The organism is Dankookia sp. P2 (genome assembly GCF_050632255.1).
In the GTDB taxonomy this organism is placed as follows: Bacteria; Pseudomonadota; Alphaproteobacteria; order Acetobacterales; family Acetobacteraceae; genus Paracraurococcus.
This window is the reverse complement of sequence record NZ_CP192581.1, coordinates 5,452,046-5,505,213: the sequence shown is the minus strand read 5'-3', so window position 1 is coordinate 5,505,213 and position 53,168 is coordinate 5,452,046. Positions and strand designations below refer to the sequence as shown.

Sequence of the window (53,168 nt, the reverse complement as noted above, 5' to 3'; positions counted from 1 at the left end):
CAGCGGAAGCGGCGGGCGGCGAGCCAGCCGCGCCCCCAGCGCCAGGCCAGCGGGGCGAAGAGCCCGAGGGTCCAGAGCGCCTGGGCGCCGCGGCCGGTGCTCAGCACCAGCAGCAGCCCGCCCCCGGCGACCGCGGCGCCGCCCCAGATGGCGCCCTTGCGGATGGTCTCGACCCGGGCCGTGGCGAAGACGCGCGCCAGCCAGAGCAGCAGCAGCAGCAGCCCGGCGCCGACCGCGAGCCAGACCATCCGCGCTCAGGCCTTCGGCGCCGGCAGCTGGCCGGCGATCCGCTGCGCCGCCCCGCCCGGCAGCCGGGTCAGCGCCGACCGCCCGCCGGCGGCGTAGACCGCGACCGCGCGCAGCAGGTCGCGCAGCGCCGCGGCGCTGGCGGTGTCGAAGGGCGCATAGGCGCCGCCCGACAGCCGGGCGATCTGCTTCAGCGCATTGGCCGCCTCCGGATGGCCGCCCTCATGGAAGGTGAAGACCGGCGTGCCGTGCAGGCCGAGCTGGCCGGCGGCGTGGCAGAGCGGGTCGACCGCCTCCTCCACCGCGTCGCCGACGAAGATCAGCGCATTCACCCGCTCCCGCTTCGTCTCGGCCAGGACGTGATCCAGCACCCGCTGGATCTGGGTCTGGCCGCCGAGGCACTGCACCCCGGCCATCCGCCGGGTCAGCTCGGGCGGATCGGTCAGGAAGGGGGTCGCGGCGAATTCCATGAAGCCGCGGTAGTAGGCGAGCTGGATGGCGAGGCCGCCCAGGTCGCGGGTCGCCTGGAACATCTCCCCCTGCAACTGGCAGGCGCGGTCCCAGGTGGGCTGGCGCGACGCCGTGGCGTCGATCGCGAAGACGAGGCGGCCGCGGCGCCCGGAGGCCGGCCGCGCCTGCGGCAGGCCCTCGACGCGCTTGAGGAAGGCCGCGACGGCGGCCGTGGCCGGCTTGTCGGGCAGGTTGCTCATGCGCTGAATGTGGGCGCGCCCCGCCGCATCCGCCAGTGTCGGCGTCGCCGCCGGCGGGCGCCGCGCGCGGTTGTCACGCCGGGGCCGGCCGCGGGCATGGCGCCCGCTCCCGCGCCGCCCCTATTGTTGCGCGACAGGCGGAGCATGCGGCATGCGGTGGGTCCTCGGCGCGGCACTGGTGATCGGCCTCGCGGCGCCCGCCGCCCGGGCGCAGCCCAAGCCGCCGCCGCTCGACCCGCCCGCCGCCGCGGCGCCGGGCGGCCGGATGGACAAGTTCGGCGAGCCGATTCCCGACACCGCGCCCCCCGCCCTCGCCGCGCCGGCCTCCCCCCTGCCCCCGGCGCGGCTCCTGGCCCTGGCCCGGCCGCGCCGCCTGCCCTGGCCGCGCCGGCGCCGCCGGTCGATGCGCTGCCCGCCGTCGCCCGCTTCCGCGCCCTGCTCGGTGCCGGGACGGGATTGTCCTACCGCGCCGCCGAGCCGATCGACCCGGCGACCGGCAGCGTCCGGCTGCTCGGCGCCACCCTGGCGCGGGAGGGTGGCAAGGCGGAGATCGAGACGCTGACGCTCGACGGCTTGGCGGAGGCGCGGATCGGCGCCGCCAGCGCGCGGGAGGTGACGCTGACCCTGGGCGACACCACCGCCCGCATCGCCCGGCTCGAGCTGCGCGGCCTGGCGGCACCCGGCGGCACGCCGGAGGCCCTGGCGCTCGACCAGCTGCGGCTGGAGATCCTGACGGTCGAGGGCGATGCCAGCTTCGCCATCGCCGAGGCGGTGCTCGAGGATTATGCCGCCGGCCGGCCGGGGCGGCTGACCCTGGCCGGGATCGACGCGCTGCTGCCGCAGGCCGGGCTGGTGGATCGGGTGCGGGTCGGCCGGGTCGCGCTGCGCGGGCTGGACCTGCCGGGCAGCCTCAGCGCCATGGGCAGCCAGACCACGCCGCCGCGCGCCAGCGCGGGCTATGCGATGGAGATCGAGTCCCTCCTCGGCAGCCTGGCCGGCCAGCCGGTCGGCGGCTTCGGCAGCCTGCGCCTCCAGGGCGACCCGCCGGCCGGCGAGATCGAGACCGGGCGGCTGGCCCTGCGCGACCTGCGGGTCGAGCCCTCCCCGCCGCTCGAGGACTGGCTGCGCCGCCTCGGCTATCCGGCGCTGCTCGCCGACCTGACCGCCGAGAGCCGCTACGACCGGGCGCGCGGGCGGCTGGAGCTCGGCTCGCTCTCGCTGGCCGGGCGGGAGATGGGGGTGCTCGGCCTGTCCCTGGCGCTGGAGGGGGTGACGCCGGAGGCGGCCGAGGCGCAGGACTGGGAGCAGCTGCGGCTGGCTGGGCTGGCGCTGCGCCTGCTCGACCAGTCGCTGCTCGGCCGCGTGGCGCGCGACGCGGCACGTCAGGGCCGGACGACCGAGGCGCAGGTGCGCGAGGGCTGGGCCCGGCAGGCCGCCGCGATGCTCGGCGCCGGGCCGCGCGGCCCGGCCCCGGGCGGCATCGGCCCCATCCTCGTGGCGCTGCAGCGTTTCCTGCGCGGTGAGGCGAAGGAGGTCGAGGTCACCGCCCGGCCGCCGCAGCCGGTCGCGCTCGGCGAGCTGCCGGCGGCGCTGATGGGCGGCGCGGCGGCGGTGCAGCGGGTGCTCGGCCTCGGCGCGGTCGCGCGCTGAGGGCGGCGGCCGCGCCACACGCATGGCGGTTGAAATTCTAGCCAGTTTTTTGTTATCAAATCTTTGCGGGCGGCCCTCCTGGCCGCACCCGCCCAAGCGGCGGCAGGGTCGGGCCAGGATCGCGCATGCCGGATGCCGGCTATATTTCGCCTGCCGAGGCGGCCCCCGCGGGCGCTGCCGCCCTGGTGGCGCCGCCGCCGGACGAGGCGCGGCCACCCAGCCCGCCGCCGGCCGAAGCCCTGCCCTCCTTCCGCAGTCCCAGCGGCAAGCGGATGCACCCGCGCGTCCAGCACGCCGGCCTGGTCGAGGTCGATGGCGCCGAATATCCGCTGCACGACTGGAGCCTGGGCGGCTGCGCCCTGGCCGAGTCCGGCCCGCGCGGCGCCGAGGGCGACCCCGTGCGGCTGCGCCTCCGGCTGGGCCAGGGCGGCGTCGGCCTGGTGGTGGAGGCGCTGGCCAAGGTGGCCCGCGCCGAGGCCGGCGAGGCGCGGGCCTTCCAGTTCGTCGAGCTGCCGCCTGAGGGTGCCCGGCTGCTGGACGAGCTGGCGGAGGCCTGGCTCAGCGGCGCCCCGCGCGGCCCGGCGGCGCTGCTGCGCGGCACCGCGGTCGTCCCCGGCCGGGGCCGGCCCTGCCCGGCTGGCTGCCGCCCCGTCTCGCCCGGTGGTTGCCCGAGCCGCGGCTGCTCAACACCGGCCTGGCGCTCGGGCTCGGCCTGGCGCTGCTGGCCGGCGGCGCCGGCTTCGTGCTGTCGCGCAGCCTGGTGGTCTATTCCGACTTCGCCGCCGTCTCCAGCGCGCTTCGGCTGGTCCGCGCGCCGCAGGGCGGCATCGTCAGCCTGCCGGAGATCGGCCTCGGCAGCGCGCTGCGCGCCGGGACGCCGCTGGCGCTGCTGGAACCCGTGGTGCCGCCGCAGGTGCTGGCCGAGGTCGAGCCGCAGGCCCAGGCCCTGGCCGCCAGGGTCGGCCAGCTGCGCGGCGAGCTGGAGCAGGCCGAGGCCGGCTTCGAGAATTTCCGCCGGCGGGCCAAGGCGGGCTTCGACGCCGCCGCGACCCACCGCCAGCTGGCCGAGCGCCAGGTGATGCTGCAGCAGCGCATCCAGGGCCGCATCGCCACCCTGGCCCGCAGCGCCGCGGCGACGCCGATGCAGGCCGACCAGCTGGAGGTCGAATTGCTCGCCCAGCGCCGCGCCCTGGCCGATGCGGTGCTGGCCGAGGTGACCGCGCGCAACCTGCTGGAGGATGCCCAGGCCGGCCGCTTCGTCAGCGACGGCCGCACCACCCAGCGCACCCCGCAGGAGATCCGGCGCGAGCTGGAGGCGGCGGAGGCAGCGCGGCGGGAGATGCTGGGCACGCTGGAACGGCTGGGCACCCGCATCACGTTGACCGCGCCCTGCGACTGCCAGGTGGCGCAGCTCGGCGCCACCGCCGGGTCCTTCGTCGCCGCCGGTGACCCGATCCTCGGCCTGGCCGAGCCGGTGATGCCGGACAGCGTCGAGGTCGATGCGCTGGTCGATGCGACGCGGCTCGGCTTCCTGCGCCAGGGCCAGGCGGTGGAGGTCTTCCTGGCCGGCGACGCGCAGGCGACGCCGGGACGGGTCACGAGCATCACCTACAACCCGGAGAACCAGGGCCGCATCGGCCTCCCGGACAACCTCCGCAGCCTGAAGAGCTACGGCGTGCTGACGGTGACGCTGGAGGGCGGCGTGCCGCAGGCGCGGCCCGGCCTGCCGGCGCTGGTCAAGGCGCCGCTCGCGCTGCGCCAGGTGTTCCGCAGCCTGCCCGGCATGGCCTGGCTGGTGACGGAACGCGCCGGGGCGCGGCCGCCGGAGGCCTGAGCATGGCCCTGCCCGCCGAGCGCCTTGGCCATGCCCTGCTGCCCGGCTTCCGGGCGCGGTCGCCGGCCGCCGCCTGGGCGCTGGCGGCGATGCTCTATCCCGCCTGCATCCTCTGGCTCGCCGGCCTGCTGCCCAGCCATCCGGAGGCCTACCACGCGCTGGTCGCGGCCGGCGGCCTCGGCCTTCTCGCCCTCTGGCGCTGGTCCTGGGGTCTGGTGCACCTGGCCCGCATGCTGGCCTATACGCGCCGCACCTATCCGCGGCTGCGCGCCGCGGCGGCACGGACCGCGCTGCCGCCCGGCCTCTGCGTCGTCGTCACCAGCTACCGGATGGACGCGGCGACCAATGCCGCGGTCTATGGGCGCCTGCTGGACGAGCTGGTGGCGCTGCGCGTCCCCGCCGCCATCGTCGCCTGCATCACCGACCCCGCCGATGCGCGGCTGCTGCGGGCGGTCTTCGACAGCCGCCCCGGGCTGGCGGAAGGCACCGTGCTGCACCTGCGGCCGCAGGCCGGCACCGGCAAGCGCGGCGCGATGGCCGAGGCGCTGGAGCTCCTCGCCGCGCTGCACCCGCCGCCGAACGCCCAGGTGGTGCTGATGGACGGCGACACGCTGCTCGGCCCCGGGGCGCTGGCCGCCTGCTGCCGCCTGCTCGCCAGCCAGCCGGACATCGGCGCCGTCACCTGCGACAACGTCCCGCTGGTGCGCGGCAGCCCCTGGCGCGCGAATGGTACCGGCTGCGGATGGCGCAGCGCCACGCGCTGATGTGCTCGATGAGCCTGTCGCGCAGGCTGCTGGTGCTGACCGGGCGCTTCTCGGTCTTCCGGGCGCAGGTCGCCTGCGCGCCGGACTTCATCCTCTCGGTCGAGCGCGACTCGATCGAGCATTGGCGGCTCGGCCGGATCGGCATGGTGACCGGCGACGACAAGAGCACCTGGTTCTGCGCGCTGCGGCAGGGCTGGGGCATGCTCTACCTGCCCGATGCGGTGGTCTACTGCGTCGAGGAACTGCCCGGCGCCGGCTTCCTCGGCAGCAGCGTCGCGCTGATGCGGCGCTGGTACGGCAACATGGCGCGCAACGCCCATCGCGCCGCGCGGCTGGGGCCGCGGCGGCTCGGGACCTTCGTCTGGCTCTGCCTGCTCGACCAGCGGATCTCGCCCTGGACGGCGCTGTCGGGGCCGCTGGTCGCGCTGCATGCGGCGGCGACGCGCGATCCCGCCTTCCTCGCGCTCTACGGGCTCTGGGTGCTCGGCACCCGCGGCGTGCTGACCCTGCTGGAATGGGCCATGACCGGCCGGGTGCACCCGCTCTTCCCGCTGCTGATCTACTACAACCAGCTGGTCGGCGCCGTGCTCAAGATCCAGGCCTGGCACTACCCGGACCGCCAGCGCTGGACCCGGCAGCAGGTCGGCGAGGCCGCGCCGCGCGACCCGGCCGGCTGGACCTCGCCCTGGTTCCTCGGGCTTGAGGCCGGAGCCTTCCTGCTGCTGCTCGCGGTGCTGCATGGCGCGCTGGAGCCGCCGCAGGCGCGCCGGCCGACCGGCATCGCGGCGCTGACGGCGCCGCGGCGGGAGGCGCCGCTGCGGGCGCCCTGCGGCACCGCGCGCGGGCGGCCCTGCGCGACGCTCAGCGCGCCGCCGCCTCCCATAGCTCGAAGCCGCTGAACTCGGCCGACTGGTCGCGGGGCGAGGCCCAGCTCGGATCGCTGCCGCCGAAGAAGCTGGCGAAGAGCAGGCCGTCCACCCGCACCGCCGCCGTCTCCCGCAGCAGCAGCCCGCCGCGGTCGAGCACCGGCCGGCCATCCAGCCAGAGCCGGATGCGGCCATCGGCGCGGCCCGGGGTGTTCAGCACCACCTCCTGCGCCAGCTCCGCCCAGGTGCCGGCGGGCAGGCGGAAGGCGCCGCGGCCTATGCTGTCGCCGCAGCGGGCGGCGCGGTCCGGGGCATAGAGGTAGAGCTCGCCCTCGCCCGCGGCGCGCCACATCAGCCGGGCGGAGAAGCCGGCGGCGAGCTCGGCCGGGGTGCAGCCGCGGGGCGCCTCGCCGCCGGCGGAGGCCGGGCAGCTTGCCGCCGCGGGCGAAGTCGAAGCCCGGCTCGAAGCGGACGCGGTAGCGCAGGCAGCGCGCCTCGGCAGCGCCGAGCGGCAACAGGAAGCCGGCGCCGCCCACCGGGGCCGCGCGGTTGCCGGGATTGATCGAGCCGGCGGGGTAGCGCAGCCGCAGCACCGGCCCGCCGGATTCGGGCGTCGCCGGCAGGAACTCCATGCTTTGACGGCCCCAGGCCTGGGTCGCCGCGGGCAGCGCCGCCTGCAGGTCGAGCGCCCTCTGCCGCGGATAGGCCGGGCCGCAGGGCTGGGCGAAGGCCGGCCCGGCGGCGAGCAGCGCCAGCAGGCCCAGCCGGCGCATGCTCAGCCGGCCTTCAGCGCATTGGCCTGGTGCACCGCGACCGCGGTCAGGTTGACGATGCCGCGCGCGGTCACGCTCGGCACCAGCACGTGCAGCGGCTTCCGCATGCCGAGCAGGATCGGCCCGACCTGCAGCCCATCGGCCGCGGCCTTCAGCAGGTTGAAGCTGATATTGGCGCTGTCGAGGTTGGGGAAGACCAGCAGGTTGGCGGTCTCCTTCAGCGCGCTGTCCGGCACGGCGCGGGCGCGGATCGCCGGCACCAGCGCGGCATCGGCGTGCATCTCGCCATCCACCTCCAGCTCCGGCGCCATGGCGCGGATCAGCTTCAGCGCCGCGCGCATGGTCCGCGCGGTCGGCGCGTTCGATCCGCCGAAGGAGGAATGCGACAGCAGCGCCACCTTCGGCGTGAGGCCGAAGGCCTCGACCTGCTCGGCCGCCAGCAGGGTCATCTCGGCGATCTGCTCGGCGGAGGGCTCGACCATCAGGTGGGTGTCGACGAAGAACAGCGTCCCCGTCGGGATGATGACGGCCGAGAGGGCATAGACGCGGGAGGTCGCCTCCGACTTGCCGATGACGTCGAAGCCATAGTGGGATTGCCGCATCCAATTGCCGCTGCCGCCGACCAGCGCGGCATCGACCAGCCCGGCCTCCAGCAGCAGCGCGGCGGCGACCGTCGCGCGCGTCGTCACGCGCCGCGCCGCGGCCTCGGGCGGCACGCCGCGGCGGCCGACGCGGAGCTGGTACATCTCGGTCAGCGGCGCGAGATGCGCCAGGTCGGCATTGGGGTCGAGGATCTCGACGGATTCGGAGAAGTCCATGCGCAGGCCCATGGCCTTGGCCCGCGCCTCGATCACCGCGCGCCGCCCCAGCAGCACCGGCTCGGCGATGCCCTCGTCCAGCACGGTCTGCACCGCGCGCAGCGTCCGCTCGTCCTCGCCTTCCGAATAGACCACGCGTCGCGGCGCCTGGCGGTCGGCCTCGAACAGCGGGCGCATCAGGTAGCCGGAGCGGAAGACGAAGCGCTCCAGCTCGCGCCGGTAGGCGGCGAAATCCTCGATCGGCCGGCGGGCGACGCCGGACTCCATCGCGGCGCGGGCGACGGCCGGCGCGATCTCGAGGATCAGCCGCGGATCGAAGGGCTTCGGGATGATGTACTCGGCGCCGAAGACCGGGGCATTGCCGCCATAGGCCGCGGCAACGACCTCGGAGGCCTCGACGCGGGCGAGCGCCGCGATCGCGTCGGCCGCGGCGACCTTCATCGCCTCATTGATCTGCGTCGCGCCGACATCGAGCGCGCCCCTGAAGATGAAGGGGAAGCAGAGCACATTGTTGACCTGGTTCGGGTAGTCCGACCGGCCGGTGGCGACGATGGCGTCCGGCCGGACGGCGCGCACCGCCTCGGGCAGGATCTCGGGCTCGGGATTGGCCAGCGCCATGATCAGCGGCTTCGGGCCGAGCCTGTTCAGCCATTCGGCCTTCAGCACCCGCGGTGCCGAGAGGCCAAGGAAGACATCGGCGCCGTCCAGCACCTCCTCGAGCGTCCGTGCATCGGTCGCCCGGGCGTATTTCGACTTGTAGGGGTCCATCCCTTCCGCGCGGCCGACATGCACCACGCCATGGATGTCGCAGACGGTGATGTTCTCCCGCCGCAGCCCCATCTCCACCAGCAGGTCGAGGCAGGCGAGCGCCGCGGCGCCGCCGCCGGTGTTCACCAGCTTCACCTCCTCGATCCGCTTGCCCTGCAGCACCAGGCCGTTGCGGACCGCGGCGGCGACGATGATGGCGGTGCCGTGCTGGTCGTCGTGGAAGACCGGGATCCGCATGCGGGCGCGGAGCTTGCGCTCCACCTCGAAGCATTCCGGGGCCTTGATGTCCTCGAGGTTGATCGCGCCGAAGGAGGGCTCGAGGGCGGCGACGACCTCGATCAGCTTGGCGGGGTCGCGCTCCTCGACCTCGATGTCGATGGAATCGATACCGGCGAATTTCTTGAAGAGGACCGCCTTGCCCTCCATCACCGGCTTCGAGGCCAGGGCGCCGATCGCGCCCAGCCCGAGCACCGCGGTGCCGTTCGAGATGACGGCGACCATGTTGCCGCGGGAGGTGTAGTCCCAGGCGGCATCCGGGTTGGCGGCGATCTCCTCGCAGGCGGCGGCGACGCCGGGGGAATAGGCCAGGCCGAGGTCGCGCTGGGTGGCCATGCGCTTGGTCGGCTCGATGCTGAGCTTCCCGGGCCGCGGCAGGCGGTGATAGTCGAGCGCTGCCTTGCGGAAATCCTCGTCCATGCTGAGCCCCTGTATCGAGGGGCGAAGATGCGGCGGGCGGCGCGGCGCCGCAACTGCTGGAACGCGGCCGGTGCGGATCGGGGGCTTGCGGAGCGCGCCGCGGGACGGCACCTGTGCCGCCGCCGGCCGGGTGGCCAGGGCTCCAGGGCAAGGGTGGGTATGGTGCGGTCGAGAAGATCTCGAACTTCCACGGGGTTTCCCCCACCAGCACCTCAAGCTGGCGCGTCTACCATTCCGCCACGACCGCAAAACCGGGCGAGGCGGGGCGTATAACCGATGAGCGGGGCGGGAGCAACGGCTGCGCAGGCGGCAAAGCCCATCGCCCGACCGGAATCCCGCGTGGCCGAGGGGCTGACCCCTACCCCGAGGCCCTCGCGGCCATGGAAGCCCGGGTCGCCGCCATCCGCGCCGGGGAGGCGGGCGAGCTGGTCTGGCTGGTCGAGCACCCGCCGACCTACACCGCCGGCACCTCGGCCGGGGCGGGCGACCTGCTGGACGCCCGCTTCCCGGTCTTCCAGGCCGGCCGCGGCGGGCAATGGACCTATCATGGGCCGGGCCAGCGCACCGCCTATGTCATGCTCGACCTCGGCGCCCGCGGCCGCGACGTCCGCCGCTACGTCCAGTCGCTCGAGGAATGGATGATCCGCGCGCTCTGGCGGTTCAACCTGCGAGGCGAGCGGCGCGAGGGCCGGGTCGGCATCTGGGTCGAGGACAAGGCGCGCGGGACCGAGGACAAGATCGGCGCGATCGGCGTGCGGGTGACCCGCTGGGTGACCTGGCACGGGATCGCCCTGAACGTCGACCCGGACCTGTCGCATTTCGGCGGCATCGTGCCCTGCGGGCTGAACCAGTTCGGGGTGACCAGCCTGCACCGGCTCGGCGTTACCGCGACGATGGAGGAGGCCGATGCGGCGTTGATGGCGGAGTGGGAGGGGGTGTTCGGCTAGGGCGAGGGTCTCCCCCCACCCAAACCCCTCCCCCGTGGGAAAGGCTTCGCGGGTTCAGCTGGAGATCGCGTCGTTCTCCGTCGCCTTCAGGCCGGGGGCGCCGCTGTCGCCAGCGACGGCGCCGGGCGGCCTGGCGGGGCCGTTCGGCGGGGCGCGGTCGCCATCCGACTCCACCCGCCACCCATCGGCTTGGAAATCCTCCAGCAGCGCCTCGTGCATGTCGGTGCCGTGCTCGGCAGCGACCATGCCGGCCTCGTCCAGCACCAGCGTGCCGGTGTCGTCGGTGCGCATCACCCGGAAGTCGCCCGCGCGTTCAAGCTTCGTTTCCCGCATGCGGCGGCAACGCGGCGGAAGCGGAAAGGTTCGCGCCGCAGCAGCAGGCCGGGCGCTGCGCCGCCCCGGCAGCGAAGACGGCGAAGAGCAGCCCGCGCAGGTCGTGGTCGCGGTCGAGCGCATCCGGACCGACCCGGCCGCTCACCGCGGCCAGCGCATAGACCAGCTGCCGCATCCGCTCGAAGCTCTCGTCCTGCACGGCAAGATCCTGCCCCTGTCCCCGCCCAGGGATAGCAGCCGGCGTGCCAGCGGCGACCTCGCAGCCTGCCTCGTAAAATGCGGGTCAGAAATCCGCCTTGATCCCCGCCCGCTTGATCAGCGCCGCCCATTTCTTCTGCTCCCGCGCCAGCAGGGCGTCGCCCTCGGCCGGGCTGTTCATGACGATGTCGAAGCCGAGATCGGCGAAGCGCGGCTGCAACTCGGGCGCCTTCGAGGCCTCGGCCAGCGCCGCGTGCAGCCGCTGCACCGGCAGGTCCGGCGTCGCCTTGGGCGCAGCCAGCATCGCCCAGGTATAGATGTCGTACTCCGCCAGCCGCGGGTCGCTTTCCGCCATGGTCGGCATGTCCGGATAGGCGGCGAGCCGCTGCTGCACGAGAGAGGCCAGCGGGCGAACCGTGCCGGCGGCGATCTGCGGCGCCGCGGCCGGCAGGTCGGCGAAGACCATCTGCACCTGCCCGGCCAGCAGGTCGGCGATCGCCGGGCCCGAGCCGCGATAGGCGACATGGGTCATCTGCGCCCCCATAAGCAGCGAATAGATCGCCCCGCCCAGGTGCAGCGGCGTGCCGTTGCCGGCCGAGCCGTAGTTGAGCTTCCCCGGATTGGCCGCGACCCATGCGTGGAACGCCGCCAGGTCCTTCGGCGGCGCGTCGGCGCGGACCAGCAGGATGTAGGGCACGCTGGCCAGCAGCGAGACCACGCGGAACCCGGCCGAGGAATCGAAGGGCGGCGGGTCCATGGTCAGCGGCGCCATCATGAAGCTGATGCTGCCCATCAGGATGGTGTGCCCATCCGGCTTCGCCTGGAGCACGCTGCGGGTGCCGATGGTGGACCCGGCCCCGGCGCGGTTCTCGACCACCACCGGCTGGCCGAGGGACTGGGTCATCTTCGGCGCCACCAGCCGGGCCGCGACATCGGGCGTGCCGCCCGGGGCGAAGGGGACGACCATGGTGACCGGGCGCTCGGGCCAGCTGCCCTGGGCCAGGGCCGGCGCGGCGAGCAGGGCGGGGGCGGCGAGAAGGTGGCGGCGGCGCAGCATCGGGTTTCCTCCGGCGGTTTGGCTGCGGAATAGCATGCGCGGCGCGCTACTCCACCCGCGCCCCGCTCGCCCGCGCCGCCGCCGCCCAGACCGGCGCATCCGCCCGCATCTGCGCGGTGAACTCCGCCGGCCCGAGCGCGGTCGGCACCAGGCCCAGCTCGCGGATCCTGGCCCGGCCCTCCGGCATCCGCAGCACCGGCAGGATCGCCGCGGCCAGGCGCTCCACCAGCGTCGGCGGCGTGCCGGCCCGCAGCACCAGCCCGTTGTAGCCAAGCACATTCCAGGCCGCCGCGATAGCCGAGCTCGACGAAGCTCGGCACCTCGGGCAGCGTGTCGATCCGCGCCGGGCCGGTGACGGCCAGCGGCAGCAGCCGGCCCTCCCGCACCTGCGGCACGGTCACCGCCTCGTCGTTGATCGACAGGAAGGCGTTGCCGGCCACCACGTCCAGCACCGCCGGGGCCGAGCCGCGATAGGGGACGTGGACCATCCGGACCTCGGCGACCGTCTCCAGCATCGCACCGTAGAGATGGCTGGCCGAGCCGATGCCGAAGCTGGCATAGCTCAGCTGCGCCGGGCGCCGCCGGGCCTCGGCCAGCAGGTCGGCGAGCGTCGCGATCCCGCGGTCGGGCCTTACCGCCAGCACCAGCGCCGCGGTGCCGAACTGCACCAGCGGCTGCATGTCGCGGAAGGTGTCATAGCCCGGATTGGCATGGATCACCGGGTTGATCAGCGTGGTGGAGGCATTGACGTAGAGCAGCGTCGTGCCGTCCGCCGGCGCGGCCAGCGCCGCCTGGGTGCCGATGATTCCCTGGGCGCCGGCGCGGTTCTCCACCAGCACCGGCTGCGGGAAGGCCGGACGCAATTGCTCCGCCAGCCAGCGGGAGACGAGGTCGGTCTGCCCGCCGGGCGGATAGGGCGCCAGGATGCGGATCGGCCGGTCGGGCCAGGCGGGCGGGGCTTGCGCCGCGGCGCCGCCGGCAGCCAGGGCCAGGCCGAGCGTGGCGCGGCGGGTCAGGTTGGTCATGGCGGTGCCTCCCGGGGCGTTGGTTGCCCGGAAGGATGCCAGAGCCGCGCCACCGCCGTCACGCGGCACGGCGCCGCGGCCCCGCGGGGCCGCGGCGGCAGGCCTCAGCGGCCGCGAGTCAGGAAGGCCGGCGCGGCATCGCGGAAGTCGCCGTTGCGGAAGGCGTCACGGTCGCGCCGCGGCGCCTCGGCGCCGGCGGCCGCCGGCGGACGCCGGCGGGTCTCGCCGCCGCCGGCCTGCGCGGGCTTCGGGGCGCCCTGCGGCCGGCCGGACTGGCCATGCCCCTGCCCCTGGCGCGGCGCGCCCTGGCCGTTGCGCGGCGCGCCCTGGCCGTTGCGGTTGCCGCCGCCCGGCTGGCCGCGGCCACCGCCGCCATGGCCACGGCCCTGGCCGCCGCCGCGCGCCGGCCGTGCCAGCAGGCCCGGCTTGGCCAGGGAGCGGGTCTTGTCGTCCCGCTGGTCCTCGGCCGGGATCACCTGCCGGATCAGCTTCTCGATGGCGAAGAGCTTGTCGAGATCCTCGTGGCAGACCAGCGCCACCGCCTCGCCCGAAGCGCCCGCCCGCGCGGTGCGGCCGATGCGGTGGACATAGGTCTCCGGCACCTCGGGCAGGTCGTACTGCACCACATGTGTGACGCCATCGACATCGATGCCGCGCGCGGCGATGTCGGTGGCGACCAGGATCGGCGCGATGCCGTCCTTGAACTCGGCCAGCGCGCGCTCGCGCTGCCCCTGGCTCTTGTTGCCGTGGATGGCGTTGGCCGCCAGCCCATCGGCCTCGAGCTGCTTCACCACCCGGTCGGCGCCATGCTTGGTGCGGCTGAAGACCAGGGCGCGGCCGACGCCGGGGCTGCGCAGCAGCGCCGCGAGCGCCGGGCGCTTCTTCGCGGTCTCGAGGTGGATGACGCGCTGCGCCACCCGCTCGGCGGTGGAGGCGACCGGCGCGACCTCGACCCGAGCCGGGTCGCGCAGCAGCTCCCCGGCCAGGCGGCCGATCTCCTGCGGCATGGTGGCGGAGAAGAACAGCGTCTGCCGCGCGGTCGGCAGCGCCTTCACCAGGCGGCGGATCGCGGGCAGGAAGCCCTTGTCCAGCATCTGGTCGGCCTCATCCAGCACCAGCACTTCCACCCGGTCGAGCCGCGCGGTGCCGGCATCCAGATGATCCTGCAGGCGGCCCGGGGTGGCGACGATGATGTCCACGCCGCCGGCCAGCGCCCGGCGCTGCGGCCCGTGCGGCACGCCGCCGAAGACGATGGCGACGGAGAGGCCGAGATGCGCGCCATAGGCCTTGAAGCTGTCGGCGATCTGCGAGGAGAGCTCGCGCGTTGGCGACAGCACCAGGGCGCGGCAGCCGCCGCGCGGCGGCCGGCCGCCCTTCTCGTTCAGCCGGTGCAGGATGGGCAGGGCGAAGGCGGCGGTCTTGCCGGTGCCGGTCTGGGCGATGCCCAGCAGGTCGCGGCCGGACAGCACGGTCGGGATGGCCTGGGCCTGGATCGGGGTGGGCGTGGTGTAGCCGGCCTCGTCGAGCGCCCGCAGGAGGGGGGCGGCGAGGCCGAGTTCGTTGAACTGAGTCACGTGTATGGGTACTTCCGGTCGCGCGGCGCCGGACGCGGCCCTGATGCAGGGACGGCGCGCCGCGGGTTTCAGGTGGAGACCCCGCGTGGCTGGGCCGGTCCGGTGGGAATCTGTCGCGTGCGCCGGCAGTTCGGCTTTCTCCGCGGGGGCTGTTCGCCGCATCCGCGGGCCGCTCACGCGGCCGGGCACCACTGGTGCGTCGAGGCGCCAGCGGTCCGTATATGCGCCTTCGCGGGTGCGAAAGCAAGGAGAAGCGTTCCTGCGCTGCCGCTACGGGCTTCTCCCCCACGGTCCGAACGACCTTCGGACGCCTTGATCTTGCTGAACTTCATCCTCGCACTGCGCCGTCGCCGCCGGCATCCCTGGCATGGAAGGCCGGGGGACAGCGTCTGCCGGCCTTCCTACCGCGGCGGCCCCGCCGCCGCGACGAAGGCGAAGTTCTCATACGCATTCTCCGCCACCCGGAACCACTGGAACTGGTCGTCCCGGAAGGCCTTGTAGCTCGTCCACATCTTGCGGAACCTTGGGTTCTGCGCCGCGGTCTCCTCGTACAGCTCGCCCGTCGCCTTCCAGGCCGCGTTCAGGATCTCCCGTGGCCAGCCGCGCAACTGGGCGCCGCTCGCCACCAGCCGGCGCAGCGCCTTCGGGTTCCCTTCGTCGTAGCGCGCCGCCATCTCCATCGTCGCCTCGCCGCAGGCGACCTCGAGCACATGGCGGTAGCTGTCGGGCAGGCTGTCCCAGGCGCGCTGGTTCACCATGAACACGCCGCGCGAGGAGCCCTCCCAGAAGCCCGGCGCGTAGTAGTACCTGGCGATCCGGGCGAAGCCGAGCTTCTCGTCGTCATAGGGCCCGATCCACTCCGCCGCGTCGATCGTCCCGCGCTCGAGGCTCGGGTAGATGTCGGGCCCGGCGATCTGCGTCGGCGCCGCGCCCAGCTTGGCGAAGAGATGCCCGGCGAAGCCGGAGATGCGGAATTTCAGTCCGTTCAGGTCCTCGAGGCTGCGGATCTCCTTGCGGAACCAGCCGCCCATCTGCGTCCCCGTGTCGCCGAAGGGGATGCCGACGACGTTGTAGTCGCGGTAGAGCTCGGTTGCGATCTCGTTGCCGCCGCCATGCCGCAGCCAGGCGCTCATCTGCCGCATGTTCATCCCGAAGGGGATGGCGGTGAAGGCGGCGAAGGTCGGGTCCTTCCCCACGTAGTACAGGCTGGCGGTCTGGCCGCATTCGACGGTGCCGGACTGCAGCCCGTCCAGCACCTGCAGCGCGGGCAGGATCTCGCCGGCGGCGAAGCAGCGGATCTGGAAGCGGTTGTCGGTCATCTGCGCGACGCGCTTCGCCAGGTATTCCGACCCGCCATAGAGGATGTCGAGATTCTTCGGGAAGCTGCTGGCAAGGCGCCAGCGGATCTCCGGGGCCTGGGTCTGCGCCAGCGCGGGCGCGGCGAGGGCCACCGGCGCAGCAAGGGCTGCGCCCAGCATGCCACGACGTTCCATGACGTTTGCTCCCTGTCCTTGGCCGCCGGCTTGCGCCTGCGGCAGCGGGAGCCTGCGCGGCGCCGCTCCGGCCGCGCAAGGAATTTCCGCGCGGTGCGGCTCAGGCCGCCAGCACGCCCATCCGCTTGGCGACATGCGTCGAGATCGCATCCATCAGCGGTGGCGACAGGCAGTCATAGGTCTCGAGCCCGAGCGACTTCAGCCGCGCCCGCACCGCCTCCATCCGCTCCGGCCTCACCCCGCTCTCGATGACCGAGGAGACGAAGGCGGCGAAGGTCGGCGCTGCGGCGCCGTGCTCGGCGAAAAGCTCGGGGTGGATGAAGTCGAAGCCGTAGAAGGGATGGTCCTTGTTCTCGATGCGGCCGAACAGGTGCACGCCGCAGGCCTTGCAGGCGTGGCGCTGGATGGTCGCGGCCGGGTCCACCACCTGCAGCTTCTCGGCATGCGCGGTGACGCGCAGCTTGTCGCGCGGTACCACGGCGACGACGGAGAACATCGACCCCGCCGGCTTCCAGCACTTGGTGCAGCCGCAGGCATGGTTGAAAGCGACGTCGCCCTCGATGCGGAGCTCGACCTTGTCCTGCGCGCAGCGGCAGGTCAGCGTCCCGCCGGCGAAGCTGCCGGTGCCGGCCCTGATGCCCTGGTCCAGCAGCGGGTGCAGATGGAGATCGCCGTTCTCGGCCATGGCTGTGTCCTCCCCGCGGCGGCGCGGATGCCGCCGCGGCGCGAAGGTTGCCATGGTGGCCGCGATCCGGCGCATCTCTCCGGGGGAGTTGATGAAGCGGCAGCGGCCTGGACCGGCGCCGGCCTCACGGCATCAGGCCAGCTCCGGTCCGGCTTGGCATGAGCCGGTGATTAGCCTCCTGCGCGCTTCCGCGCGGGACGCTCACCGGCTAGCGCCGGACGAAGCCGGGCGCGACCTCCTCCTCGAAGAAACGCTCCTCGACGGAATCGACCCGCGCCAGCACCGGGCCGCGCCGCACCAGCGTCAGCAGCGCCTCGACCGCCGGCTCCGGCCCGGCGATCACCGCCTCGACCTTGCCGTCGGCCCGGTTGCGCACCCAGCCCGAGAGGCCGAGCCGCCCGGCCTCCCGCGCCATCCAGTCGCGGTAGCCCACGCCCTGCACCCGGCCCGCGATGAGCAGGTGCCGGGCCTTCATGCGGCGGCGCCGCGCGCCAGGGCCAGCAGCCGCTCGGCCTGCGCCACCTCGGCGGCGATGCGCCTGCGGCGGGCCTCGGCCTCGGCGTCGAGGCCCCAGAACTCCTCCTGGTAGGTCTCGTCGAGGATGGACAGCCGGTGCGCCTCCGCCGCCTCCAGCCGGCCCTGCACCACCGCCAGCGCCAGCACCAGGCTGCCGAAGCCGGGGACCAGGACGCCGAGCGCGGTCAGCTCGATCGGGTCGCAGGCGGCGACCACGCGGCGCAGCGCCTCGACCGAGGCGGGGTCCTGCGCCACCGGCATCAGCCCTGTGGTGACCCGGAGCGGCGCGTCGTGCTGCAGCGCCGCCCAGTCGAGCAGCGGCTGCCATTCGGCCGCCTGGATCGCCGCCAGCCGGTGGTCGTCGGCGCGGTAGCAGAGCAGGTCGCTCTCGGCGTATCGCGCCAGTCCCTCGACCATCCCGGCCGGGTCGGGCGCGATGCGCTCCTGCGCGGTGCCGGCCAGGCGGGTCAGCGGGATGTCGGCCGGCGTCATCTCGCCGCCCTTGGCGCCGCCGGCGGCGGACCATTCGGCGGCGATGGCCTCGGCCAGGCGCGGGGCCTCGACCAACAGCGGGCTGCCGCCCGGCAGGCGCACCGGCCTGCCGTCCAGCAGGACGCGGAAGCCGCCGGGCCCGGGGTCGGGCACCACGGCGGCATTGTCCCAGAAGCGCTTCATGGGTCCTTCCTTAGAGCAGATCGCGGCAGGGCGTGAACGCCCTGCGGTGTGAATCTGCTCCGCCAGCAACACGCCAGGGCGATGCCGCGTTCGCCCCTGGACGCAGGCCGCCGTGGCATCCCGAGGACCCCGCCTCAGCGCCCGCGCAACAGGCCGCGCAGCAGGTCCTGCGCCGGGCCGGGCAGGTTGCGGAGCGGCGCCGGCGCCCGTTCGGCCGGGGCGGCGGCCGCGGGCGGGCCGGCGGCGGGGGCCGGCACCGGCCCGGCCCGCCCGCCCCGCGCCACGGCGAGCGCCTGGCCGCAATCCGGCAGCCCGCCCGATGGCGCGCCGCCATTGCCGCCCAGCGCGCCGAGGATCTCCCCGGCGAGCCCACCGGGGATCTGCGCCAGCCCCTCCACCGTGCCGAGCGCGCCGCGCGTCACCGCCGGCCCGTAATCCGGCCGCGGATTGGCGAAGGTGCCGCCGACCGGCAGCGGCGCCCGGATGCGCAGCTGGTCCACCCCGGGATCGGCAGCCGCAGGTCGAGCTGCAGCCGGAGCGCCAGCGTCTCGTCCCGCAGGTTGGCCTGGCCGCCGCCGCCGACCTTGCCGAGCGAGCCGTCGAGCAGCAGCGCCTCGGCCCGGGCGATGCCCGCCTCGGCCCGCCAGCGCGTCGCGGCGCAAGCGACGGTGACGCGCCCTTCCGCGAGCGCGCCGAGCTGCGGCACGGCCTGCCGCAGGTCGCCCAGCGCCCGGCCGAGGAGGGAGCCGGAGCCGCTCTCGACCTGGCCATTGGTCAGCGCCAGGCCGAGATGCCCGGTCGCGGTGGCGGCGACGGCGCGCAGGTCGCGGCCCTGGCCCCGCAGGTCGAGGTCGAGCTCGACCCGGCCTGCGGTGCCGCCCGGCGCGTGCAGCGCCGCCAGCAGGGTCGGCAACTCGATCCCGTCCGATTGCGCCGCGACCTGGATGCTCGGCGGGGTGGTGGTGACGTCGGCCGCGGCGCGCACCGAAAGCCGCCCGCCCGGCAGGCTGGTGGCGAAGGGGTCGAGCCGGCCGCGGCCGTCGCGGATCTCGGCATGCGCGGTGGTGTCGCGCAGGGTGACGCCGCCCGAATGCAGCTCGGCGACCGTCCAGCGCAGCTCGCTGTCGGTGATCCGCAGCAGCTCGAGCGGCAGCGGAAGGTCGGGGATGACGCGGCCGTCATGGGGCGCCGCCGGGGCCGCGGCCGGCGCCGCGGCCGGCGCCGCGGCCGGCGGCCGCAGCGCGTCGAGGTCGATGCGGCGGGAGGCCAGCGTGCCGTGCAGCCCCTGCCGCATGCCGACCACATAGGTCAGGTCGCCCGCCGCATCGGCCGCCGAGGAGGCCAGGCGCAGGCCGGTCAGCACCGCCCCGCCGGAGAAGCCGAAGCCCCGCTCGGCCAGCCCGAAGCCCAGCGTCAGGTCCTTGACCGGCGGCAGCGGCGTGCCGGCGAGCGGCGCGAGCGCGGCGAGGTCTGGCACCGCCAGCGCCACCTGCAGCGCCACGTCGCCGATCCGGCGCGGGTCGCCGACCGTGCCCTTCACCGTCGCCGTGGCGCCGGCGGCGGTGGCGACCAGGTCGACCGGCAGCGGTCCCTCGGTCCCCGGCCGCAGCAGCATGGGCGAGCCGGTGGTGCCGCGCAGCGTCACCGGCACGCCGTTCAGCTGGCCGCTGCCGTCCAGCACCAGCGGCGCCTCCGGCCCCGCCTGCTTCGCGGTGAACGCGGCCAGCGCCAGGCCGGGCAGCAGCGGGTCGAGCGGCGACGCGCCGACCGAGACATCGAGGCCGGTCAGCGCCTGCCGCCCCGGCCCGGCATCCGCCAGGCCGATCCGGGCCCGGAGGTCGCGCAAGGGCAGCAGCGGCAGGTCCGGCAGCAGCGGCACCAGCGCCTGGGCATCCGGCACGGCGGCGGTCACGGTGGCCTTCCAGCCGCGGCGTTCCCGCGGCCGGTCGATGCTGCCCTCCAGCGTCGCGGTCGCGCCGCCGGCGGCGAGGGCGAGGCGGACCGGCCAAGGCGTGCCGGGGGCCGGGTCGGTCAGGCCGAGCAGCGGGCCGGACTCGCCCTCGACCGCGATCGGCGCGCCGTCGAGGGTCAGGCTGCCGCGCCCGCGCACCGGGCCGCGCGCGCCATCGGCGACGACCTCGAGATCGGGAATGCCGAGCGTCCGGCTGGCGCCGGTCCGGCCGTCCCGCCAGGTGACCCGGCCCGCCTCGACCGCCACCCGGCCAACCGAGAGCTGCAGCCGCCGGCTGCCCCCGGCGCCCTCGGCCGGCGGCGGCCCGCCCGGCTGGGGCGCGGGCGCCGCGGGTCCGGCCGCGGCGGCTCGGCCGAATTCCCAGTTGGGCCGGCCCTCGGCATCCGTCTCCAACACGATGTCGGGCGCCACCAGCCGCAGCCGACGGATCTCGACCTCGCGCGACAGCAGCGGCAGCAGGGCGAGCTCCAGCTCCACCCGCCGCACCGTCGCCATCTGCGGCCGGCTGCCGCCGGGGATGTTGGCCAGTGCGGCGCCCTCCACCGTCAGGGTCGGGACGAGGGAGAATTTCACCCCGATCGGCCCCTCCAGCACCAGGTCGCGCCCCGTCGCCTGCTTCACCGCGGCCAGGATACGCGCCTTCTGGCCGTTCAGGTCGAAGCCGGCGAGGAAGACGCCGCCCGCCACCACCGGCAGGGCGATCGCCGCCGCCAGCACAAGGGGCCAGCGGCGCCGGCGGCGCGCGGGCGGCTCGGGCATCGGCTCGGGGAAGGCGGTCTCGCGCGGCATGCGGCCCTAACGCCTCGAGACGGGGGCGAGGTGGCGGGGCTTCGGCGTCTTCGGCGCTTCGAAGCCGAAGAAGCCGAAGGTCTCCTTCATGTGCGGCGGCAGGGGTGCTGCGGCTTCCAGGAACCCGCCCTCGGGGTGCGGCAGGCGCAGCGCCCTGGCATGCAGGTGCAGCTGGTTGGGCAGGCCGTCCATATGCGCGGCGATGCCGCCATACTTGCCGTCGCCGAGGATCGGCGTCCCCAGTCCCTCGGCGCAATGCACGCGCAGCTGGTGGGTGCGGCCGGTATAGGGCTTCAGCTCGAGCCAGGCTGCCCGGCGCTTGGCGCCGTCGAGCGTGCGGGATTCGGTGATGGCGCGCTGCCCCTCCTCGGGGTTGTCGACCGCGACCATCCGCTCGCCGCGCGGCCCGCCGAGCTTGGCCAGCGCCAGCTCGATCCGCCCCTCGGCCATCTCCGGCTGCGGCACCACGACGGCCCAGTAGGTCTTCTCGACCTCCCGCCCGCGGAAGGCCTTGGCCAGCCAGGCGGTGGATTGCGCGGTGCGGCCGAGGATCAGCACGCCCGAGGTGTCGCGGTCGAGCCGGTGCACCAGGCGGGGGCGCTCATCGGCCTCGAACTGCAGCGCGTCCAGCATGGCGTCGAGGTTGCGCAGGATCCCCGGGCCGCCCTGCACCGCCAGCCCATGCGGCTTGTCGAGCACCAGGACGCTGGCATCGCGGTGGATGACCATGCGCTCCAGTTCCGCGGCATCCTCCGGGGAGACCGGAAAGCGGCCTGGCACCGGCTTCGGCCCCTCCGGCAGGGGCGGGATGCGGACCTCCTGGCCCGCCTGCAGCCGCGCATTGGCCTCGGCCCGCCTGCCATCCACGCGGATCTGGCCGGTGCGCAGCATCTTCTGCAGCGCGCCCTGGGTGAGCTGGGGGAAGTGGCGGCGGAACCAGCGGTCAAGCCGGGTATCCGCCTCGCCTTCCGCCACGGTGAGATGGGTGATCGACATGGCGGAGCTATAGCACGGCGCCCGCCGTGCGCATGGCGTCAACGGCGCCTTCCAGAAGCGGCAAGCTGCGGCGCTCGCGCCGTGTTTCAGCAGCTGTCCAGGCTGTTACCACACTGGTGCAGGCCGCGCCGCGGCAGGACGAGGCTGCGGCTGGTCTGTCCACGAACAACAGTATAGCCGCTTTCTTTACTTCGGGTGAATACTTTAAGGACTGGGATACTTGGGCTGGAATGTGGCAGGCGGAAGCCTGACTTGACAGCCACAGGAATGTGGGGTCTTTGCTGCGGCATGGCACGCATCCCCCTCGCCGTTGCCGCAATGCTTGCGGCTTTCGGCCTCGGCGCAGCCGACCGGACCTTCCTGCCCGTGGCAGCGGCGGCCGACCTCCAGGCGGGGCATGAGCTCGACGGGCACGCCTCCTACTACGCCCCGCATTTCGCCGGCCGGCCGATGGCGAACGGCCAGCGCTTCGACCCCGGCGCCAATACCGCCGCCCACCGCACCCTGCCCTTCGGCACCCGGGTCCGGCTGACCAACACGGCGAATGGCCGCACCGCGGAGGTCGTCATCGCCGATCGCGGTCCCTTCTCGCACCGGCGGATCTTCGACCTCAGCCCGCGCACGGCGGAGGAGCTCGGCATGCGCCGGGCGGGCGTGGCCAGGGTGGTCGCCCAACCGCTCGGCCCGCCCTATGAGGAAGTCGCCGAGGCCCGTTGAGCCGCCGCCGGGCGGAACCCCGGGCGCCGCCGCGCGTGAATTGCAGGCATGACCCGCATGATGATCACGGCCGCGAGCGCGGCGATCCTTCTCGCCCTTTCCGGCCCGGCCGCCCCCGCCGGCGCCGCCGATGGCGCACGGAAGGCCAAGGCACAGCCGCAGCGCGGCACGGCGAGCTACTACGCGCCGAAGTTCAACGGACGCCGCATGGCCAATGGCAAGCGGTTCAACCCGAATGCCAGCAACGCCGCGCACAAGACATTGCCGCTCGGCACCACGGCCAAGGTGACCAACCTCGAGAACGGGAAATCGGCCGAGGTCACGGTCGAGGACCGCGGCCCCTATGCCCGCGGCCGCATCATGGATGTCAGCCCGAGGACCGCCGCGCAGCTCGACATGAAGAAGGACGGCACGGCGCCGGTGGTGGTCGAGCCGACCCGCGTGCCGGACCGGGACGAGCGCGTGGCGGGACGCTGAAGCGCCTCCCCTCGCGATGGCCCATGGCGACCGCCCCGGCCTGTCGATGCCGCGGGCATCCTCACCCGATCAGGTGATTCCACCTGATCGGGATCTGCTCTAGGCGCCGCGCCCTACGCCACCTTCTCCCAGGCCAGCTCCAGGTGGTTCATCACCCCCTTCACCATCCGGGGCGGTGGCTGCAGCACCACGCGCGTGCCCTCGAACCGTACCTGCCGCACCTGGTCGGTGCCGATCCGGTTGGCCGGATGCGCCGCATCCACCCTGGTGGACAGCACCGTGCCGTCGAAATCCCATACCCCGGTATAGGCCACCCAGAAGCGCGTCTCGCCCGCCGCCGGCGGCCGGCTGTCGCCGAGCGCGGCCATCATCCGCTGCGCGTCGAATTGCACGGCGCCGATCGGCGCCGGGCCGAATTCGGAGGGGATGACGCGCCCGTCCGGATCCCGCGCCGTCACCTCCACCAGGCGCCAGATGCCGATCATCTTCTCCTTCATCCTTCCCCCCTCATCCTAGGCTGCGGCGCCCGAGCCAGAAGCACAGCGCGAAGGCGGCGAGGCCGAGGAACAGGCTCGCCGTCACATAGACCACCGAGAGCCACCAGGCCCGCTGCCAGAGCAGGCCGGTCTCGAGGCTGAAGGCGCTGAAGGTGGTAAAGCCGCCGAGCAGGCCGGTGACCAGCAGCAGCCGCCACTCGCCCGAGACGCCAAGCCCGCCCAGCGCGCCGATCGCGGCGCTTCCCAGCACGTTGACCGCCAGCGTGCCCCAGGGGAAGCCAGTGCCGAGGGCCTCGATCGCCAGGACCGAGACGCAGTAGCGCAGCACCGAGCCCAGCGCGCCGCCTCCGGCGACCAGCAGCAGGGATGGCCAGCCGAGCGCGCTCACCGCTTCGCCCTGCGGGCGCGGATCGCCGCCCAGCGCTGCATGCGCTCCCCGATCGCGGCTTCCGCGCCGCGGTCGGTCGGGCGGTAGTAGCTGGCGCGCGGCATGCCGTCGGGGAAGTAGTTGGCGCCGCTGAAGGCCTCCTCCTCGTCATGGTCGTAGGCATAGCCGGCGCCGTAGCCGAGCTGCTTCATCAGCTTCGTGGGCGCGTTCAGGATATGGGCGGGGGGCATCAGGCTGCCGGTCTCCTTCGCCGCGCGCTGGGCGGCGCCCCAGGCGGCATAGACCGCGTTCGACTTGGGCGCGGTGCCGAGATGGACGACGAGCTGGGCAAGCGCCAGCTCGCCCTCCGGGCTGCCGAGCCGTTCGTAGGTCTCCCACGCCGCGATCGCCAGCGGCAGCGCGCGCGGGTCGGCCATGCCGACATCCTCGGCGGCGAAGCGGGTCAGCCGGCGGGCGATGTAGCGCGGGTCCTCCCCGCCCTGCAGCATGCGGGCGAACCAGTAGAGCGCGGCGTCAGGGTCGAGCCGCGCAGCGATTTGTGCAGCGCGGAGATCAGGTTGTAGTGCTCCTCCCGGTCCTTATCGTAGAGCGCGGCGCGGCGGGCCAGCAGCTCGGCAAGGCCGGCCGGCGTCAGCGGGGCCGCATCCGCCGGCAGGGCGAGCAGCTGTTCCGCCAGGTTCAGCAGGTATCGCCCGTCGCCATCCGCCATGGCGCGCAGCGTGCCGCGCGCCGCCTCGTCCAGCGGCAGGGGGCGGCCGGCCTCCGCCTCGGCCCGGGTCAGCAGCAGTTCCAGCGCCGGGTCGTCGATGCGCCGCAGCACCAGAACCTGGCAGCGCGACAGCAGGGCGCCATTCAGCGCGAAGGACGGGTTCTCGGTGGTGGCGCCGACCAGCGTCACGGTCCCGTCCTCCACCACCGGCAGGAAGCCGTCCTGCTGCGCCCGGTTGAAGCGGTGGATCTCGTCGACAAAGAGCAGCGTGGACTGCCCGGCCCGTCTCCGCGCCCGCGCCTCGTCGAAGGCGCGCTTCAGGTCGGCGACGCCGGAGAAGACCGCCGAGAGCGAGACGAAGACCAGCCCGGCCCGCTGTGCCAGCAGCCGGGCGATGGTGGTCTTCCCCACCCCCGGCGGCCCCCAGAGGATGAGCGAGGCAAGGCTGCCGCGCGCCAGCATGCCCGACAGCGCGCCCGCGGGGCCGAGCAGGTGGTCCTGCCCCACCACCTCCTCCAGCGCCTTCGGCCGCAGCCGGTCGGCGAGCGGGCGCGAGCCGGCGGCCGCCGCTTCGGGTGGCGTTTCGGCCGATGGGTCGGGGGGCCCGCCGAAGAGGTCCTCGGCAGGCGGCGGGCGGCGGGGGGCCATGCGGCGGAGTATAGGGCCGCCGTCACGCGGCGGCGATCCGGGGCAACCCGGGGGCGGCCTGGCGTTGCCTTGGGGATGCATACCCTCACTGTCCTGGCGCCGCACTGCGCCTTCCTCATCCTGTCCCTGCTGGCCGGGCTGGTCGCCGCCCTCAGCGCGGCCGGCCGCGGCGTCCTGGCGATCACGCCGCTGAACCTCGGCGCCCTGGTCTTCCTCGGGCAGTTCAGCAGCTTCGTCGCGCTGGCCGGCCTCGGCCTGCCCGCCACCATCGCCCAGGGCGCGGCGCTGACGCTCGGCGCGGCGGCGGCCTGGACGGAGGCCGCCTAGAGCGCTTCCGGTGCGCCAAGCCGCACGGCAGCCGCTCAAGCCCGTCGATGGTACGGGCATCCTCACCCGATCAGGTGCTGCCACCTGATCGGGATTTGCGCCAGCACCTGGGCCCGGGGTCAGGCGAAGAGGAAGTCGGCCGCGTCGATCTTCCCGGCGGCCCCGAGCAGCGTCAGCATATTGCCGGCATAGCTGAGCACCGCATTGCCACCGCTCGCGATCAGGCCGAAGCCGCCGAATGCATGCAGGCCGGATGCCGCCAGCGCGCGGACATCGATCAGGTCGCTGCCGTCCTGCCAGTCGAAGATCGTGTCGTTGCCCCAGCCGGTCCCCAGCACGAAGACATCGGCGCCATCGCCGCCGAACAGCCCGTCATCCCCGGCGCCGCCGGCCAGCGTGTCGGCGCCGGCCCCGCCCACCAGGGTGTCGCTGCCGGCATTGCCGGCGATGCTGTCGTCGCCGTCGCCGCCCCAGAGCGTATCGTTGCCGCCACCGCCCGACAGCGTGTCGTTGCCGCCATTGGCATAGACCTGGATCGGCGTCGCGGTGGAGGAGGTGACGCTGTCATTGCCCGCACCGGCGAAGAGCCATTCCACATGGATGGCGCCGAGGTCGACGGTGAAGGCCGCGTCGGTCACCATGTACATGATGTCGTAGCCGTCGCCGCCATCCACCGTATCGGTGGTGTCGGCATAGATGCGGTCGTTGCCGGCGCCGCCCGAGATGCTGTCGGCGCCGCCCTCGCCGATCAGCCCGTCGTCGCCGTCGCCGCCGATCAGCGTGTCCGCGCCCTCCCCGGCGAAGATCAGGTCGGCGCCGCTGCCGCCCGTGAGCAGGTCGTTGCCGCCGCCGGCATAAAGCTCGACGCCGGTGGTGGTGCCGGAGGCATCCAGCGTGTCGTTGCCGGCGACGAAATCGGTCACCCACTCCATGTGGGTGGTGGCAAGGTTGATGGCCATCCCGGTGCCGCCGATGATGTAGGCGGCGTCGAAGCCGTCGCCGCCATCGATGGTGTCCTGGGCGTCGACATACATCCGGTCGTTGCCGGCGCCGCCCGAGAGGCTGTCGGCGCCGAGGTCGCCGACAATGACGTCGTCGCCGGCATTGCCGATCAGGGTATCGTTGCCGACGCTGCCCCAGAGCCAGTCATTGCCGCTGCCGCCGACGACGCTGTCGTCGCCGCCGCTGGCATAGACCTCGATCGCCCGGGTCTGCCCGGCGCCGTTGATCGTGTCGTTGCCGAAGCCGGCGGCGACGAACTCGATCTGGGCGGCGTCGATCGCCAGCGAGGTCGGCGTGTCGTCGACCATGTAGAGCACGTCGCGCCCGGCGCCGCCGTCGATCCGGTCGCCAGCATGGGCGTAGATCACGTCGTCGCCGCTGCCGCCGAGCAGCGTGTCGTGGCCGCCAAGCCCGACCAGCGTGTCGTTGGAGTCGCCGCCGGTCAGCGCGTTGTTCAGCAGGTTGCCGAAGACCAGATGCGCCGCGCCATTCGCCGCAACGGCATGTTCGACATTGGCCGGCAGCGTGTAGCTCGCCACTGCGGTGCCCAGCAGGACGGTATCGGTGCCGGCACTGGCAGCCTCGACCACCACGTCGCCGGCGCTGTCGAGCAGGTAGGTGTCGTTGCCCAGGTCGCCCGCCAGGGTGTCGTTGCCACCGCTGCCGTCCAGCGTGTCGTTGCCGCTGCCGCCGCCGAGATGATCGCCATGGGCGGAGCCGGTCAGCATGACCGCGGCCGGGCTGTCGGCATTGCTGACCCACCAGCCCTGCGGCCCGGAGGCGGCGGCGAGGTTCACGCCGAAGCCTGCCGCCACCAGGCTGGCCGTCCCAGCATTCGCGCTCTCGGCGGTGGCGGTCCAGGCTGCTGCCAGCGTGGCGGTGGCAGTGGCCCCGCCCGCGACCACGAGTGTGCGGCGCCACCGGCGCCGAGGTCAGTAATGGCGGCGGTGCCGGCCATGACCTCGAACCGGTCGGCGCCGGCGCCTCCGGTCAGCGTGTCCTGGCCGCCAGGGCCACCGTTCAGGGTATCGACGCCGTTGGTGCCGACCAGCGCATCGTTGCCGGCCGTGCCGGTCAGCAGGGGCAGCGAGACGTCGTCGTTCAGGATGGTCGCGGCGGCCGTGGCGCTGCCGAGCATCAGGCCGACGGACGGGCTTCCGAGGACCAGCGAAAAGCCTTCATCAGGCTCGACCAGCGCATCGGCGGCGACGTTGACCGTGACCACCTTGCTCGCTTCGCCGGCGGTGAAGGTCAGGGTCCCGGAGGGCAGGACGCCGCCGGCGAAGTCCGCGGCATCGGCGGGATGCGCGCCGCTGCCGACGACTGACCAGCCGACCGACTGAGCCGAGGTGACCGGCTGGGCCAGGCTGACGGTGAAGGTGAAGCCGGTGCTGCCACTACTGCCCTCGGCCCGGCTGCCCGGAGTTGCGGCGACCAAGGCCGCGACGATTTCGCCGGCGACGAAGCTGTAGTTGCCGATCTGGTGGAAGGAGTTGGAGGACAGGTGCAGCGAGTAGGCCCCGGTTGCCCCGGCGGTGAAGTAGTAGGCACCGCTGCCGGTCGCCACGAGGTTGTCCACCCGCAGGTCCATATACTCCACATCGAGGTAGAGGTCCTGCACCTGGGTCGTCAGCTTTACGAAATAGACATGACCGGCCTGCGCATAGAAGTCGTAGATATCGACGTCGCTCGAGTAATCGATCCTGGCTGAGTAGACATGACCGGGGATGATTGTCTCACCGAGACCGTTTTGCTCGGTGATGGTGTTATTGGCAAGCCGTATGGAATAGTATCCAAGTGAGTCTGAGTATTCCGCGACATAGTAACGCGTATCAGTGGCGGTGAAACTTAGTCCGGAGTAGCTGCCGTAATCGGTCGAGAAGGCCAGGATCGTGCCGTAGCGGTTGAGCAGGGCGAAGTTGCTGTTGTAGGGACCCGGGGAATAGAGCGGGGCGGCGCTGCCGGTCACCAGCGAGTAGGAACTGCCGTAATCCAACTCCATCAGGTAGACATCGACGTCTCCGATATAGCTGAGATATGCGGAGCTGGCCGCGTAGGTGTAGCCATAGGCATTGTCTCCAACCAGGAGATAGTTGCTCGTGCCGGTATTCGGCAGGGCATCGACTTGGAAGCCCGACCGCGCCTCGTCCAAACTCACAGGGTAATCCTCCGACCGGTACCGCCCTGCTGGCGAAGACGGCGAATTTTTCGCCTGGCAATAGAATATTAACGAATCCGCATCTATTCGGCTATTCGCTTATTCCGTAACTAATCCGGTTTTTTGTCCGCCCAGCTGCTGCCAGCGTGATCGCCGCGGCTCGGTCGACGCCTTGCACCTGACCAGCGCGGGGATCCACATTCGCTCCGGCAGCAGGCGACAGGTCTTGCGAAAACGCACTCTCCCCCGGCTCGGCAATGGCGGCGCCGCAGGCGCCCGGTCGGCATGCGGCGAGCGCCGGCCATGAGCTGTGCCAAAGCCCTCGACCGCTTCCTCGCCGCGCAGGCCCCGGTCATCGACCAGGTCCGCGCCGAGCTCACGGCCGGGCGCAAGCGCAGCCACTGGATGTGGTTCGTCTTCCCGCAGCTGCGCGGCCTCGGGCACAGCGCCATGGCGCAGCAATACGGCCTCGCCTCGCTGGAGGAGGCGCGCGCCTACCTGGCGCATCCGGTGCTGGGCAAGCGGCTCCGGGATTGCACGGCGCTGGTCAATGCGGTGCAGGGCCGCAGCGCGGAGGAGATCCTGGGCGAGGTGGATGCGCTGAAGTTCCGCTCCTGCCTGACGCTCTTCGCCGCGGCCGAGCCGGGCGAGGGCGTCTTCCGCACCGCGCTCGACCGCTACTATGCCGGGGCGGAAGACCCGCGCACGCTGGCGCTGCTGCAGGGCTGAACCGCACATCGCCGCGAGCCGTGCCTTGCGTCCCCGAACCGACCGGCGCCGCTGGCGTCATCCCATCCGGGACCGCACCGGATCGGAGAGAACGCCCATGCACCGCCTCGCGGCCCCTGCCCTCCTGCTGCTCGGCCTCGCCGCCTGTTCCACCCCGCCGGCCGAGCCGCCGCGGCCGGAAGCCGCCGCCCCGCCGGCGCAGCGCGGCGAGGCGTCCTTCTATGGGCCGGGCTTCGAGGGGAAGCGCACTGCCAGCGGTGAACGCTTCGACCCTGACGCCAATACCGCGGCCTCGAAGACCCTGCCGCTCGGCTCGGTGGCGGAGGTGACGAATCTCGAGACCGGGCAGTCGCAGCGGGTGCGGATCACCGATCGCGGCCCCTATGTGAAGGGCCGCGTGGTCGACGTGACGCCGAAGGTAGCCGAGAAGATCGGCCTGAAGCACAAGGGCACAGCCCCGGTCGAGGTCAAGCCGGTCGCCGCCCCGACCGAGACCGCGGCGCGCTGAGGCCTCAGGCCTCCTGCTTCTCGCGGTAGGTGCTGGGCACCATGGTCTTCACCTGCCGTGCCCGCTTCTCCAGCCAATAGGCGCTGGCGGGCGGGACCAGGGCGAAACGTGGATCGACGCCTAGCTTCTGCGCCGCGTCCATCGGCCAGTTCGGGTTGTAGAGCAGCTCCCGGGCGAGGGCGATCAGGTCGGCCTCACCCTTCTGCAGGATGCCCTCGGCATGGTCGGCATGGACGATCAGCCCGACCGCCATGGAGAGGATCCCGGCCTCACGCCGCAGCCGCTCGGCATAGGGCACCTGGTAGCCATAGCCGATCGGTCCGGCGCTGGTGACCGGCGCGCCGGACATCCCGCCCGAGGAGCAGTCGATGACATCGACGCCCTTGGGCTTGACCAGCTTCGCCAGCTCGACGCTCTCGGCCGGGCCCCAGCCCACGTCGTCCTCGACCGACAGCCGCAGGAAGAGCGGCTTGTCCTCGGGCCAGTGGCGGCGGACCTCCTCCACCACCTCGATGCAGAAGCGCATGCGGCCCATGCCGTCGCCGCCATATTCGTCGTTGCGGCGGTTGGAGAAGGGGCTGAGGAACTGGTGGATCAGGTAGCCATGCGCGCCGTGGATCTCCAGCACATCGAAGCCGGCTTCGTTGGCGCGGCGGGCGGCCTGGCCCCAGCGGGCGACGGTGTCCTTGATCTCGTCGCGCGAGAGGGCGCGCGGCACCGGGTCGCTGTCCGGCGAGTTGGTGGCGGAGGGGGCGACCAGCTCCCAGGCGTCCCACTCGGCGGGATCGAGCGCCTCGACGACGGCGTCGCGGGTCAGCGGCGCGCCGCCTTCCCAGGGCCGGAAGCGTCGTGCCTTGCGGCCGGAATGACCGATCTGGATGCCGGCGACGCAATCCTGCGCTCGGATGAACTCGACGATGCGCGCCAGACCGGGGACGAAGGCGTCGTCCCACAGGCCGAGATCACCCATGGTGCCGCAGCCGCGCCGCTCGACCTTGGTGCTCTCCACCATCATCAGCCCGGCGCCGCCGGCGGCGTAGCGCCCGGCGTTCATCAGGTGCCAGTCGGTGGCGAAGCCGCGCAGCGCGGCATACTGGTGCATGGGTGCGACGACGACGCGGTTCTTCAGCGTCACGCCACGGATCTGCATGGGCGTGAACAGCAGCGGTCCGGCCATTCCTGCGTTTCCTCTCGGCATTTGCGGGCCATGCTACAGGGCCGGGCGCAACTGGGAAGGAGGGCGGGCGGATGGCGGACAAGGTGGCGCTGGTCACGGGCGGCGCGCGCGGGATCGGCGCGGCGGTGGCGGCTCGCTTCGCCGCCGATGGCTGGCGCGTGGTGATCGCCGACCGCGACCTGGCGCGGCCGCCCCATGCGGCGCGCTGCGTCGCCGCCGACGTGTCCGACGAAGCCGCGGTGGCCGCGCTGGTCGCCGGCATCGCGGCGCATGAGGGGCGGCTCGACGCGCTGGTCTGCAATGCTGGCTTCATGATCCGCAAGCCGCTGCGCGACCTGGCGCTGGCGGAGTGGAACGCGGTGCTCGGCATCAACCTCACCAGCAGCTTCCTTCTGGTGCGCGCGGCGGAGGGAATGCTGCGCGCGGCCGGCGGCGCGGTGGTGACCATCGCCTCCACCCGGGCCCACCAGTCGGAGCCCGACACCGAAAGCTACAGCGCCTCCAAGGGGGCTTGGTCGCGCTGACCCACGCGCTCGCCGTCAGCCTCGGCCCGCATGTCCGGGTGAACTGCGTCAGCCCCGGCTGGATCGAGACCAGGGGCGCCACGCTCTCGGCCGAGGATCATGCGCAGCATCCGGCCGGGCGCGTCGGCCGGCCGCAGGACGTGGCGGCGCTGGTCGCCTGGCTCTGCGGGCCGGAGAGCGGCTTCGTCACCGGCGCGGAATTCGTCACCGATGGCGGGATGACCCGGAAGATGATCTACGCGGAATAGGCGCGGCTAGATCGGCCTGCCCTCGCTCCTCGCCCAGTCCGCCATCAGCGTGTTGCTGGGCAAGCCGTTGTCCACCACCTTCCGCGCCGTCTCGCCGCCCGCCACCGGCAGGCCCTTGGGGTCCAACAGGCCGATCTGCACGAGGACCGAGGCCTGGTCCCAGTAGATGTGCTCGTGCACCAGCCGGTCGCCCTCGAAGCGGACGATGGCGACCAGCGGCACCTCCACCCTGCGGCCGGTCGGCGGGATGCCCGGCAGCATCCAGTCGATCTCCGAGGTATGGGTGAAGGAGAAGATCATCTCATCGACCAGCTGGTTCTCCCCCACGGTCCGGCTGACCGGCACCAGCGCCGTGTCCGGCGGGTTCGCACCGACGAAGTGGTATTTGTAGAAACGCTTGAGTTGGTCGTGCCCGACCCCGCCGGTCATGGTCGGGATGTGGTTGACATAGGGCTGCGGCACCATCGTCGCCATGGTGGCGTCGACGTCGCGAAGTCTCGAATCTCGTGCCGGCAATGCGCCTCCCAGAGCGCGGCGAGGTCGTGGGGCATGGCGTCCTCCTTCGGCGGGCCGGCGCGGATTGCGCCGTGGCGGCGGGCGGGCGAGCATCCTTCCATCCAAGGGAAGCCCGCCGCCATGCTCGACAACCCGCCCCTGCTGAAAATTCATCGCGGCCATGCCCGCCCCGACCCGGCGCTGCTGGAGCGCTTCCGCGGCGCGCAGACCTCGCACCTAGTGGACGCCATGGATGGCCGCGGCGCGATGGACTGGCAGATCAAGCCGATGGACCCGGCGACCGCCACCTTCGTCGGCCCGGCGCTGACCGCCTTCGCCTATCCGGCCGATGTCGTCGGCGTCTTCGGCGCGCTGGGCGAGGCGCAGGCGGGCGACGTGGTCGTCGTCGCCAATGACGGCTACCGGGCCACCGCCGTGGTCGGCGACATCGTCATCGGGCTGATGCGCAACAAGGGCGTCGCCGCCTTCGTGACCGATGGCCTGGCGCGCGACCGCGCCGGCATCGTCGCCACCGGCCTGCCCTGCTTCGCCGCCGGCATCGTGCCGACCTCCCCGCCGCCAACGGCCCGGGCGAGGTCGGCGCGCCGCTGGTCTGCGGCGGCGTCCATGTCCGCAGCGGCGACATCGTGGTGGGCGACGCCGATGGCGTGGTGGTGGTGCCGCAGGAGCGAGCCGAGGCGGTGCTCGCCGCGCTCGACCGGGTGCGGGAGGCGGAGGTGAAGGCGGTGGCGGCGGTCGATGCCGGCGCGACCGAGACCGCCAAGCTGCGGGCGATCATGGCGGGCGCCACGGTCATCGGCGGCTAACGCCGCGCCCGCAGGACGAAGAGCGCGCCCACCACCGGCGCGCCCTTCTCCATCCGCAGCACAGCCTCCTCCCGCGCCAGCAGCACGAGCCCCGCCGCCGCGGCCAGCGCCGCCACATGGTCGGGGTCGTGGCGGTAGCGCATGGCCTCGCCCAACGCGAAGGGGGCGCCCGCCCCGGCCTCCACCGAGAAGGCCGCGACCCCGCCCGGGGCCAGGGCGCCGGCGATCGCCGTCAGGGCCGGGGCCAGGTCGCCGAGATAATTCAGCACATCCGCCGCGGCGATCAGCTCGAAGCCGCCCGGCCGCCCCGGCAGCCAGTCCAGCAGGTCGGCCTCGTGCAGCGCGTCGTAGAGGCCGCGCTTCCGTGCCTCCGCGAGCATGCGGGGCGAGAGGTCCAGCCCTTCCAGCCGCCGCGCGAAGCCGGCCAGCGCCGCGCCCGAAAGCCCGGTGCCGCAGCCGAGGTCGAGCACCCGCAGCGCCCGTCGCGGGGCGAGGCCGGCCCGGGCCAGCAGCGCGGCCAGCAGCGCCGGGGTGCGGTAGTCGAGCCGCCCGGTCAAGCTCGGCCTCGAAGCGCGGGGCGAACTGATCGAAGAGGTCGCGCACATAGGCGGCCGGGGCGCGGTCCGGCGCCGGCGCGGCGCCCAGCGCCGCCAGCAGGAAGCGCGCCTGAGCGGCCAGGTCGGGTGACGCGCTGGCGCGGTCCAGCGCAGCCCCCGCCGCCGCGGCCGCGCCGGCGGCATCGCCGGCCTCGCGCCGCGCATGGGCCAGCGCCAGCAGCGGCTCCGGCGCCTCGGGCAGCAGGGCAGCGGCCCGCGCCAGGGGCGCCAGTGCCGCCGCCGTGTCGCCCAGCGCGCACAGCGCCTGGCCGAGGTTGCGCAGCGCCACCGGATCTTCCGGCCGCCGCGCCAGCGCCGCCCGCAGCGCCGCCACCGCCTCGGCCAGCCGGCCGGCCTCGGCCAGAGCGGCGCCGCGATTGGCCAGGAAGACCGGCTCCTCGGGCGCCACGGCCAGCGCGCGGTCGGTATGCCGCAGCGCGCCGGCCGCATCGCCGCGCTGGCGCGCCAGCACGCCCAGCAGGTTGTGCGCGTTGGGCTCGTCCGGCCGGCGCTTCAGCACCTGGCGGTACAGCCGCTCGGCCGCGGCGAGGTCGCCGGCGGCATGGCGCGCGGCACCAGCCTGCAGAAGGGATTGGGGGTCGTCTGGCGGCATCCGCCGGTCATCGCAGCGGGACGGCGCGGGCGCAATCCGGGTACCTGACCCAGGCGCGCATCACAAACGCGTGCTTGCTTATGGACGAGGCTTTATCTACTTTCACGCGCATCAGAGCCTGCCCTGCCTGCCGCCTCGGTCAGCCGTTGCGGAACGAGTCCGGAGCTCCCGCCCCGCATGCCCGATGCCAAGCCGAACGTCCTGCCCGCCGGCGTGGAACCCGCTTCCGATGCAGGCATTGGGGTTGCCATGCAGGATTTCGCCATCCCCATCCGGGACAAGTCGACCGTGCCGCAGGCGGAGGCCCCGAGATTCGACACCTGGCTGCGCCGTCACCTGGGCCAGTTGCACGCCGAGGTGCTGACCGAGCCGGTGCCGGAGCGCTTCCTCCGCCTCATGGACCGCCTCGGCGACTGAGCCGCCGCGCTCAGCCCAGATCCGGATCCTCGCCCGAGCGCGGCTCCAGCCCGACGCCGCGGCGCAGCGCCTCCCGCGCCCGCGACAAGCGCGACCGCAGGGTCCCCGCGGGGACGCCGAGCACCTTGGCCGCCTCGCTGTAGTCGAGCCCCTCGACCACCACGACCCAGAGCGCCTCCCGGTGGATGGGCGGCAGGCGGCGGAAGGCGATGATGACATCGCGCATCTCCTGCCGTTCCTCCTGCCCGCCGGAGATCGCCGCCTCCGGCATCGTCTCGGGCGACAGGAAGGGGCTGCGCGCGGCCCGCCGCACTGCCGCGGCGCGCGCATGGCGCAGGATGGTGAAAAGCCAGGCGCGGAGATCTCGTCCCTTCCTGGAACTGGTCGCGCGCCCCGATCGCGCGGACGAGCGTCTCCTGCACAAGGTCGTCGGCGGCGTCGCCGTGCTTCACCAGCACGCGCGCGAAGCGTCGCAACCGTGGGATTTCCGCGGCAACGGCGTTCGCGAAGGCGTCCGCCCAGGGCGCCCTGTCCTCTTGCATTCGAAACCGGTGGCCCCCTCATCGCGCTGCAATCTCGTCGGAGCCGACACTATCCGATGGCTGCGAAAGGGTGCGACGCGGGCGGCACACCCTTGCGTGTGACCCCCGGTGCTGCGCTGCACGCTTGCGTGCGGGGTTCATGGATTGGCAATACGTGCACCGGCACCGTGCACCAATGACACAGCCCGGCGCGGCAGCGTGGCGCGATACGGCCGCGCATCGTTTGCCGGATGGGCGATCGGTGTGCTGCCGCACACGTTTCCCGTGCGGCGCCTGCCCCGAACTTGCCTGCCGGCTGAAGCGGCCGCTCAGAACAGCCCGTCTATCCGCCCGTCGGAGTCGAGCCCGATTCCCTCCGCCGCCGGATGCCGCGGCAGGCCCGGCATGGTCATGATGTCGCCGCAGACCGCGACGACGAAGCCGGCCCCGGCCGAGAGCCGCACCTCGCGCACCGGCAGCACGTGGCCCTCCGGCGCGCCCATCTTGGTCGCGTCGGCGCTGAAGCTGTACTGGGTCTTCGCCACGCAGACCGGGACATGGCCGAAGCCCATCTCCTCGAAGCGCTTCAGCCGCGCGGCGGCCGCGGGCGGGATCTGCACCTCGGCGGCGTGGTAGATCTCCCGCGCGATGGTGCGCAGCTTTTCCGCCAGCGGCAGGGCGGGCTCATAGAGCGGGCGGTACTTCGCATGGCCCTCGGCCAGCAGCGCCTGCACCGCGCGGCCGAGCTCCGCCGCCCCCGCGGCGCCGTCGCCCCAATGGGTGCAGAGGAAGGCCTCGGCGCCGATCCGCGCCATGGCGTGCCGCACCGCGGCGATCTCGGCCTCGGTGTCGGTGGTGAACTTGTTCAGTGCGACGACGACGGGCAGGCCGAACTTGCGCATGTTCTCGACATGCCGGACCAGGTTGACCACGCCGCGCTCGACCGCGGCCACGTCCTCCGGCCCCAGCGCCGACTTCGCCACGCCGCCATGCATCTTCAGCGCCCGCACGGTCGCCACCACCACGGCGAGGTCGGGCGAGAGCCCGGCGCTCGGGCACTTGATGTCGAGGAATTTCTCGGCGCCGAGGTCGGCGCCGAAGCCGGCCTCCGTCACCACCACATCGGCCAGTGAGAGGCCGAGCGTGGTCGCCATGACGCTGTTGCAGCCATGCGCGATATTGGCGAAGGGCCCGCCATGCACCAGTGCGGGGGAGCCTTCCAGCGTCTGCACCAGGTTGGGCTGCAGCGCGTCGCGCAGCAGCGCCGCCATCGCGCCGTCGGCCTTGATGTCGCGCGCGGTGATGCTGGTGCCGTCGCGGGTCTGGCCGATGATGATGCGGCCGAGCCGCGCCTGGAGGTCGGCGAGGTCGCGGGCGAGGCAGAAGATCGCCATGACCTCGGAGGCCACCGTGATGTCGAAGCCGTCCTCCCGCGGCACGCCCCGCGCGGCGCCGCCGAGGCCGAGCACCATGTTCCGCAGGTTGCGGTCGTTCATGTCCATCGCCCGGCGCCAGGTGACGCGGCGCGGATCGATGCCCAGTGCATTGCCCCAGTAGAGGTGGTTGTCGATCATCGCGCTCAGCAGGTTGTTGGCGCTGGTGATCGCGTGGAAGTCGCCGGTGAAGTGGAGATTGATGTCCTCCATCGGCGCCACCTGGGCGCGCCGCCGCCGCCGGTGGCGCCGCCCTTCACCCCGAAGCAGGGACCGAGCGAGGGCTCCCGCAGGCAGATCATGGTCTTCGTCCCGAGCGCGTTCAGCGCGTCGCCGAGGCCGATGGTGGTGGTGGTCTTGCCTTCGCCGGCCGCGGTCGGGCTGATGCCGGTGACCAGCACCAGCTTGCCGCGCGGCTTGCCGGCCTCGGTCCGCAGCAGGCCGAAGTCGAGCTTCGCCTTGTGGCGGCCGAAGGGGATCAGCGCCGCCTCCGGGATGCCGGCCCGCTCGGCGATCGTGCCGATCGGCAGCAGGGTCGCGGCGCGTGCGATCTCGAGGTCGGTGGCCATGGCTATCCTCCCGGCAGGCCCCTCGCGCTTAATGGCCCGGGCGGCCAGGGCAAGCGCCGGCGGCAACCATCCCGGCCGCGGCGGCTTTGGGCCGGCATGGCAAGCCCCTGCATCGATGTCTGCCGCTACGACGAGGCCACCGGCTGGTGCCTCGGCTGCGGCATGACCCGGAAGGACAAGAAGCACTGGAAGAAGGCGAAGGAGCAGCGGCCGGAGATCCGCGCGGTGCTGCCCGGGCGCCTCGACGCCCTGGCGGCGTCGGGGCAGCCGACCGGGAAGGCGGCGGCGAAGAAGGCGAAGCGGAAGGACTGACCGGCGCTTCGTGGCTTTCGCGCCACAGCGTGGTGTCAGCCCATATTGGTTTCAAACGCAACTTGATCCGCATCAAGGCCGCGGGGGACCGCGCGCCTAATCCCTTGCGCAGCGGCAACGCCGCCGCGAACGGATCGAGAGACATGCGCAAGACCTTTGGCAGGCTGGCCGGTGCCGTCGCCCTGGCCGCCATCGCTGTCACCGGCGCCGCCGCGCAGGACGCGCCGCGCGGCAAGAAGGCGGGCGACTTCGTCGTCGGCCTCGGCGGCATCGCCGTCCTGCCCAGCAATGGCGGCAGCACCAGCATCGGCGGCAAGCCGGAAGCGAGCAACAGCGGCACCGCCCAGCTCGACTTCACCTACTTCATGCTGCCGCAGGTGGCGCTGAACCTGATCGCCGCCACCTCGCAACACGATGTCAGCGCCAAGGGCACGGCGCTCGGCGACGTGAAGCTGGGCAGCGTCTGGGTGCTGCCGCCGACCCTGACCCTGCAGATCCACCCGCTGCCGGACTCGCGGATCAGCCCCTATGCCGGCATCGGCCTGAACTACACCTTCTTCTACGGCTATGGCGGCAACAAGACCCCGCCGGTCAGCCGCGTGCGGATCGACAGCACCCCGGCCTTCGCCGCGGTGGTCGGCGTGGACTACGAGCTGGCGCCGAACTGGCTGCTCAACGTCGACGCCAAGAAGATCCTGCTGCGCTCGGATGTCAGCGTGAACTCGGGGACCGTCACCGCCCGCGCCAACCTCGACCCCTGGGTCGTCGGCGCGAGCGTCCGCTACCGCTTCTGACGCGATGCGGCGCGGCCCGCCCGGCGGGCCGCGCCGGCACCTCAGTCGTCGTCGCGCGGGGAGGCCTTGGGCTGCGGCGCCTCGTTGCCGGAGGCCTCCGCGCCGGGTGACGCCGAGCTCCCGCAGCGCCCCGTCGATCGCCGCCACGGCGCCGCGGATATCCTCCGGCGTCACCGCGCCGATGCAGCCCACGCGGAAGGTCGGGACCTTGGTGTTCCAGAAATTGCTGATCAGCACGCCCCGGCGCTTCAGCGCATCGACGAAGGGCTGCAGCTTGAAGGCCGGGTCGGCCGGCTGGTGCACGGTGACGATCACCGGGCCCTGGTCGGCCCAGTCCAGGTAGGGCGTCAGGCCGAGCGCCCGGACGCCGTCATACATCGCCCGCACGTTCTCCCGGTAGCGTGCCAGCCGGGCGGGCTGGCCGCCCTCCTGCGCGTGCAGGTCGAGCGCCACGCCGAAGGCCGCCAGCGCCTGCACCGGCGGGGTGAAGCGGAAGCTGCCCCAGCCGGCCCGCAGCGCATGCTGGTAGACATCCGCCAGGTCGAAGGACCAGGACCCGGCATTGCCGGCCGCGGCGGTCACGCTGTCGATCCGCGCCACCGCGAAGCCGATCCCCGGCAGGCCTTCCAGGCACTTGCCGCTGGTGAAGACCAGAACGTCGATCTCCGGATGCGCGGCCAGGTCGATCGGCACCGCGCCGAAGGCCGAGACGGAGTCGAGGATCAGCCGCCGCCCCGCCGCCCGCACCGCTGAGCCCACCGCCTCGGCGTCGTTGACGATGCCGCTGCCCGTCTCGTTGTGGATCATCGCGACATGCGAGATCGCCGGGTCGGCCGCGAGCGCGGCGGCGATCTCGGCCGCCGTCACCGACCGCGTGTCCGGCCCGGGCAGCGCCACCACCACCCGGCCGGCCTCGGTCGCCAGCCGCACCGCGCGGTCGGCATAGGCGCCGTTCTGCGGGATCAGCACCTTCGCCCCGGCCGGGACGAAGGTGCGGATCGCCGCTTCCATGATGAAGTGGCCGCAGCCCTGCAGCGGCAGGGTGGCGTGCACGCCCTCGACACCGCCGGCCAGCGCCCGCACGCGCTCCCGGATCGAGGCATAGGTGGGGCGGAAGTCGTTGTCCCAGGGGGCGATGTCCTGCGCCATGGCGGCACGGGTCTCGGGCCTGGTCTGCACCGGGCCCGGAATCAGCAGCAGCATGAATCTGCACCTGTCAGTAAGCCTCGGGAGATAACCGATCCGCCCGGGACAGGAGAAGCCCGCCGATCTCCCGCGCCAGCTTTTCCCGGATGGCTTGCGCGAAGGCGGCGTAGTCGGGGCAGTCCATGGCAAAGCAGCCGGGACCGCCGATCACCTCGGCGCGGTAGTGGTCGAGCAGGTCGGGCTCCTCGTTCAGCACCGCCAGCCCGTTCAGCGTGACCCCGGCGGCGACGCCGATATCCCGCACCGGGCCCGGCAGCCGCCCCTGGTTGTGCTTGCCGTCGCCCGAAACGTCCAGCACCAGCCGGCTGGCCGGCGCCGGGCAGCGCGCCAGCTGGCCGAGGCCGGCCGCCATCCCTTCCCCCAGGCGCGGTCGCGCCCGGCAGCGGCAGCCGGGGGCATTGTCGATCGCCTCGGCCAGCGCCGCGGCGGCCGCCGCCCCGTCGATCCGCATCCAGGGCACCGCGACCTCCGGCCCGCCCGAGGGCGGCCGCATCGAGGGCCAGGCGCCGGACCAGAACAGCACCGCCACGGCGACCGCCCCGCGCGGCCCGCCGGCGCAGGCCGCGGCGATGCCGGGGTCGCGGAAGGCGGCCGCGGTGCCGCCGATCATCAGGCCGAATTCGTCGTAGTCGACGCTGGCCGAGACATCGATGGCGAGGCAGAGGGCGAGGTCGACGGGATCCATCGCCCACGTCCTAGCTTGGCCCGAACTCCGGAGTCGCGGCCGCCGTTGAGGCTGCCATGCCGCTCTCCCGCCTGGCGCCCGCCCCGGATGCCGCGAAACGCGACCTTGCGCTCGAGGCGCACCGCCGGCTCTGCGCCGAGTACGGCTGCCCGATCGGCTATTTCCATGCGCTGGCGCCGCTCGACGAGCTGGTCGCCTCGCTGCTCTCGCACCGGACCAGGAATGCCGACAGCGCCCGGGCCTTCAAGGCGCTGCGCGAGCGCTTCCCCGACTGGGCCGCGGTGCGCGACGCACCGGTCGCCGAGGTCGAGCGGGCGATCGAGGGCGTGACCTGGCCGGAGGCCAAGGCTCCCGCCCTGCAAAGGACCCTGCGCGCGCTGACGGAACGCCAGGGGCTGCTCGACCTCTCGCACCTGGCGGGGATGCCGGAGGCAGAGGCGCAGGCCTGGCTCGCCACGCTGCCCGGGGTCGGGCCGAAGACCGCCGCCGCGGTGCTCTCCTTCAGCACGCTGCGCGGCCGGGCCCTGCCGGTGGACAGCCACCACCACCGCGTCGCGGCGCGGCTCGGGCTGATCCCGAAGGGCTTTGCGGTCGGGCCTTCCCATACCGTGCTGGCGGCGCTGCTGCCGGAGGACTGGGACGCCCAGGCCTTCTACGACCACCACCAGGTGCTGATGCGGCATGGCCAACGCTGCTGCTTCTTCCGCGGCCCGGCCTGCGGCCGCTGCGTGCTGCGCGACCTCTGCCCGGAGGGTCAGGCGCGGCTCGGCACCGCGCCGGGCTGAGGCGCACGGCAACGCGACCGGGGGGCTTGCGGCGGATCAAGGCCCGGGCCGCAACCGCGGCGCCAGGCTGGCCGCGGCCGCCGCAGGACGGCCGGGCGAGGGAGCGCAGGATGACCAACCGCCACATGCACGAGATCATCACCCGCCGGCACCCCATCACCCTGCCGCCCGAGGCGACCGTGCAGCATGCCTGCCAGGAGATGCGCAACCACCGCATCGGCGCGATCCTGGTGACCGACCCGCATGGCCGGCTGCTCGGCATCTTCACCGGGCGCGACGCCATCAGCCGGCTGGCGGCGGAAGGCCGCGACCCGCGGGCGACGCGGCTGCGCGAGGTGATGACGCCGAACCCCGAATGCTGCGCGCCGCATATCCAGGCGATCGAGGCGCTGCGGCTCATGCGCGACGGCGGCTTCCGCCATGTCCCCGTGGTGGATGGGCACCGGCTGGTCGGGGTCGTCTCGCGCGGCGATTTCCTGAGCGACGAGCGGGGGCGGCTGGAGGCGGAGAGCCACCTGTGGGAGCGGATGTGAGGCGCCGTCAGAAGCCGTAGCGCAGGGTCAGCGCCACCTGGCGATGGGTGATGGCGGGGTTGGCTTCCTGCGTCAGCACGCTCAGGCCGGCCGCCAGCCGGTCGGTCACCCGGTATTCCAGGCCGGCCGAAAGGTAGAGCGCGTCGCGCGGATATTTGGTGTAGTACAGCCCGGCTTCCGTGGCCGGGTTGCTGTATTCCCACTGGATCCGGGCGAAGGGGCATGAAGCGGCCATGCTGCCAGAAGGCCTGGGCGCCGAGATAGGCGGTCTGCACCGCCGCCCCGGTGCCGATGAAGGGCGCCGACCAGGTCGACGCATAGCGGTAGCCGAGCCGGCCCGCGAGGGTGATGCCGGTCTCCCGGACCGCGGCGACCAGATTGGCCGCGACATCGCCGAAGACGGTGCCGTCGGTGTCGCCCGTACCGTATCCCGCGAAACGGTAGCTGGCGCTCCGCCGGGCCGGGAACCCGAAGGCCTGCCAGCCCGGGCCGAGATCCTGGGTGAGGGTAAGGGTACTGCCCCCGGAGCGCAGCCGGTAATCGCGCCGCGTATAGCCGACGGCCCCGGTCAGGATGACATGCCTGGTGGCGGCGAAGGCCGCATAGGACGCGATGGAATAGGCCTCGGTCTCGATCCGCAGCGGGTCGGAGTCGAAGCGGAAGGTGTCGACGACGGAATACGGCCCGCCCAGGAAGGTGTAGCTGTCCTCCTGGCCAGAGGCCCCCTGGCGCCCGCGCGACACCGCGACGGATCCGGCCAGCCCGGCCAGCCACTGGTCGCCCCGCCACTCCCCGCCGAAGAGCGTCTGCGACAGGTTGGTGTGCACCCTCGGCTCCCGGACGCTGGCGGCATCGGCAGTGGAGGGCCGCACCGCGAGGTCGTCATAGGTCGTGCTGAACCAGAGGCTCGGCCCTGCGGCGGCGGGGCTGGCCAGGGCCAGGCCGTGTTGCCCGGCCAGGTCGGTGGCCTGCCGCGTCACCTGCTGCCCGACCTGGTCGACGGACAGGTAGCCGGCATATTGCGCTCGCGCCGGCAGGCTGGTGGCGAGCGCGGCAAGCGCCGGCAGGCCGATGATGTGGAGTCGCATGCGGATCCTATCGGACCTTTTCGGTTTCGATCCTACGCCACAAAACGTTCCCGTCCAGAATCAAGTTGCGCGCGCGGCAGGGCCGCATAAGGCCGAGCGGCGTCCCGCCGACGGCCCACCTTCCCCGGTGCGCCGCCCCGGCCGCGGCCGGCGCCACCGCCTGGCACCGAAGGCGGCCGACCGCGCCATCTGGCCACTCCGCGCGACGCGCCCTAGTCTCCGGCAACCGCGGGGAGGAGTTCCGATGCCCGAAAGCCCGATCGACCCGGAATTGATGCAGGAGACCCGCCTTCCGCTGGCCGGCCTTCGCGTCCTCGACCTCACCCTGGCCCGTGCCGGCCCGACCTGCGTCCGGCACCTGGCCGACTGGGGCGCCGACATCATCCGGGTGGAGCCGCCCGGCCAGGGCGACGGGCTCGGCGGCGCGCGCGACGGCTTCGACCAGGTCAACCTGCACCGCAACAAGCGCGGCCTGTCGATCGACCTGAAGAACCCGGCCGGGCTGGAAGCCTTCCGCAAGGTCGCGGCGACGGCCGACATCCTGGTCGAGAACATGCGGATGCAGGTCAAGCACCGCCTGAAGATCGCCTATGACGACCTGAAGGAGCTCAACCCGCGGCTGATCTACGCCTCGATCTCCGGCTTCGGGCAGACCGGCCCCTATTCCAAGCGCGGCGGCGTGGACCAGATCGCGCAGGGCATGGGTGGCCTCATGACCATCACCGGCGAGCCGGGCCGCGGCCCGATGCGGGTCGGCATCCCGATCAACGACCTCACGGCCGGCAACCTGCTGGCCATGGGCATCATGATGAAGCTCTACGACCGGGAGCGCACGGGCAAGGGCGGCTACGTCCATACCTCCCTGCTGGAGGCGCAGGTCTTCATGCTGGACTTCCAGGCCAGCCGCTTCCTAATGGATGGCGAAGTCGCCGGCCAGGCCGGCAACGACCACCCCGTGAACATCCCGATGGGCGTCTTCCCGACCCAGGACAAGCCGATCAACATCGCCGCATCCTCGCCCAAGCTCTGGACCAACTTCTGCAAGGCAGCCGGCCATGAGGAATGGCTCGAGGTCGAGGAATGGAAGACCAATAGCGGCCGCAGCAAGGATCGCAAGCGGATCAACGAGGTGATCGCCGCGGTCACCAGCCAGCATTCCTCCGACTACTGGATCGAGAAGCTCGAGGAAGCCGGGATCCCCTGCGGCCCGGTGAACAACATCAAGGAGGTGTTCGAGGACCCGCAGGTCCAGCACCTCGAGATGGCGATGCCGATGCGCCATCGCACCCGCGGCGACATCAAGGTCGTGGCGCAGCCGGTGAACCTCGAAGGCGTCGAGACCGGCTTCTACCGGGACATGCCGAATCTCGGCGAGCACAACGACGAAATCCTCGCGGAAGCCGGCCTCACCGCCGCCGAGATCGCCGACCTGAAAGCCAAGGGAGCCCTGGGGGGCGCATGAGCAACTTCGACTCGCCGACGGCAAGATCCTTGCCAGCATCGAGGACGGCGTCGGCCGGGTGGTGTTCAACCAGCCCGAGAAGCGCAACGCCATGTCGGTCAACATGTGGGAGGGGATGGGCGCCGCGCTCGACCTCTTCGCCGAGGACCCGGCGGTGCGCTGCGTCGTCCTCCAGGGCGCGGGCGACAAGGCCTTCGTCTCGGGCGCCGATATCAGCCAGTTCGAGAAGGTCCGCAGCAACGCCGACGCGCAGCAGGAATACGACCGCGTCACCAGCGCCGGCCGCCTGAAGCTGTCGCACTACCGCAAGCCGGTGATCGCGCAAATCCGCGGCTTCTGCATGGGCGGGGGCTTGGGCATCGCCATGTCGACCGACATCCGCATCGCCTCGGATGACAGCCAGTTCGGCATTCCGGCGGCGAAGCTCTCGATCGCCTATGGCTTCGACATGGTCCGCGCCCTGGTCGACCTGGTCGGCCCGGCGCACGCCCATATGATCCTGATGACCGGCGAGCGCTTCGACGCCCGCGAGGCGGAGCGGATCGGGCTGGTCAACAAGGTCGTCCCGGTGGCCGAGCTGGACGCGACGGTGGCGAAGCTCACCGCGACGCTCGCCGGCAACGCCCCGCTCTCGCTGACCACCAACAAGCAGACGGTGAAGGCGGTGCTGCAGGACGCCGCGGATCGCGACATGCCGGCCATCCGTGCCGCCATGGCCGCCTGCTTCGACAGCGCCGACTACAAGGAAGGCCGCCGGGCCTTCATGGAGAAGCGCAAGCCGGCCTTCACCGGCCGCTGATACCCTCCGCTCCGGCCCGCCCTACCCGGGGTTTCACCGAGATTCCCGGTGCATGGCGGGCCGGTTGCGCTTAGGATAGGTCAACCGTGACGGGCCCGCAAAGAAGGGCCGCGCGAGGAGGCTTTGGAACGCCGGCCGCGCCGCGGCCGGACATCGACTGGGACGAAGGGTCTGAGACCGGGAATGGATGGGAATATCGAGGCGCCGATCGTCGCGGCAGCCCCCGTGCATGGGCATGGCATGGAAGCCGCGGGCGCGCCGATCTCGCGCATCGTCGCCGAAGTGGCGGCCCGCTTCCCGGGCGACCGCATCTCCCTCGGCGACATGGCCCTGGCCTTCGGCGACCGCGCCTTCGGCCTGCTGATCCTGCTGCTGCTGCTGCCCTCCCTGCTGCCCGGCATGGCCTCGGTCTTCGGCACGCCGGTGCTGATCCTCGGCGTGCAGATGGGCCTTGGCCGGAGGGTACCGAAGCTGCCCGGCTTCATCGCCCGGCAAAGCATCAAGCGGGAAGACCTGCTGCGCCTGGCAGGCTCCTCCTCCAAATGGCTTAACAAGGTCGAACGCTTCGTGCGGCCGCGGCCGGGCTTCTTTACCTCCCCCATAGGCGACCGGATCTTCGGCTGGCTCACCGCCTATGTGGCCCTGATGCTGATCCTGCCCGGGCCCGGCACCAACGGCCCGCCGGCCTTCGGCGCCATCGTCATGGCGCTCGGCCTGGTCGAGCACGACAACCGGGTCACCGCCTGGGGCGTCGGCCTGACCATCGCCGGCTGCGCCTTCGCCACCTTCGTGCTCGGCGTGGTCTGCTGGCTCGGGGTCAAGGCGCTGGGCTGGGTGTTCTAGCCGCCCCCGGCCGGCCATCCCCCTGCCCCCGGCCCGGCACGCCTGCTATAGGGCCGGCATGCGCCGGTGGCCCGCAAGGGCTGAAACGGGAACGCGCGAGGCCGGGGCGATCCCGGCCAGGCCGCGGCTGCCCTCGCAACTGTAGGCGGTGAGGCCCTGCCGAATGCCATTGCGCCGCAGGGCGCGAGAAGGCGGCAGGGCCAAGGAGCTCTCGGAGTTCCCCACCGCGAGCCAGGAGACCGGCCGGCGCAGAGTTGTCTCGCGCGTGCCGGGCGAGGTGCACCGGCGCACCGGATCACAGGTCCCCCGCCCCGGCGGGGTGCCTCCGTCTGCGGGAACGACGCCCGTCGTCCCGGCCCGTTCGGGCCGGGGCTCGTTCGTCAACGCCGCAGGGGGACCCCATCATGCGACGCGTCACACTGGCCCTGGCAGGCGGCCTCGCCGCGCTGTCCGGACTTGCCCAGGCCCAGGCCCCGCTTCCCGACACCATCGTCACCGCCACCCGCGTGCCCACACCGCAGGAACGCGTGCCCGCCGCCGCCACCGTCATCACCCGCCAGGATATCGAGGAGCGCGGCTACCAGACCCTGGCCGAGGCGCTGACCGCGGTCCCCGGCCTGCGCATCGCGCCGCAGGGCGGCCCGGGCCAGCTCACCTCCGCCTTCCTGCGCGGCACCGGCAGCGCCAATGTCCTGGTGCTGATCGACGGCGTCCCTGCCAACGATGTCGGCGCCCCGGCCGGCGGCTTCGACTTCGGCCAGGACCTGCTGTTCGACGTGGAGCGGATCGAGGTGGTGCGCGGGCCGCTCTCCTCGCTCTATGGGTCCTCGGCGATCGGCGGCGTGGTCAACCTGGTCACCCGCCGCGCCGCGCCGGACAAGGCCTTCGCGCCCTATGGCGAACTGGCCGGCGGCACGCAGAACACGCTGCGCGGCGGGCTCGGCGCCACCGGCACGGTCGGCGCCTTCGACTACCTGATGTCCGGCTTCTCCCAGTCCACGCGCGGCTTCAACGCCATGGCCCCGCGCTTCGAGACCAACATCCCCGAGCGCGACGGCTTCCGCGGCGCCAACGGCACCGCGCGGCTGGGCTGGTCGCCGCTCGAGGGCACCCGCATCGAAGGGTTGCTGCGCTGGCGGGAGAACCGCTTCGGCCTCGACAACGTGCCGCAGGACGACCCCAACTATAGCGGCCGCGACCGCCGCTGGGCCGGTCAGCTGCGCGGCGAGACCAGGCTGCTGGACGGCGGCTGGACCACCGGCCTGCGGGTCTTCCAGGCCGAGCAGAGCCGCCGCTACACCAACCTGCCCGACCAGTTCGACAGCTTCACGCGGGAGGATTCCCGCTTCCGCGGCACCCGCACCGGCGTCGACTGGGGCAACACCGTCCGGCTGCCCTCGGCCGGGCCCTTCACCGATGGCGCGCTCGGCTTCGGCGTGACCCATACGCTGGAGGAGGCGCGGACGACGCAGGCCTTCCCTCCGATTTCGGCGACTTCACCAGCAACCTGCGGGCGCAGCAGCACACCACCTCCGGCTGGGCGTCCCTCCAGTACCGGCTGCTGGAACGGCTCGACCTCTCGGGCGGGCTGCGGCAGGACAACGTCACCGGGGTGCAGGGCGCGACCACCTGGAAGCTCGGCGCGTCGCTCGCCCTGCCCGAGGTGAATCCCCGCCTGCGGCTCACGGCCGGCACCGCCTTCCGTGCGCCCTCGCTGTTCGAGCGCTACGGCATCGGCAGCTTCGACGGCTTCCAGGTCTCGACCGGCAATCCCGACCTGAAGCCGGAACGCAGCTTCGGCTGGGAAGTCGGCAGCGACACCGACCTGCCCGCCTTCGGCAACCGGCGCTTCGCCACCGCGAGCTGGACCTTCTTCCAGAGCCATGTGCGCGACCAGATCATCAACGTCTTCGGCCCGACCGGCAGCACCTATGCCAACATCAACCGCGCCAATATCCACGGCGCGGAGCTCGGCATGACGCTGCGCCCGGCGAGCTGGTTCGAGACGACGGCGGCCTGGACCATCACCGAGGCCTTCGACGCCGAAACCGACCGCCGCCTGCCGCGACGGCCGGAGACGGTGGTCAGCCTGACCGCGCGGGTCGTGCCGATGCCGAAGGTGGTGCTGGCGCCGACGGTGCTGTTCACGGGCCGCAGCCCGGAAGCCGCCTTCGCCAGCTACGCCAATGACGGCACCGCCTATCCCTATGCCCGCAGCAATCCGGCGGGCACGGTGGTGAACCTGACGGCAAGCTGGCAGGCCTTCGACCAGGCGGCGCTCTTCCTCGAGGCGCGCAACCTCGGCAACAGCCGGTGGGAGCCGGTGAACGGCTTCGTCACGCCGGGGCGGAGCGTGCTGGTCGGGACGCGCTTCGCGCTGTAGCCGCGCGCACCGCCTGCGGCCGCGGCCTGAGGAAGAACCGCGTCACTGCCGGATGCGCCGCCTCGACGCGGCGCGTCGAGCGCGGCGGCGGCCTGCTCCACGGCGCCGCCGGGCAGGTCGTCGCGGAAGTCGATCGTCACCGCGACCAGCACCTCGGCCGGGCCGAGATGCATGCTGAGCAGCTCCTCCACCGCGGCGACGCGGGCATCGGCCAGCAGCATCTCGCGGATCGACTCGACCAGCCGCGGCGAGGCCGCCTCCCCGGTCAGCAGGCTGCGCGTCTCGTTCGCCAGGAAGGCCGCGGTCGCCACCAGCAGCAGGCCGATGCCGATCGAGGCGACGCCGTCCAGCACCGGCAGGTCGAGCCACTCCGCCAGGCCGAGCCCGACCAGCGCGACCAGCAGCCCGGCCAGCGCCGCCGAATCCTCGAGCAGCACGGCGAAGACGCCGGGATCCTTGCTGCGGCGGATGGCGGCCCAGAAGGGCTCACCGAGATGGGTGCGGCGGAACTCGCGATAGGCGACGCGGAACGAGAGGCCTTCGAAGACCACTGCGGCGCCGAGCACGGCGAAGTTGATCCAGGCCCCTTCCACCGGATGCGGATCGGCGATCTTCCGCCAGCCCTCATAGACCGAGAAGGCGCCGCCCAGCGCGAAGATCAGCAGCGCGACGACGAAGGCCCAGAAATACAGTTCCATCCCATGGCCGAAGGGATGCCGGGCGGTGGGCGGCCGGGCCGCGCGGCGCAGGCCGAGCAGCAGCAGCCCCTGGTTGCCGGTATCGACCGCCGAATGGATCGCCTCCGACAGCATGGCCGAGGAGCCGGTCCAGAACGCCGCGGCGAATCGGTGGCGGCGATGGCGCAATTGCCTGCCAGCGCGGCCAGGATGACTCCGCGCGATCCGCCATGCGCCATGCCCGCTGCCTCCGCTGCCGCCGGGCAGAACGGCGGCGGGGCGGGATGGCTGCATGACGCGATTCGGCGCGGTAGCATCGGGAATGCTCAGCGCCCTCGCCTATGCCATTGCCGCGCTCGCCGAGATCGCCGGCTGCTTCGCCGCCTGGACGGTGCTGCGGCAGGGCGCGAGCGGCTGGTGGCTGCTGCCCGGGGCGGCCTCGCTCGGGCTCTTCGCCTGGGCGCTCACCTGGGTGGAGGCGGATGCGGCGGGCCGCGCCTTCGCCGCCTATGGGGGCGTCTATATCGCCGCCTCGCTCGGCTGGCTCTGGATGGTGGAGGGCCAGGCGCCGACCGGCTGGGACGCCGCCGGAGCCGCGCTGTGCCTGGCCGGGGCCGGCGTCATCCTGGCCGGGGCCGCGCGCGGCTAGGTCCGCCGCGAGCGGGCCAGGATATCCGCCGCCGCCATGGGCCGGGCCGCCACCTCGGCGGCATCGGCGACGCAGAAGCCCGCGCAGCAGCGTCCGGGCGACATCCGCGCCGTGGTCCGGCCCGGCCTCCCCCGCAGGACCGAGCGCATCCCCATGATCCCGGCGCCGAGCACCAGGTCGTGGGCGACCTGTGGTGAGGCCACGTCGAACCGCCCGGCGGCGATGCCGTCGGCGATGTCAGCGGCGAGGTCGGCGCGCATCGTCTCCCCAATGGCGCCGCGAAGAATGCGACGCGGACGATGATCCAGCCCCAGGTCGGGTTGCCCTCCGCCAGGCGGATGAACAGCCGGACCGTGCACCCGACCCGGTCGGCCGGATCGGCCAGGCCGCGCAGGATGCGGGTCTCAGCTCTGGATCCGGTCGGCGATGACCGAGGCCACCTCGACCAGCAATTCCTCCCGAGTCCTGAACATAATGTAGAAGGTCCCACGCGCCACGCCGGCTTCGGCTATGAAGTCCTTGATCACCGGCGTATCGGGGCCGAGCCGGGCGAAGACCCGCATCGCCGCCTCGATCAGCGTCGCACGGGTCCGCATGCGCTTGTGCTGACCAATCTCCGGCCGGGTTGCTTTCACGCTGCTGGACCGCCGCTGGTGGCTAGGGGAACCAAGTACATAGGACAATTCCGCTCCCGACGCGAATTTAGCTTGACGGCTTCGTCATTTTGACGAATGTGTCATTTCAGGACGCAGCCATGCGCCACAGCTTGGAACGCCGGTGCCGGGGTCACGACCTACCCGGCCGGGAAGCGCCGCCCGTCCCGCGGGCGCGATGCCCAAGCGGCAGGCCAGGCGGCGGCATCGGGGATTGGAGCAGCAGCGGCATGGCCGGAATTCGCTTGGGAATACTGCGGCGAGGCCTCGCGGCCTGGGCGCTCGGCCCGGCCCTGGCCGCCGCTTCCCTCGGCCAGGCGGCGGCGCAGGACGCCGCCCTGCCGCAGCTTCGACTCGACCTCACGCCCTATCTCTGGGTCGCCGGCGTCAGCGGCTCGCTGCACACGCCGCTGCCCGGGGCCCCGGGGCAGGACGTCTCCGCCCGCTTTGGCGACGTGCTGACCAACCTGAACGCCATCCCGCTGATGGGCGCGGCGGAATTGCGCTACGGCCGGCTCGGCCTGACCACCGACCTGGTCGCCATCTCGGTCAGGGCGGGGCTCAAGCCAATCAACGGTCCGCTCTTCTCCGGCGGCGACGTGCAGCTCACCCAGGTGATCGGCGCGGCCATGGTGACCGCGCGGGTGCTGGAGACTGGTGGCCACAGTCTCGACCTCGGCATCGGCCTGCGCGCCTTCGGCCTGTCCACCGAACTCTCGCTCGATGCCGGCCTGCTGCCCGGCACCTCGAGGAGCCCCGGTGCCAGCTGGGCGGACCCGCTCATCGGCCTGCGCTACCATCTCGACATCACGCCGCGCTGGGGCGCGACGCTCGCCGGCGATTTCGGCGCCACCTCCTCGACCCAGCAGACCTGGCAGGTCCTTGCCACGGCCGACTACCAGGCCGGCGAGCGGACCGTGCTGCGGGCCGGCTACCGGCACCTCGCCTTCTCCTACGGCTCCGTGCCGGTGCACCAGGACATGCATCTCAGCGGGCCGATCCTCGGCGCCACCTTCCGCTTCTGACCGCAGCATTCCAGGAGAGACATGCCATGGACGCGAACCGCGACGCCGGCGTCCCGACGACCGCCGCCAGGACCCGGCGCGACCTCCTGCTCGGCGGCGCCGCCTTCGCCGCCGCCGGCCTCGCCGCCGGCCCGGCCGCGGCACAGCCGGCCAGGCCGGCGCGCCCGCCGAACATCGTCTACATCATCTCGGACGACCAGGGCTGGAAGGATGTCGGCTACCAGGGCTCCGACATCCGCACCCCGAACATCGACCGACTGGCCGAGGGCGGCGCCCGGCTCGGGCAGTACTATGTCGAGCCGATGTGCACGCCGTCGCGCGCCGCCTTCCTGACCGGCCGCTACCCGATGCGCTACGGGCTGCAGACCGGCGTCATCCCCTCCGGCGGGCTCTATGGACTGGCGCAGGACGAGTACCTGCTGCCGCAGGCGCTGAAGGCGGCGGGCTACCGCACCGCCATGGTCGGCAAGTGGCATCTCGGCCATGCGAAGACCGAGATGTGGCCGCTCCAGCGCGGCTTCGAGTCCTTCTACGGCACCCTGGTCGGCGAGATCGACCACTTCAAGCACCAGGCGCACGGCGTCACCGACTGGTACCGCGACAACAAGCTGGTGGACGAGGAAGGCTACGACACCACGCTGTTCGGCGCCGAGGCGGTTAGGATCATCACCGGCCACGACAAGAACCGGCCGCTGTTCCTCTATCTCTCCTTCACCGCGCCGCACACGCCCTACCAGGCGCCGCAGGCCTATCTCGACCGCTACGCCCATATCGCCGATCCGCAGCGCCGCGCCTATGCGGCGCAGATCACCGCGATGGACGAGGAGATCGGCAAGGTCGTCGCCGCGCTCGAGCAACGCGGGATGCGGGAGGAGACGCTGGTCGTCTTCCACAGCGACAATGGCGGCACGCGCTCGGCCATCTTCGCCGGCGAGTCCGCGGTGAAGGGCGAGCTGCCGCCGGACAACACCGCCGCTGAAGAGCGGCAAGGGCACGCTGTACGAAGGCGGCACGCGGGCGGCGGCGGTGATGAACTGGCCCGGCCGGATCCCCGCCGGCAAGGTGGACGGGCTGGCGCATGTCGTCGACATGCTGCCGACCCTGGCGAAGCTGGCGGGCGCCCCGCTGGACAAGGCGAAGCCGCTCGACGGGCTCGACATCTGGCCGCATGTCACCGGCCAGGCGCCCTCCCCGCGGACCGAGATCGTCTACAATGTCGAGCCCTTCCGTGCCGCGGTCCGCCAGGGCGACTGGAAGCTGCTGATCGCGGCCCTGCTGCCGGCGCGGGTCGAGCTCTATGACCTGGCGAAGGACATCGGCGAGACGACGAACCTCGCCGCCGCCAAGCCCGATGTCGTCGCCAGGCTGCAGGCGCGGATCGACGCGCTGGCGCAGGAAGCGGTACAGCCCCTGCTGCTCACCGAGATGCTGCGGGCGACCTTCGGCGCGCCGCCCTCGACGCCTGAATTCACCTTCGTCAACGACGACTGAGCCGGCCATGCGATGGTGTCACGGCAGACAGAGAGAGAGGCTCCGATGAGGGCGAATCCCGATCTGGACATTGGCCGCGGCCCTCCTCCCGCTGGCGGCGGCGGCGGCGGTGGCGCAGCAGCCGATCTTCTATCCGTCGAAGGGACAGTCGGCGGAGAAGCAGGCGCAAGACGAGGCCGCCTGCCGGAGCTGGGCGACGCAGCAGACTGGCATCAATCCGAATGCGCCGGCCGCACCGGCGCCAGCCAAGGCTGGCGGGCGGGTCCGGGGTGCCGCGGTCGGCGCGACCGCCGCGGCCATCACCGGCAACGAAGCTGGGAAGGGCGCGGCCGTCGGCGCAGTCGCGGGCGGCGCAGCGCAGCGCGGCGCCCGGCGGCAGGATGCCCGGCAGGCCGCGGCGCAGCAGCAGCAGGCAGGCGCGACCCATGCGCGGGCGGTGGGCGCCTGCATGGAAGGCCGCGGCTACGCGGTCCGTTAGGCGGCAATGCGGGAAAGGGCCAGGGAGGACAGGTCCTCGCCGGCTGATCCCCGATACCTCCGCAGCGGCACGTGCCGCGCCACGGGCGCCGGCTCGCAAGAACGAAAGGGCGCGGCCCGGGCTCATTGGCCCCGTCTTCCTGTCCTCGCCCTAACGCAGCGCCTCGCTGCGCGTGGCATGCACGTCCAGCCAGCCATGCGCCAGCTGCCCGTCCCGGCGCGCCAGGGCGACGAAGTCGAGCCAGCGCCCGGTGGTCTCGGCGAAATCCGTCCAGCGGCCCGGGTCCAGCTCCAGCCCGAACAGGCCGCTGTGGTGGCCGGTGAACTGCACCGCGGCATGG

General features: G+C 72.9%; 52 protein-coding genes, 1 tRNA gene, 12 pseudogenes and 1 riboswitch (2 of these 66 running past the window's edge). Of the genes and pseudogenes, 28 read left to right on the top strand and 37 right to left on the bottom strand.

Annotated elements, in window-relative coordinates; genetic code table 11:
• Together ACQ86J_RS32755 and ACQ86J_RS32750 are read right to left on the bottom strand one after the other, a co-directional pair.
• A protein-coding gene (locus ACQ86J_RS32755; protein ID WP_431268787.1) for a hypothetical protein crosses the window boundary here: on the bottom strand, positions 1-248 show its beginning. Its footprint begins 469 nt before the window's first position; the window shows 248 of its 717 coding nt (coding positions 1-248); the start codon lies at positions 246-248; its stop codon lies beyond the left edge, outside the window.
• A gap of 6 nt (positions 249-254) precedes the next feature.
• The gene (locus tag ACQ86J_RS32750; protein WP_431268786.1) at positions 255-956 is read right to left on the bottom strand and encodes a VWA domain-containing protein; all 702 of its coding nucleotides are present in this window, start codon (positions 954-956) and stop codon (positions 255-257) included.
• Positions 957-1,100: 144 nt separating this feature from the next.
• Here ACQ86J_RS32750 and ACQ86J_RS32745 point away from each other — a divergent pair, with 144 nt between their 5' ends.
• From ACQ86J_RS32745 to ACQ86J_RS32725, 5 genes and pseudogenes are all read left to right on the top strand, one after another.
• Entirely contained in the window at positions 1,101-2,606 is a 1,506-nt protein-coding gene (locus tag ACQ86J_RS32745) for a hypothetical protein (RefSeq protein WP_431268785.1), read from the top strand.
• A gap of 125 nt (positions 2,607-2,731) precedes the next feature.
• A pseudogene (locus ACQ86J_RS32740) lies at positions 2,732-3,091 on the top strand (PilZ domain-containing protein); the annotation flags it as partial.
• 179 nt (positions 3,092-3,270) lie between these two features.
• Positions 3,271-4,440 carry an HlyD family secretion protein gene (locus ACQ86J_RS32735; protein ID WP_431268784.1) on the top strand — a complete coding sequence of 390 codons (1,170 nt, stop codon included), beginning with the start codon at positions 3,271-3,273 and terminating at the stop codon, positions 4,438-4,440.
• A gap of 2 nt (positions 4,441-4,442) precedes the next feature.
• Positions 4,443-5,204 carry a glycosyltransferase gene (locus tag ACQ86J_RS32730; RefSeq protein WP_431268783.1) on the top strand — a complete coding sequence of 254 codons (762 nt, stop codon included), beginning with the start codon at positions 4,443-4,445 and terminating at the stop codon, positions 5,202-5,204.
• Entirely contained in the window at positions 5,183-6,103 is a 921-nt protein-coding gene (locus ACQ86J_RS32725) for a glycosyltransferase (protein ID WP_431268782.1), read from the top strand. The genes ACQ86J_RS32730 and ACQ86J_RS32725 overlap by 22 nt, the downstream gene beginning before the upstream one ends.
• Here the strand turns inward: ACQ86J_RS32725 and ACQ86J_RS32720 are convergent.
• From ACQ86J_RS32720 to ACQ86J_RS32705, 4 genes and pseudogenes are all read right to left on the bottom strand, one after another.
• The gene (locus ACQ86J_RS32720; RefSeq protein ID WP_431272618.1) at positions 6,066-6,572 is read right to left on the bottom strand and encodes a polysaccharide lyase; all 507 of its coding nucleotides are present in this window, start codon (positions 6,570-6,572) and stop codon (positions 6,066-6,068) included. The genes ACQ86J_RS32725 and ACQ86J_RS32720 overlap by 38 nt on opposite strands.
• Positions 6,559-6,702 (bottom strand): annotated as a pseudogene (locus ACQ86J_RS32715) (hypothetical protein); the annotation flags it as partial. The pseudogene ACQ86J_RS32715 and the gene ACQ86J_RS32720, both read right to left, overlap by 14 nt.
• Before the next feature lie 143 nt (positions 6,703-6,845).
• Entirely contained in the window at positions 6,846-9,125 is a 2,280-nt protein-coding gene (locus ACQ86J_RS32710; protein WP_431268781.1) for an NADP-dependent malic enzyme, read from the bottom strand.
• A 160-nt stretch (positions 9,126-9,285) separates the two neighbouring features.
• Positions 9,286-9,372 (bottom strand) — tRNA-Leu (locus ACQ86J_RS32705).
• A gap of 133 nt (positions 9,373-9,505) precedes the next feature.
• Between ACQ86J_RS32705 and lipB the strand changes: the two genes are divergently transcribed.
• The gene (gene lipB, locus ACQ86J_RS32700) at positions 9,506-10,072 is read left to right on the top strand and encodes a lipoyl(octanoyl) transferase LipB (protein ID WP_431268780.1); all 567 of its coding nucleotides are present in this window, start codon (positions 9,506-9,508) and stop codon (positions 10,070-10,072) included.
• A 54-nt stretch (positions 10,073-10,126) separates the two neighbouring features.
• Here lipB and ACQ86J_RS32695 read toward each other — a convergent pair whose 3' ends face one another.
• The 12 genes from ACQ86J_RS32695 to ACQ86J_RS32640 form a co-directional block, all read right to left on the bottom strand.
• Positions 10,127-10,405 carry a hypothetical protein gene (locus tag ACQ86J_RS32695; protein WP_431268779.1) on the bottom strand — a complete coding sequence of 93 codons (279 nt, stop codon included), beginning with the start codon at positions 10,403-10,405 and terminating at the stop codon, positions 10,127-10,129.
• Positions 10,386-10,604 (bottom strand): hypothetical protein, encoded by a 219-nt coding sequence (locus ACQ86J_RS32690; RefSeq protein WP_431268778.1) that lies wholly within the window; start codon positions 10,602-10,604, stop codon positions 10,386-10,388. The genes ACQ86J_RS32695 and ACQ86J_RS32690 overlap by 20 nt, the downstream gene beginning before the upstream one ends.
• A gap of 84 nt (positions 10,605-10,688) precedes the next feature.
• Positions 10,689-11,570 carry a Bug family tripartite tricarboxylate transporter substrate binding protein gene (locus ACQ86J_RS32685; RefSeq protein WP_431268777.1) on the bottom strand — a complete coding sequence of 294 codons (882 nt, stop codon included), beginning with the start codon at positions 11,568-11,570 and terminating at the stop codon, positions 10,689-10,691.
• Complete coding sequence (locus ACQ86J_RS32680) at positions 11,504-12,685, bottom strand: Bug family tripartite tricarboxylate transporter substrate binding protein (RefSeq protein ID WP_431268776.1); 1,182 nt, start codon at positions 12,683-12,685, stop codon at positions 11,504-11,506. Before ACQ86J_RS32680 ends, ACQ86J_RS32685 begins: the two co-directional genes overlap by 67 nt.
• A gap of 104 nt (positions 12,686-12,789) precedes the next feature.
• Positions 12,790-14,259 carry a DEAD/DEAH box helicase gene (locus ACQ86J_RS32675; protein ID WP_431268775.1) on the bottom strand — a complete coding sequence of 490 codons (1,470 nt, stop codon included), beginning with the start codon at positions 14,257-14,259 and terminating at the stop codon, positions 12,790-12,792.
• A gap of 401 nt (positions 14,260-14,660) precedes the next feature.
• Complete coding sequence (locus tag ACQ86J_RS32670) at positions 14,661-15,752, bottom strand: TRAP transporter substrate-binding protein (RefSeq protein ID WP_431268774.1); 1,092 nt, start codon at positions 15,750-15,752, stop codon at positions 14,661-14,663.
• Positions 15,753-15,852: 100 nt separating this feature from the next.
• Entirely contained in the window at positions 15,853-16,437 is a 585-nt protein-coding gene (gene gfa / locus ACQ86J_RS32665) for an S-(hydroxymethyl)glutathione synthase (protein ID WP_431268773.1), read from the bottom strand.
• 208 nt (positions 16,438-16,645) lie between these two features.
• Entirely contained in the window at positions 16,646-16,912 is a 267-nt protein-coding gene (locus ACQ86J_RS32660) for an acylphosphatase (protein WP_431268772.1), read from the bottom strand.
• On the bottom strand, positions 16,909-17,628 hold the full coding sequence (locus ACQ86J_RS32655; protein WP_431268771.1) for an ATP12 family chaperone protein: 720 nt from the start codon (positions 17,626-17,628) through the stop codon (positions 16,909-16,911). Before ACQ86J_RS32655 ends, ACQ86J_RS32660 begins: the two co-directional genes overlap by 4 nt.
• A 134-nt stretch (positions 17,629-17,762) precedes the next feature.
• Complete coding sequence (locus tag ACQ86J_RS32650) at positions 17,763-18,128, bottom strand: hypothetical protein (protein ID WP_431268770.1); 366 nt, start codon at positions 18,126-18,128, stop codon at positions 17,763-17,765.
• Positions 18,047-20,389 (bottom strand): AsmA family protein, encoded by a 2,343-nt coding sequence (locus tag ACQ86J_RS32645; RefSeq protein ID WP_431268769.1) that lies wholly within the window; start codon positions 20,387-20,389, stop codon positions 18,047-18,049. Before ACQ86J_RS32645 ends, ACQ86J_RS32650 begins: the two co-directional genes overlap by 82 nt.
• A 6-nt stretch (positions 20,390-20,395) precedes the next feature.
• Positions 20,396-21,385: an RluA family pseudouridine synthase gene (locus tag ACQ86J_RS32640; RefSeq protein ID WP_431268768.1), complete on the bottom strand. Its 990-nt coding sequence runs from the start codon at positions 21,383-21,385 to the stop codon at positions 20,396-20,398.
• Positions 21,386-21,673: 288 nt separating this feature from the next.
• Here ACQ86J_RS32640 and ACQ86J_RS32635 point away from each other — a divergent pair, with 288 nt between their 5' ends.
• Positions 21,674-22,102 (top strand): septal ring lytic transglycosylase RlpA family protein, encoded by a 429-nt coding sequence (locus ACQ86J_RS32635; protein ID WP_431268767.1) that lies wholly within the window; start codon positions 21,674-21,676, stop codon positions 22,100-22,102.
• 57 nt (positions 22,103-22,159) lie between these two features.
• The gene (locus tag ACQ86J_RS32630; RefSeq protein WP_431268766.1) at positions 22,160-22,579 is read left to right on the top strand and encodes a septal ring lytic transglycosylase RlpA family protein; all 420 of its coding nucleotides are present in this window, start codon (positions 22,160-22,162) and stop codon (positions 22,577-22,579) included.
• 113 nt (positions 22,580-22,692) lie between these two features.
• On the opposite strand, the gene ACQ86J_RS32625 is transcribed toward ACQ86J_RS32630, so the two are convergent.
• The 3 genes and pseudogenes from ACQ86J_RS32625 to ACQ86J_RS32615 all read right to left on the bottom strand — a co-directional run bounded on the left by ACQ86J_RS32625 (position 22,693) and on the right by ACQ86J_RS32615 (position 24,821).
• Positions 22,693-23,076, bottom strand: a complete 384-nt coding sequence (locus tag ACQ86J_RS32625) for a lipocalin-like domain-containing protein (protein ID WP_431268765.1) — start codon at positions 23,074-23,076, stop codon at positions 22,693-22,695.
• A 10-nt stretch (positions 23,077-23,086) separates the two neighbouring features.
• Positions 23,087-23,464: a fluoride efflux transporter FluC gene (locus ACQ86J_RS32620; RefSeq protein WP_431268764.1), complete on the bottom strand. Its 378-nt coding sequence runs from the start codon at positions 23,462-23,464 to the stop codon at positions 23,087-23,089.
• Positions 23,461-24,821: pseudogene (locus ACQ86J_RS32615) on the bottom strand (replication-associated recombination protein A). Before ACQ86J_RS32615 ends, ACQ86J_RS32620 begins: the two are co-directional and overlap by 4 nt.
• 75 nt (positions 24,822-24,896) lie before the next feature.
• Between ACQ86J_RS32615 and ACQ86J_RS32610 the strand changes: the two are divergent.
• On the top strand, positions 24,897-25,148 hold the full coding sequence (locus ACQ86J_RS32610) for a hypothetical protein (RefSeq protein ID WP_431268763.1): 252 nt from the start codon (positions 24,897-24,899) through the stop codon (positions 25,146-25,148).
• 119 nt (positions 25,149-25,267) lie between these two features.
• Here the strand turns inward: ACQ86J_RS32610 and ACQ86J_RS32605 are convergent, their stop codons facing one another.
• Entirely contained in the window at positions 25,268-26,965 is a 1,698-nt protein-coding gene (locus ACQ86J_RS32605) for a calcium-binding protein (RefSeq protein ID WP_431268762.1), read from the bottom strand.
• Positions 26,944-28,302 (bottom strand): Calx-beta domain-containing protein, encoded by a 1,359-nt coding sequence (locus ACQ86J_RS32600; RefSeq protein ID WP_431268761.1) that lies wholly within the window; start codon positions 28,300-28,302, stop codon positions 26,944-26,946. The genes ACQ86J_RS32605 and ACQ86J_RS32600 overlap by 22 nt, the downstream gene beginning before the upstream one ends.
• Before the next feature lie 309 nt (positions 28,303-28,611).
• On the opposite strand from ACQ86J_RS32600, the gene ACQ86J_RS32595 reads away from it, so the two are divergent.
• Entirely contained in the window at positions 28,612-29,037 is a 426-nt protein-coding gene (locus ACQ86J_RS32595) for a DUF1810 domain-containing protein (RefSeq protein ID WP_431268760.1), read from the top strand.
• Positions 29,038-29,134: 97 nt separating this feature from the next.
• Positions 29,135-29,545: a septal ring lytic transglycosylase RlpA family protein gene (locus tag ACQ86J_RS32590; RefSeq protein WP_431268759.1), complete on the top strand. Its 411-nt coding sequence runs from the start codon at positions 29,135-29,137 to the stop codon at positions 29,543-29,545.
• Positions 29,546-29,549: 4 nt separating this feature from the next.
• Here the strand turns inward: ACQ86J_RS32590 and ACQ86J_RS32585 are convergent, their stop codons facing one another.
• Positions 29,550-30,722, bottom strand: a complete 1,173-nt coding sequence (locus tag ACQ86J_RS32585) for an NADH:flavin oxidoreductase/NADH oxidase (protein ID WP_431268758.1) — start codon at positions 30,720-30,722, stop codon at positions 29,550-29,552.
• 71 nt (positions 30,723-30,793) lie between these two features.
• On the opposite strand from ACQ86J_RS32585, the pseudogene ACQ86J_RS32580 reads away from it, so the two are divergent.
• Positions 30,794-31,494: pseudogene (locus tag ACQ86J_RS32580) on the top strand (SDR family oxidoreductase).
• A gap of 6 nt (positions 31,495-31,500) precedes the next feature.
• On the opposite strand, the gene ACQ86J_RS32575 reads toward ACQ86J_RS32580, so the two are convergent.
• Positions 31,501-31,968, bottom strand: coding sequence for an ester cyclase (locus ACQ86J_RS32575; RefSeq protein WP_431268757.1), 468 nt, complete (start codon positions 31,966-31,968; stop codon positions 31,501-31,503).
• Between the two features lie 75 nt (positions 31,969-32,043).
• Between ACQ86J_RS32575 and ACQ86J_RS32570 the strand changes: the two are divergent.
• Positions 32,044-32,606, top strand: a pseudogene (locus ACQ86J_RS32570) (RraA family protein); the annotation flags it as partial.
• Positions 32,607-32,690: 84 nt separating this feature from the next.
• Positions 32,691-32,816 carry a hypothetical protein gene (locus ACQ86J_RS32565; RefSeq protein ID WP_431272767.1) on the top strand — a complete coding sequence of 42 codons (126 nt, stop codon included), beginning with the start codon at positions 32,691-32,693 and terminating at the stop codon, positions 32,814-32,816.
• Here ACQ86J_RS32565 and ACQ86J_RS32560 read toward each other — a convergent pair.
• Both ACQ86J_RS32560 and ACQ86J_RS32555 read right to left on the bottom strand, forming a co-directional pair.
• The gene (locus ACQ86J_RS32560) at positions 32,813-33,373 is read right to left on the bottom strand and encodes a class I SAM-dependent DNA methyltransferase (protein ID WP_431268756.1); all 561 of its coding nucleotides are present in this window, start codon (positions 33,371-33,373) and stop codon (positions 32,813-32,815) included. The two genes, ACQ86J_RS32565 and ACQ86J_RS32560, sit on opposite strands and share 4 nt — an antisense overlap.
• A gap of 286 nt (positions 33,374-33,659) precedes the next feature.
• Positions 33,660-34,025, bottom strand: a pseudogene (locus tag ACQ86J_RS32555) (tetratricopeptide repeat protein); the annotation flags it as partial.
• Positions 34,026-34,202: 177 nt separating this feature from the next.
• Here ACQ86J_RS32555 and ACQ86J_RS32550 point away from each other — a divergent pair.
• A complete protein-coding gene (locus ACQ86J_RS32550; protein WP_431268755.1) occupies positions 34,203-34,442 on the top strand; it encodes a NepR family anti-sigma factor in 240 nt (79 codons plus the stop codon).
• 10 nt (positions 34,443-34,452) lie between these two features.
• On the opposite strand, the gene ACQ86J_RS32545 is transcribed toward ACQ86J_RS32550, so the two are convergent.
• From ACQ86J_RS32545 to ACQ86J_RS32535, 3 genes and pseudogenes are all read right to left on the bottom strand, one after another.
• Positions 34,453-34,755: an RNA polymerase sigma factor gene (locus tag ACQ86J_RS32545; protein ID WP_431268754.1), complete on the bottom strand. Its 303-nt coding sequence runs from the start codon at positions 34,753-34,755 to the stop codon at positions 34,453-34,455.
• Between the two features lie 97 nt (positions 34,756-34,852).
• Positions 34,853-34,984, bottom strand: a pseudogene (locus tag ACQ86J_RS32540) (hypothetical protein); the annotation flags it as partial.
• A 308-nt stretch (positions 34,985-35,292) separates the two neighbouring features.
• A pseudogene (locus tag ACQ86J_RS32535) lies at positions 35,293-36,965 on the bottom strand (formate--tetrahydrofolate ligase).
• Between the two features lie 96 nt (positions 36,966-37,061).
• On the opposite strand from ACQ86J_RS32535, the gene ACQ86J_RS32530 reads away from it, so the two are divergent.
• Together ACQ86J_RS32530 and ACQ86J_RS32525 are read left to right on the top strand one after the other, a co-directional pair.
• On the top strand, positions 37,062-37,277 hold the full coding sequence (locus ACQ86J_RS32530) for a DUF1289 domain-containing protein (protein ID WP_431268753.1): 216 nt from the start codon (positions 37,062-37,064) through the stop codon (positions 37,275-37,277).
• Positions 37,278-37,420: 143 nt separating this feature from the next.
• Entirely contained in the window at positions 37,421-38,071 is a 651-nt protein-coding gene (locus ACQ86J_RS32525; RefSeq protein WP_431272617.1) for an OmpW/AlkL family protein, read from the top strand.
• Between the two features lie 165 nt (positions 38,072-38,236).
• Here ACQ86J_RS32525 and ACQ86J_RS32520 read toward each other — a convergent pair.
• A pseudogene (locus ACQ86J_RS32520) lies at positions 38,237-39,220 on the bottom strand (2-aminoethylphosphonate--pyruvate transaminase); the annotation flags it as partial.
• Positions 39,221-39,287: 67 nt separating this feature from the next.
• The gene (locus ACQ86J_RS32515; protein WP_431268752.1) at positions 39,288-39,962 is read right to left on the bottom strand and encodes a DUF1194 domain-containing protein; all 675 of its coding nucleotides are present in this window, start codon (positions 39,960-39,962) and stop codon (positions 39,288-39,290) included.
• A gap of 56 nt (positions 39,963-40,018) precedes the next feature.
• Here ACQ86J_RS32515 and ACQ86J_RS32510 point away from each other — a divergent pair, with 56 nt between their 5' ends.
• The gene (locus ACQ86J_RS32510; protein ID WP_431268751.1) at positions 40,019-40,747 is read left to right on the top strand and encodes an endonuclease III domain-containing protein; all 729 of its coding nucleotides are present in this window, start codon (positions 40,019-40,021) and stop codon (positions 40,745-40,747) included.
• A gap of 110 nt (positions 40,748-40,857) precedes the next feature.
• Positions 40,858-41,280: a CBS domain-containing protein gene (locus tag ACQ86J_RS32505; protein ID WP_431268750.1), complete on the top strand. Its 423-nt coding sequence runs from the start codon at positions 40,858-40,860 to the stop codon at positions 41,278-41,280.
• 7 nt (positions 41,281-41,287) lie between these two features.
• On the opposite strand, the gene ACQ86J_RS32500 is transcribed toward ACQ86J_RS32505, so the two are convergent.
• On the bottom strand, positions 41,288-41,515 hold the full coding sequence (locus ACQ86J_RS32500) for a hypothetical protein (protein ID WP_431268749.1): 228 nt from the start codon (positions 41,513-41,515) through the stop codon (positions 41,288-41,290).
• A 1,097-nt stretch (positions 41,516-42,612) separates the two neighbouring features.
• Between ACQ86J_RS32500 and ACQ86J_RS32495 the strand changes: the two genes are divergently transcribed.
• The 5 genes and pseudogenes from ACQ86J_RS32495 to ACQ86J_RS32475 form a co-directional block, all read left to right on the top strand.
• Entirely contained in the window at positions 42,613-43,830 is a 1,218-nt protein-coding gene (locus tag ACQ86J_RS32495; RefSeq protein ID WP_431268748.1) for a CaiB/BaiF CoA transferase family protein, read from the top strand.
• 61 nt (positions 43,831-43,891) lie between these two features.
• A complete protein-coding gene (locus ACQ86J_RS32490) occupies positions 43,892-44,629 on the top strand; it encodes an enoyl-CoA hydratase (protein ID WP_431268747.1) in 738 nt (245 codons plus the stop codon).
• Between the two features lie 183 nt (positions 44,630-44,812).
• Positions 44,813-45,472 (top strand): exopolysaccharide biosynthesis protein, encoded by a 660-nt coding sequence (locus ACQ86J_RS32485; RefSeq protein WP_431268746.1) that lies wholly within the window; start codon positions 44,813-44,815, stop codon positions 45,470-45,472.
• 47 nt (positions 45,473-45,519) lie between these two features.
• Positions 45,520-45,734: riboswitch (cobalamin riboswitch) on the top strand.
• Positions 45,735-45,876: 142 nt separating this feature from the next.
• A pseudogene (locus ACQ86J_RS32480) lies at positions 45,877-46,257 on the top strand (TonB-dependent receptor); the annotation flags it as partial.
• A 419-nt stretch (positions 46,258-46,676) separates the two neighbouring features.
• Positions 46,677-47,714: pseudogene (locus ACQ86J_RS32475) on the top strand (TonB-dependent receptor plug domain-containing protein); the annotation flags it as partial.
• On the opposite strand, the gene ACQ86J_RS32470 reads toward ACQ86J_RS32475, so the two are convergent.
• Positions 47,678-48,667: a cation diffusion facilitator family transporter gene (locus ACQ86J_RS32470; RefSeq protein ID WP_431268745.1), complete on the bottom strand. Its 990-nt coding sequence runs from the start codon at positions 48,665-48,667 to the stop codon at positions 47,678-47,680. The pseudogene ACQ86J_RS32475 and the gene ACQ86J_RS32470 sit on opposite strands and share 37 nt — an antisense overlap.
• A 187-nt stretch (positions 48,668-48,854) precedes the next feature.
• Between ACQ86J_RS32470 and ACQ86J_RS32465 the strand changes: the two genes are divergently transcribed.
• On the top strand, positions 48,855-49,181 hold the full coding sequence (locus ACQ86J_RS32465; protein WP_431268744.1) for a YnfA family protein: 327 nt from the start codon (positions 48,855-48,857) through the stop codon (positions 49,179-49,181).
• Here the strand turns inward: ACQ86J_RS32465 and ACQ86J_RS32460 are convergent.
• Both ACQ86J_RS32460 and ACQ86J_RS32455 read right to left on the bottom strand, forming a co-directional pair.
• Entirely contained in the window at positions 49,178-49,441 is a 264-nt protein-coding gene (locus tag ACQ86J_RS32460; protein ID WP_431268743.1) for a hypothetical protein, read from the bottom strand. The two genes, ACQ86J_RS32465 and ACQ86J_RS32460, sit on opposite strands and share 4 nt — an antisense overlap.
• Positions 49,442-49,585: 144 nt before the next feature.
• On the bottom strand, positions 49,586-49,777 hold the full coding sequence (locus ACQ86J_RS32455) for a TetR family transcriptional regulator (protein ID WP_431268742.1): 192 nt from the start codon (positions 49,775-49,777) through the stop codon (positions 49,586-49,588).
• A gap of 287 nt (positions 49,778-50,064) precedes the next feature.
• Between ACQ86J_RS32455 and ACQ86J_RS32450 the strand changes: the two genes are divergently transcribed.
• The 3 genes and pseudogenes from ACQ86J_RS32450 (at position 50,065) to ACQ86J_RS32440 (ending at position 52,350) form a co-directional block, all read left to right on the top strand.
• Positions 50,065-50,859 carry a hypothetical protein gene (locus ACQ86J_RS32450; protein WP_431268741.1) on the top strand — a complete coding sequence of 265 codons (795 nt, stop codon included), beginning with the start codon at positions 50,065-50,067 and terminating at the stop codon, positions 50,857-50,859.
• A gap of 26 nt (positions 50,860-50,885) precedes the next feature.
• A pseudogene (locus ACQ86J_RS32445) lies at positions 50,886-51,713 on the top strand (sulfatase-like hydrolase/transferase); the annotation flags it as partial.
• 175 nt (positions 51,714-51,888) lie between these two features.
• Entirely contained in the window at positions 51,889-52,350 is a 462-nt protein-coding gene (locus ACQ86J_RS32440; protein WP_431268740.1) for a sulfatase family protein, read from the top strand.
• A gap of 299 nt (positions 52,351-52,649) precedes the next feature.
• Here the strand turns inward: ACQ86J_RS32440 and ACQ86J_RS32435 are convergent, their stop codons facing one another.
• Positions 52,650-53,168, bottom strand: partial view of an FkbM family methyltransferase gene (locus ACQ86J_RS32435; RefSeq protein WP_431268739.1) — the 3' portion only. Its footprint extends 561 nt past the window's final position; 519 of the gene's 1,080 nt are visible here — the last part of the coding sequence; the start codon falls outside the window, past its right edge; it ends in the stop codon at positions 52,650-52,652.

Coding starts and splice junctions, on each gene's coding strand:
- ACQ86J_RS32750 (WP_431268786.1), bottom strand. CDS start 956: ATGAGCAACCTGCCCGACAAGCCGGCCACGGCCGCCGTCGCGGCCTTC.
- ACQ86J_RS32745 (WP_431268785.1), top strand. CDS start 1,101: ATGCGGCATGCGGTGGGTCCTCGGCGCGGCACTGGTGATCGGCCTCGC.
- ACQ86J_RS32730 (WP_431268783.1), top strand. CDS start 4,443: ATGGCCCTGCCCGCCGAGCGCCTTGGCCATGCCCTGCTGCCCGGCTTC.
- ACQ86J_RS32725 (WP_431268782.1), top strand. CDS start 5,183: ATGGCGCAGCGCCACGCGCTGATGTGCTCGATGAGCCTGTCGCGCAGG.
- ACQ86J_RS32710 (WP_431268781.1), bottom strand. CDS start 9,125: ATGGACGAGGATTTCCGCAAGGCAGCGCTCGACTATCACCGCCTGCCG.
- lipB (WP_431268780.1), top strand. CDS start 9,506: ATGGAAGCCCGGGTCGCCGCCATCCGCGCCGGGGAGGCGGGCGAGCTG.
- ACQ86J_RS32695 (WP_431268779.1), bottom strand. CDS start 10,405: ATGCGGGAAACGAAGCTTGAACGCGCGGGCGACTTCCGGGTGATGCGC.
- ACQ86J_RS32685 (WP_431268777.1), bottom strand. CDS start 11,570: ATGGTCGTCCCCTTCGCCCCGGGCGGCACGCCCGATGTCGCGGCCCGG.
- ACQ86J_RS32680 (WP_431268776.1), bottom strand. CDS start 12,685: ATGACCAACCTGACCCGCCGCGCCACGCTCGGCCTGGCCCTGGCTGCC.
- ACQ86J_RS32670 (WP_431268774.1), bottom strand. CDS start 15,752: ATGGAACGTCGTGGCATGCTGGGCGCAGCCCTTGCTGCGCCGGTGGCC.
- gfa (WP_431268773.1), bottom strand. CDS start 16,437: ATGGCCGAGAACGGCGATCTCCATCTGCACCCGCTGCTGGACCAGGGC.
- ACQ86J_RS32660 (WP_431268772.1), bottom strand. CDS start 16,912: ATGAAGGCCCGGCACCTGCTCATCGCGGGCCGGGTGCAGGGCGTGGGC.
- ACQ86J_RS32655 (WP_431268771.1), bottom strand. CDS start 17,628: ATGAAGCGCTTCTGGGACAATGCCGCCGTGGTGCCCGACCCCGGGCCC.
- ACQ86J_RS32645 (WP_431268769.1), bottom strand. CDS start 20,389: ATGCCGCGCGAGACCGCCTTCCCCGAGCCGATGCCCGAGCCGCCCGCG.
- ACQ86J_RS32640 (WP_431268768.1), bottom strand. CDS start 21,385: ATGTCGATCACCCATCTCACCGTGGCGGAAGGCGAGGCGGATACCCGG.
- ACQ86J_RS32635 (WP_431268767.1), top strand. CDS start 21,674: ATGGCACGCATCCCCCTCGCCGTTGCCGCAATGCTTGCGGCTTTCGGC.
- ACQ86J_RS32630 (WP_431268766.1), top strand. CDS start 22,160: ATGATGATCACGGCCGCGAGCGCGGCGATCCTTCTCGCCCTTTCCGGC.
- ACQ86J_RS32625 (WP_431268765.1), bottom strand. CDS start 23,076: ATGAAGGAGAAGATGATCGGCATCTGGCGCCTGGTGGAGGTGACGGCG.
- ACQ86J_RS32610 (WP_431268763.1), top strand. CDS start 24,897: ATGCATACCCTCACTGTCCTGGCGCCGCACTGCGCCTTCCTCATCCTG.
- ACQ86J_RS32595 (WP_431268760.1), top strand. CDS start 28,612: ATGAGCTGTGCCAAAGCCCTCGACCGCTTCCTCGCCGCGCAGGCCCCG.
- ACQ86J_RS32590 (WP_431268759.1), top strand. CDS start 29,135: ATGCACCGCCTCGCGGCCCCTGCCCTCCTGCTGCTCGGCCTCGCCGCC.
- ACQ86J_RS32585 (WP_431268758.1), bottom strand. CDS start 30,722: ATGGCCGGACCGCTGCTGTTCACGCCCATGCAGATCCGTGGCGTGACG.
- ACQ86J_RS32575 (WP_431268757.1), bottom strand. CDS start 31,968: ATGGCGACGATGGTGCCGCAGCCCTATGTCAACCACATCCCGACCATG.
- ACQ86J_RS32550 (WP_431268755.1), top strand. CDS start 34,203: ATGCCCGATGCCAAGCCGAACGTCCTGCCCGCCGGCGTGGAACCCGCT.
- ACQ86J_RS32530 (WP_431268753.1), top strand. CDS start 37,062: ATGGCAAGCCCCTGCATCGATGTCTGCCGCTACGACGAGGCCACCGGC.
- ACQ86J_RS32525 (WP_431272617.1), top strand. CDS start 37,421: ATGCGCAAGACCTTTGGCAGGCTGGCCGGTGCCGTCGCCCTGGCCGCC.
- ACQ86J_RS32515 (WP_431268752.1), bottom strand. CDS start 39,962: ATGGATCCCGTCGACCTCGCCCTCTGCCTCGCCATCGATGTCTCGGCC.
- ACQ86J_RS32510 (WP_431268751.1), top strand. CDS start 40,019: ATGCCGCTCTCCCGCCTGGCGCCCGCCCCGGATGCCGCGAAACGCGAC.
- ACQ86J_RS32505 (WP_431268750.1), top strand. CDS start 40,858: ATGACCAACCGCCACATGCACGAGATCATCACCCGCCGGCACCCCATC.
- ACQ86J_RS32500 (WP_431268749.1), bottom strand. CDS start 41,515: ATGGCCGCTTCATGCCCCTTCGCCCGGATCCAGTGGGAATACAGCAAC.
- ACQ86J_RS32495 (WP_431268748.1), top strand. CDS start 42,613: ATGCCCGAAAGCCCGATCGACCCGGAATTGATGCAGGAGACCCGCCTT.
- ACQ86J_RS32485 (WP_431268746.1), top strand. CDS start 44,813: ATGGATGGGAATATCGAGGCGCCGATCGTCGCGGCAGCCCCCGTGCAT.
- ACQ86J_RS32470 (WP_431268745.1), bottom strand. CDS start 48,667: ATGCTGTCGGAGGCGATCCATTCGGCGGTCGATACCGGCAACCAGGGG.
- ACQ86J_RS32465 (WP_431268744.1), top strand. CDS start 48,855: ATGCTCAGCGCCCTCGCCTATGCCATTGCCGCGCTCGCCGAGATCGCC.
- ACQ86J_RS32460 (WP_431268743.1), bottom strand. CDS start 49,441: ATGCGCGCCGACCTCGCCGCTGACATCGCCGACGGCATCGCCGCCGGG.
- ACQ86J_RS32455 (WP_431268742.1), bottom strand. CDS start 49,777: ATGCGGACCCGTGCGACGCTGATCGAGGCGGCGATGCGGGTCTTCGCC.
- ACQ86J_RS32450 (WP_431268741.1), top strand. CDS start 50,065: ATGGCCGGAATTCGCTTGGGAATACTGCGGCGAGGCCTCGCGGCCTGG.
- ACQ86J_RS32440 (WP_431268740.1), top strand. CDS start 51,889: ATGAACTGGCCCGGCCGGATCCCCGCCGGCAAGGTGGACGGGCTGGCG.